Here is a 56,878-nt window from a genome sequence, read left to right on the forward strand (position 1 = left end):
GGTGTTTTCATCGCGTGCCGAACGTTACGAACACCTGGCCGGCAAAGCCTTCAACCTGCCGCGCCAGCAAGTGGCGCTGCTGGGCCTGTTGCTGCTGCGTGGACCGCAGACGCTGCACGAGCTGCTGGCGCGCAGCGAACGGCTGTACGCCTTCAGTGATGCGGAGGAGGTCCAGCACCAGTTGCAACGCATGGCCCAGCGCGAGCCATCACTGCTGGTGCAGCTGCCGCGTGGCCCCGGCCAGCGCGAGGATCGCTACATGCATCTGTTGAGCGGTGACATCGATCTGCCGGCGCTCAATGAGCGTATTGCCGCCACCGCAGCGGCGCCGGCTTTCAGCCTGCAGTCCCGCCTCGAGGCGCTGGAAGCCGAGGTGCAGGTACTGAAACAGCAACTGGCCGAACTGCTGGAGGCGAAGTCCTAGCTATCCGATGCCGCGGTCAACCGCTACACCGGTAGCGGCTGCTCCGGCACCAGCATGGCCAGATCGGTCACCCCGACATCCGCGCCTGCCTGCGACAGCAGGGTCGTGATCTGGCCGCGATGATGGGTCTGGTGGTTGAACAGATGCGCCAGCACGCCGGCCAGCGATTTGCGATGGGGCTGGCCGCGGGTGTCGTGATAGACCAGCCAGCCGTCCTGCAGGTCGTGGCCGCGCAGGCCATCGACCCACGCGATGATGATCGCGTCCAGCCATTGCCGGCGTTCGGCCAGACCTGCCAGGTCGGCGAACAGCTGCTGATCCAGCCGGGCCGGCAACGGGATGGCATCCAGTGGCTGCAGCGCCGTGGCGTGATCGGGACTGGCGCCGAGGCGCTTGAGCCACAGGGTGTCGGCCACCAGCAGGTGATTGAAGGTGCCCAGGATTGAACCGAAGAACGCGCCGCGTTCGGCGCTCAGCGCTTCGGCGGGCAAGCTCGCCGAAACCTCGAGCAGTTTCTGGTTCATCCACTGGTTGTAGCGCGCCAGCAGCGCGAAATGTTGCTGGAAGTCCATGCCGTTCCTCGTTCAATCCGGGCGCTGGCTGCTGCGCAGCAACAGCAGGCTGCCAATCACCACGCCGACCAGTGCAGCCGCTGCGCCCAGGGCGGTGGCCATCGCCAGGTCCACCAGCAGGGACGAGCCGGGATTGGCATCGGCACTGCCGGCCATGACCCAGCGCAACGCCACTGCCAGCGGCACGCTCGCCGCAATCAGCAGCGATATGGTCCAGAAACGCGCGGTGCCGAATGCACGCAACAGCAATGCAACCACCGTCACCGCGGCCAGCCCCGGGCCGAGCAACGCCGATGGCAGGCCGGCCTGTCCACCAGGCAGTTGCCAGTATTTGAAGCCGACCCCGATCAGGGCGATGGCAAATCCAATCGACAACCAGGCTGGACTGCGGCGGGTCATCCCATCATTCCTTGCAGTGATCGATGCAAAGGGTACACCGCCGCAACCCGGCGCGCGTCATCGACGCATGCCGCCATGCGGGCCACGGTGGGCGCATCAATCATCGAACAACGCGGCGATCGCCGCCATGCCGACGTTGGCGCGTTCCTTCTTGCGTTCGGCATCGGCCACCGGGTCGGCGCCATCGCGTTGCAGTTCCGCCGCCGGCAGTTCATCCAGGAAGCGACTCGGCAGCAAGCGGACTTTTTCGCGGAAACGGCGGGTCTCGCGGCTGTGGCTGAGCCAGAGGATTTCCTTGGCGCGGGTGATGCCGACGTACATCAGCCGGCGTTCTTCCTCCAGGTTGCCTTCTTCGACGCTGATCTCATGCGGCAAGGTGCCGTCTTCGCAGCCGATGATGAATACGTAACGGAACTCCAGCCCCTTGGCCGCATGCAGGCTCATCAGGCGGACCTGGTTGCCGCCTTCATCCTTGTCGTTGCGCGACAGCAGCGCCAGTTGCGCGGCCAGTTCACCGGCGTTGCCACCGCGGGCGTTGTCGAACCAGTCGGCCAACTCGTCGAGGTTGGCCTTGCGCCGCTGGAAGCCGGCTTCATCCTTGGTCTGCGCGCGCAGATCGGCGAGCAGACCGGAGCGTTCAACCAGTCGTTCCAGCAGCTCGCGAGCGGTCAGTTCGGCGGCCTTGTGCCGCAGATCGCGGATGACATCGTTGAATGCGCTCAGGCCGTTGGCCGCCCGCGCCGGCAGCTGCTGCAACGCGCCCATCGATTCGGCGGCACGCGACATCGGCAGGTGCGCGCGCTGGGCCATTTCCGCCAGTTTCGCCAGCGATGTCGCACCGACCTCACGCTTGGGCGACTGCACCGCACGCAGGAATGCGGTGTCATCGTCGGGGTTGGCGACCAGACGCAGCCATGACAGGGCATCCTTGACCTCCTGCCGCTCCAGGAACGCGGTGCCGCCAGTGATGTGGTATGGGATGCGCAGCAGTTGCAGCGCCTTTTCCAGCGGCCGTGATTGATGGTTGCCACGGAACAGGATGCAGAAGTCGCTCCACGGCGCCTGCCGTGCGGTATTCAGGAAAGCAATCTCGGCGGCGATTTTCTCCGCTTCATGGTCGTTGTCGCGGCATTCCCAGACGCGGATGCGTTCGCCGTCGGCCTGATCGCTCCACAGCTTCTTCGGATGTTCGTGCGGATTGTTGGCGATCAACGCATTGGCCGCGCGCAGCACCCGGTTGCTGCAGCGGTAGTTCTGCTCCAGCTTGATGATCTGCAGCGCCGGATAGTCCTTGGCCATCTGCATCAGGTTGTCGGGGTTGGCACCGCGCCAGGCGTAGATGCTCTGGTCGTCATCGCCGACGCAGGTGAAATCGCCGCGCTCGCCTGCCAGCTGCTTGAGCAGGCGGTACTGGGCATCGTTGGTGTCCTGGCATTCGTCGACCAGCAGGTAGCCGATACGCTCGCGCCATGCCAGCGCGATTTCCGGATTGGCTTCCAGGATCTGCACCGGCAGCCGGATCAGATCATCGAAATCGACTGCATTGAACGCACTCAGCCGTGCCTGGTAGCGCGCATACAACTGCGCCGCTTCGCGCTCGCGGGTGGTCTGCGCCGCGGCCATCGCTTCCTCCGGTGACAGCCCGGCGTTCTTGGCCCGCGAAATCAATTGCCTGGCGTTGTCGATGACATCGGGCTTGGCGCCACTCAGCAGGTCCTTGAACTGGCCCAGGCTGTCATCGGAATCGAAGATCGAAAAGCCGCGCTTGAGACCGGCAGCCTCGTGTTCGATCTGCAGGAATTTCAGGCCCAGCGCATGGAAGGTACAGATGGTCAGGCCGTCGGCACCCTGGCCTTTGATGCGCTTGGCCACGCGCTCGCGCATTTCCTTGGCTGACTTGTTGGTGAAGGTGATCGCCGCGATGCGCTTGGCCGGCATCCGCCCGGAGCTGATCAGATGGGCGATCTTTTCGACGATGACGCGGGTCTTGCCACTGCCGGCGCCAGCCAGCACCAGCAGCGGCCCGTGCACATGCAGGGCGGCCGCGCGTTGAGGGGGGTTGAGGAAATCCATGCGGTAACCGTATTGCCAGGGCGACAGTTTACGGAGCCGGGCGCATGCTTGCCCAGCGGCTGGCTGTTCAGACTGTTGCCGCCGTGCCGGGGCCTGTTTGCTGCTAGGCTGATGCCGCGGGGCGGACCATTGCAGGAGGCGATGCGGATGAACAACACAAAGGCGGTATCTGGCGGTCCAAGGATGCACAGGGCCAGGTCATCGCGGCTGGTAGCGCTGGCCGGTCTGTTGCTGGTCGTGCTGGGCGCGCCGCGTGCGCTGGCGATACAGCCGGACTCGCTGTTGCTGGATGACCCGCGGATTCTGAACTCGCATGGCTTTCTTGCCAGCCACCCGGATCAGCGCTATCGACGGCTTGGCCTGCAGGCCTATGAGGGCGGCCATTTGCGGCAGGCCCGCGACTATTACCGGATGGGTGCGCGTTACGCCGACAAGCTGTCACAGGCCGCGTATGCGGAAATGCTGTGGAACGGCGAGGGCGGCAGCGTCGATCAACCGGCAGCCTATGCGTGGATGGACCTGGCCGCCGAGCGTGGAACCACATGGCTGCTGGCCAAACGCGAACAGTACTGGAAGGCATTGTCGCCCGCGCAGCAACAGCAGGCACTGCAGATCGGGCAGACCGTGTACGCCGAGTACCGGGATGCGGTCGCGCGACCGCGGCTGGAGCGTGAGCTGCGGGTGGCGCTCAAAGGCCAGACCGGCAGCCATCTGGGCGCATCCAACAACCGGCTCAAGATCTGCATCGGTCCCGGCGAGCCCACCCCCAACTCATGCCGGGCGGTGGTCAGCAGCGACATCTATTACCACAAACGCTTCTGGCAGCCCGATGCCTACTGGGACTGGCAGGACCAACTGCTTGCCTCGCCCGATCGCCAGGGCCAGGTGCAGGTAGGCGATCCGCAGGCGCTGCCGCCGGCTTCAGGGCAATAGCCGGCGGCAACCGCTGCGATGGCGATGGCGCTGCTGGTGCCGACATCGCGCCGGACTGCCTGCCAGCGACAAGTCACCGGAGCGGCGATGGCCTCCATCGCGGCTCATGCGCCTCATCAAAAACGGCAGCGGACGCTCTAAAATCGGCGGATGGCCAAGCTCTATTTCTATTATTCGGCGATGAATGCCGGCAAGACCACCACGCTGCTGCAGTCGGCGCACAACTACCGCGAGCGCGGGATGCGGGTGCTGATCCTGACGCCACGGCTGGATACGCGCGTCGATGAAGGGGTGGTGGCCTCGCGGATCGGTCTGCGCGCGGTGGCGACCGCCTTCGATGGGGATTCCGATTTGCAGGCGTGCGTGCGGCAGGACATCGATGCGCACGGACCGCTGCATTGCGTGCTGGTCGATGAAGCGCAGTTTCTCAGCCGCGCCCAGGTCTGGCAGTTGAGCGACGTGGTCGATGGCTTGCGGATTCCGGTGCTGTGCTACGGCCTGCGCACCGATTTCCGTGGCGAGCTGTTCGAGGGCAGCCAGTACCTGCTGGCCTGGGCTGACGAGATCAGCGAGATCAAGACGATCTGCCATACCGGCAGCAAGGCCACCATGACCGTGCGCGTCAATGAACAGGGGCTTGCGGTGCGCGATGGGCCGCAGGTGGAGATCGGTGGCAACGATCGCTACGTGTCGGTGAGCCGTGCGGAGTTCAAGAAGGTGGCGCGTGGCGAGGGCCGCATCGAACCCCAGCAGGTGCCATTACCTCTGGATGGCGGTCGTTGATAGCGGCGGCGACAGGCACTGCTCGCGCAGAGAGGCAATCCGGCGTGGGATGACCCCACCATCGGCGCGGGCGATATGCAGGGTCGCATCCAATGTCTGCAGATCACGCAGGGCAAGATCGCGATGGCTGCCGCGGCAGCGGATGGCATCGGCATGGGCGCGTGCCAGCCATCGCAACTGATCGTACTCGCTGCCCTGGCCCTGCTGCGCGGCCAGTCGATTGAGTTCCTGCAGCGCGCTCACCGCCTTGCCCTGGCGTTGCCACTGCAGCGCAGCCGACAAGCGGGCATACAGGCTGCGCGGGTGGTCGGGTCCGTAGCCGACCCGGGTCAGCGCCACCGCGCGCTGGAAGTAGGCATCGGCCGCATCCAGTTTGCCCTGGGCTGCCAGCACCTCGCCGATCAGCCGGTCGGTGTCACCGACCAGTGGATGGCTGGCACCATATTGGCGGGCGCGCAACTGGCGTGCTTCGTTGAGTGCTGCCAGCGCTTCGTCCTGCCTGCCGGCGTCATGCAGCACCATGGCGTAGTTGAACAGCCCGCCCGGCAGTTGGCGGCGGCCGTCGGGCGTTCGCCAGGTCCGCACCGCACGCGCCATCAGTTGCAGTGCACGCTCCTGTTCCCCCAACTGCCAGGCGATCATGCCCAGCGCGTTCCAGCCGGCGGCGGTCTGCGGGTGGCCCGGCCCCATCGCCGCCAGTGTGCTGGCCTGGATCTCGCGCAAGGCCTGCTGCGCCAAGCGATATTCACCGACGTCGGCCTGCAGGCTGGCCAGCTGGCGACGCAGTTCCAGCGTCACTGGATGATCGGCACCGTGCACCTCGCGTGACAGCGTCAGCGCACGTTGCAGGCTGGCGCGGGCGGCGGCGACCTCGCCGCGGTCGCGTTGCAGCACGGCGATGCTGCGCTCGATATCGATGCTGACCGGTGTCCGCTCCGGCACGTGTTGACCCAGGTAGGAGAGGGCCCCCTGGTAACCCCGCCAGGCTTCGTCGAGATTGCCCTGGTCCTGATCCAGCGACGCCAGATTCCACAGGTTCTCGGCCACGCCGGCATGATCCTGCAGTTGCACCCGCAGCTTATGCGATTGCTGGAAGTGCTCCCGGGCGCCCTGGAAATCGCCGTTTGATCGCTGGCAGCGGCCGACGGCGGTCAGCAGCGAGGCAACATGCGCCGGCAGCTGGGCTTGCAGTGCTTCCCATGCCGGCACTTCCCGTGCCAGCAGCTGCGTGCATTCGCCCGAGCGACCCAGCAGATTGAGCGCACGTGCGCGCATGGTCAGCGATTCCAGCCGCAGCCGTGGCGGAACCGAGGACAACGATTGCAGCAACGCCTGTTGCTTCTGCAGCAGCGCCTGCGCCTCGCGGTAGTCGCCCAGGCCCAGGTGCAGGCGGGCGATGGTGCCCATCAGCTCGGCATGGGTCAGCGGTTGCCGCGCCAGCTCGGCGGCGCCACGTGCCTCACCGGCCTGCAGCAGCGCGCGCGCGTCGTACAGGCGTCCGCGCTGGGCCACGCCGGCGTTGTCGAACAGGCCGATCATGAAGCGCTGCATGGCCTGCGCGCGCTGCGCCTCGCGGCGTGTCTGTTCGCCCTGCCACACGCTGACCAGCAATGCGCCAAGCAACGCCAGCGCGACCAGTGAACCGAACAGGATCACCACCCGGTGGCGGCTGACATATTTCACCATCCGGTAGCCAAGACTCTGCGATCGCGCCTGCACTGGCCGCCCCTGCAGGTGCTGCTGGATGTCGCGTGCCAGCGCTTCGACCGACGGATAGCGATGTACCGGTGCCTTGGCCAGCGCTTTCAGGATGATGTTGTCGAGGTCACCGCGCAGGCGGCGCGCATCGCGGCGCACGTAAACAGACGTGTTGGCACTGCCATCGGGATTGCGCTGGATGGCCAGTGACGGACGCAGCGGATCCACGGCCAGGATCGCCTCTTCCCACTCGGCATCGGTCTGCCGGCGCAGCCGGTATGGCTTGGCCCGGCTCAGCAGCTCGTACAACACCACGCCCAGTGAATAGACGTCGGTGCGGGTGGTCACCAGTTCGCCGCGGATCTGCTCGGGCGCGGCGTAGTGCAGGGTGAAGGCGCGGATTTCGGTGCGTGGGTGCAGTGGCGGTGGCGCATCGTCATCGTCGAGCAGCTTGGCGATGCCGAAGTCCAGCAGGCGCACTTCGCCGCTGGCGGTCACCAGGATGTTGGATGGCTTGAGGTCGCGATGGACGATCAGGTTGGCGTGGGCGTGGCTGACCGCCTCGCATACCTGCGCGAACAGTGCCAGCCGTTCGTCGATGGACAGCCCATGCTCGCGCGCGTACTCGTTGATCGGCAGGCCTTCGGCATATTCCAGCGCCAGGTAGGGCTGGCCGCGTTCATCGATGCCGGCATCCAGCAGGCGGGCGATATTGGGATGCTCCAGCCGCGCCAGGATTTCGCGTTCGCGACTGAAGCGCAGCCGCAGGTTGGGATCGGCCAGGCCGGGCCGCAGCAGTTTCAGTGCGACCCGCCGCTGGTACAGGCCGTCGGCGCGGCTCGCCAGCCAGACCATCCCCATGCCACCTTCACCCAGCAGCGTTTCCAGCTGATAGGGGCCAACCCGGGTGCCGGTGTGCGAGTGCTGGTCGGGTTTGTCGATCAGCGGAGCGACGAGGAAGTCGTCATTGTCCTGCTCCATCGCCAGCAATGCTTCGACATCACTGGCCAGCTCAGGGTCCTGCGCGCGCAGCGTCGCCAGCCGCGCGGCGCGCGCGTCCGCCTGCAGTTCCAGCAGCACGTCCAGCAACGGTGATACGCGCTTCCAGCGGGCGGCATCCATCGCCGGGGCCGACTCAGTCGTCCTGCATGTCGGCCAGCAGGAACAGCCGCGCCTTCTGCCAGTCGCGGCGGATGCTGCGCTCGGAGCGCTGCAGCAGTTCAGCGATTTCCAGTTCCGAAAGGCCGGCGAAGTAACGCAACTCCACGACCTTGGCCAGGCGCTCGTCGGCTGCGCCCAGTTTGTCCAGCGCCGCATTCAGCGCCAGCATGTCTTCGTCCAGGCGCAGGTGGCCTTCCAGTTCCTCGGGGATTTCCGCCACCCGCTTGAGGTCGCCACCACGTTTGCGGGCCAGCCGGCTGCGCGCGTAATCGACCACCACGCTGCGCATGGAAGAAGCCGCGTAGGCGAAGAAATGCGCGCGGTCCTCGAACCTGGCCCCGCCAGTGGACCCAATCAGCTTGAGGTAGGACTCATGCACCAGCGCGGTCGCGTCCAGGGTATGGCCGTGCTGCCCCGACAACTGGCGCCGGGCCATGGTGTGCAGTTCCTGGTACAGCGTGGACAGCACGCGGTCGAGCGCATCACGGTTGCCGTTGCGTGCCGAGTCCAGCCACAACGTGATGTCGGGTGTGTCGTTCATGAGCCTTCCTGTGCTGACAGCGTGCTGAATATAGCTGCAAATGAGATTGGAAGGCACAAACAGCCGATGCGGGGCGGTGGTTGATGGGGCGCGAAGGTGGCGCGAAGCGGGGGAATCCCGCCTTCCAAGGCGGCAGAGGCGCACCGAAGGGCCATCGTCAGGCGACCGGCTTCAGCGCTGGCAGCTGCCACACCAGACGGTAGCGCGCTGGCCGACGCTGGCATGCCGCAACGGCCGTCCGCAGTGCAGGCATGGCAAGCCGTCGCGGCCATAGACCGACAGCTCCTGCTCGAAATACCCCGGTGCCCCGTCCGGACTGATGAAGTCGCGCAGGGTGGTACCGCCGCGCTGGATCGCCTGCTCGAGGATCACCTTCACCTCGGCGGCCAATCGCCGGTAGCGCTCACGGGACACCGCGCCGGCGGCCCGCAATGGTGATATCCCGGCCTGGAACAGGCTTTCGGCGGCGTAGATGTTGCCGACCCCGACCACCACGGCCTGATCCATCAGAAAGGTCTTGACCGGTGCTTTGCGTCCGCGACTGCGCTCGAACAGATAGTCGCCGCTGAAATCCTCCGACAGCGGCTCCGGTCCCAGCGCCTGCAGCAGCTCGTGGACCTGCCCGGCCGGCTGCCACAGCAGGCTGCCAAAACGACGTGGATCGTTGAAGCGCAGCACGCGGCCGTCGTCCAGCGCGATGTCGACATGATCATGCGCGCGTAGCGGGGTATCGCCAGGCAGCACCCGCAGGCTGCCGGACATGCCCAGGTGCAGCAGCGCGCTGCCGTCATCCACATCCAGCAACAGGTACTTGGCACGGCGGCGTACCTGCTTGATCCGCTGCCCGGGCAGCTGCTCGCTGATCTCCGCCGGGATTGGCCAGCGCAGGTTGGCGCGGCGCAGGGTTACCTGTTCGATGCGGCGGCCTTGCACATGCGGGGCCAGGCCGCGGCGGGTGGTTTCTACTTCGGGTAGTTCGGGCATGGGTCCAGTCTAGTGCCTGTCATGGATGGTGGCTGCTTTCCGATGGCCAGGCCGCTGCTACCGCCCGGTAGCGGCCGTCCTCGCGGCAGACCCTGACCTCGCCGCCATAGGCATGTGACAGCAGTTCACTGGTCAACACCCGTGCCGGGGTGCCGTCGGCCAGCAGCTTGCCCTGCTGCAGCAGGATGATCCGCTCGAAGGCGGGAATGATCTCTTCGAGATGATGGGTGACCAGCACCAGGGTGATGCCTTGCCCGGCCAGTTCCGACAACAGTGCCAGGAACTGCTGCTGCGCCACCACGTCGAGGCCGGCGGTCGGCTCGTCCAGCAACAGCGCCAGTGGCTGGTGCACCAGCGCACGGGCGATCAGCACCCGGCGCGCTTCGCCGGTGGACAGCTCGGCCAGCAGGCGCGGGGCCAGATGGCCGGCCTGCACGCGCTCAAGCGCCACCTGCGCCTGCGCTTCCATCGCCGGGTCGATCGTGGCATCGGGCGGGATCACGAAACTGGCGAAAAAACCGCTGAGCACCGCTTCGCGCGCGCTGAGCTGGTGCATTTCCTGCAGCCGCTGGCCAAGGTCACCGCTGACCAGACCCAGCTGGCTGCGCAGATCGGTGATCCGCCAGCGCTGCATGCCCAGCACCCGCACCGGCGTTTCACCCTCGCGCGCCAGCGGGTACAGCTCGCGGTTGATCAGCTTGATGAAGGTCGATTTGCCGCAACCGTTGGGACCGAGCAGCACGCTGTGCTGGCCCAGGCGGATGCGCAGTGACAGCTGGTCCAGGACGACTGCCTCGCCGCGGATCACGGTCGCGCGGTCCAGCGCGATCAGATCCAGTGGATCCGGTGTCAGCTGGTCAGCGGCAGCGGGCAGGGAAACGTCTTCGACATTCATCGGCAGCGGGCAACAGGGAGCAGCCTGCATCTTCGCATCCCACCACCCCGCGTGGCCAAGGCGGCGCTGCATGCAAGCATGAACACCATGCGCCGGCGTCGGGTGAAATCCGGCCGCGGCGGCCGCATCATAGAGGTTGCGGCGGGCTGGGCGCCCGCATCTTGTCTGGAGTGGCGTGATGTCTCAAACATGGCTTGAATGGTTGACCGGCGGCCTGGTCGGGCTGGGCTGGTGGGAACTGCTGGCAGTGCTGCTGGTGGTGACCCAGCTGACCATTTTTTCGGTCACCCTGTACCTGCATCGAAGCCAGGCGCATCGCGGCGTCGATTTCCATCCGCTGCTCAATCATTGCTTCCGTTTCTGGACCTGGCTGACCACGTCGATGATCACCCGCGAATGGGTGGCCATCCATCGCAAGCACCACGCCAAGGTGGAGACTGATGAAGATCCGCACAGCCCGCGGACCAAGGGCATCGGCAACGTGTTCTGGCGCGGGGTCGAGCTGTACCGCGAGGCGCGCTGGCAGCGCGAGGACATCGAGCAGTACGGCAAGGGTGCACCCGATGACTGGCTGGAACGGCACCTGTACACGCCACACGCGACGATGGGGCCGGTGCTGCTCTTGTTCATCAATACGGTGTTGTTCGGCCTGCCCGGGATTGCCTTGTGGGCGATCCAGATGGCATGGATTCCGTTCTGGGCCGCCGGCGTGGTCAACGGGCTGGGGCACTGGTGGGGTTACCGCAACTTCGAGTCCGCCGATACCTCCACCAACCTCACCCCATGGGGGTTGTGGATTGGTGGCGAGGAACTGCACAACAACCATCATGCATTCCCGAGCTCGGCGCGCTTTTCAATGCGCCGCTGGGAACTGGACATCGGCTGGCTGGCCATCAAGTCGCTGGAAAAGGTTGGATTGGCCAAGGTGCTGCGGGTCGCTCCCAGCCTGGATATCCGCCCCAACATCAGCGTGCCTGACACCGACACGCTCAAGGCGCTGCTGTCGCACCGGTTCCTGGCGATGACCGAATACCAGCGCAACGTGCTCAAGCCGGCCCTGCGCGAGGAAGCGGCCGCCGCTGGCGCTCGCCTGCGGGCATTGCTGCCCGGCAAACTGCGGCGCGGACTGGTCGATGACGGGCGCTGGCTGAAGCCCGAAGCGCGCGCGCAGCTGCAGGCCTTCGTCGCCCAGCGGCCGCGCATCCGCGCGCTGGTCGAACACCGCAAGCGCCTGGCCGGCGTGCTGGAAGCGCGCAGCCACGACGCCGGCGAGCGCCTGCGCCAGCTGCAGGCCTGGTGCCAGGAAGCCGAAGCCAGCGGCATCCGTGCCTTGCAGGAATATTCGCAGCGGTTGAAAGGCTACGCCCTGGCCCACTAGTGGGCAGGGCGGACCCTGCCCATCTGCGCGGACGGTTTGCTGGTCGGCCGCGCCAGAAACCAATCAGACAAGGCTCATTCCATCACCATCACGCCATGATCCGCATGCGTCACCTCCTGATCTGCCTGCCGTGGTGCTGGCTGCCGATGGCAGCCTCGGCACAGGTCAGCGCGACCAGCGATTACCTGGCGCGGATGGACCGCGATGGCGATGGGCGGGTCAGCCTGTCCGAGTACCAGCAATGGATGAGCTACGCATTCGATGCACGTGATGCCGATGGCGACGGCGTGCTGGCGGCGGCGGAACTGCCCGGTGGCAAGGGCGCACCGATCAGCCGCGCCAGCCATCTGCAGATCCTGGCGCAGCGGTTCCAGCGCCAGGATGCCAATCGCGATGGCTATCTGAGTGCCCGCGAACTGGCGGCGCCGCCCCTGTAGGCGAACCGCGGCGGCGCTGATGCAGCGGCGGTCAGCCGTGCCGAGCCAGTGACTTGGCACGCGCCGCCAGCCGGCTGGCCGATTGCAACGGCCAGCGGGAGAAATCGGTGGGATCGCCACCCAATTGTTTTTCCGCATGCAGCGGCCACTGCGGATCGACCAGGGCCTGCCGTGCCAGCGCCACCAGATCCGCATCGCCGTTATTGATAATCGACTGCGCCTGCCGTGGATCGGTGATCAGGCCGACGGCCATCGTCGCCACGCCGGTCTGCTCGCGGATGCGGCGCGCATACGGCACCTGGTAGCCGGGGCCACCCGGCCCCTCGTAGCTCGACGTGATACCGCCTGACGAGCAATCCACCACATCCACGCCGAGGGCTTTGAGCGCGTGGCAGAACTCCACGCTGTCATCCAGCTGCCAGCCACCGGCGGCGGCATCGATGGCGGAAATGCGTACCAGCAGTGGCTTGTCGTCTGGCCAGGCCTTGCGTACCGCGGCAATCACCCGCAACGGGAAACGCATGCGATGTTGCAGGCTGCCGCCATAGGCATCGTCGCGCTGGTTGGACAGCGGCGACAGGAACTGGTGCAGCAGGTAACCGTGCGCGCAATGCACTTCGACCATGTCAAAGCCCGCCGCCTCGGCACGCCGGGTGGCGTCGACGAAGGCCTGGCAGATCGCTTCCATGCCGGCCTCGTCCAGGGCCACCGGCTGCGGGTAGTCGTCGGCATGGGCAAGCACGCTGGGTGCCACGGTCTGCCACGCCACTTCGCCACGCTGGCGCAGATCACCGGCGTCCAGGGCGGTGCCACCATGCCAGGGGCGCCGCGTCGATGCCTTGCGCCCGGCGTGTGCCAGCTGGATGGCGGCGATCGTGCCCTGTGACTTCAGGAACGTGGCGATGCGCGCCAGCGCGCCGGCCTGGCTGTCGTTCCAGATACCGACATCGCCCGGGCTGATGCGGCCTTCGGGGGTAACCGCCGAGGCTTCCACCATGACCGTGCCGAAACCACCTAGCGCGAACCGCGACAGATGCGCGAAGTGCCAGTCATTGACCATGCCTTCGGCGGCCGAGTACTGGCACATCGGTGATACCACCAGGCGATTGGGCAGGGTGATGGCGCGCAGTGGCAGCGGTGAGAACAGGTCGGTCATGGATGATGTCCCGGTGGGCGAATGACGATTCTGCCATCGCTGTCATCAGCGCACGGTTAACCACGGCCACCGGCGCAAAAAAAACGCCGGCCACCAGGGCCGGCGTGAGGAGACCGGACAACAGCGTCCGGCGGGGGAGAGCGGTGTCGCGTGGACTTACTTGGTGATGTCCACGTCCTTGGTTTCGCGCAGGAACAACGAGCCGATGACGAAGGTCATCAAGGCGATGACGATCGGATACCACAGCCCGTAGTAGATATTGCCGGTCGCTGCCACCAGCGCGAACGAGATCGTTGGCAGGAAGCCACCAAACCAGCCGTTGCCGATGTGGTACGGCAGCGACATCGAGGTGTAGCGGATACGGGTCGGGAACAGCTCCACCAGCCATGCCGCAATCGGGCCGTAGACCATGGTCACGTAGATCACCAGGATGGTCAGGATCAGGATCACCATCGGCTTGTTGATCCGCGCCGGGTCGGCTTTCTCCGGATAACCGGCCTGGGCCAGCGCCGCCTTCAGCGCGCCGGTGAAGGTATCGCCCTGGCTCTTGGCATCCCCGGCGCTCAGGCCGGCACCTTCATAGCTGGTGACCTCGGTGCTGCCGATGCTGACCTTGGCCACGCTGCCGGCCGGCAGATCCTGCACGGTGTAGGGCACGCCGGCCTTGGCCAGGGCGGTAGCGGCGATGTCACAGGAGCTGATGAACTTCTTCTTGCCAACTGGATCGAACTGGAAGTTGCAGCTGTCGGGGTCGGCGTGGATCACCGCCGGCGCGCTGGTGCTGGCCTCTTCGATGGCCGGGTTGGCGTAATGGGTCAGCGCCTTGAACAGCGGGAAGTAAGTCAGTGCCGCGATCAGGCAGCCGGCCATGACGATCTTCTTGCGGCCGATCTTGTCCGACAGCCAGCCGAAGAAGACGAAGAACGGGGTGCCGATGATCAGCGCCGCGCCGATCATCAACCAGGTGGTCGTGGCGTCGACCTTGAGCGATTGGCCAAGGAAGTACATCGCATAGAACTGGCCGGCGTACCAGACCACCGCCTGGCCGGCGGTCGCGCCGAGCAGCGCCAGCAGCACGATGCCGCCGTTCTTGGACAGGAAGCTTTCGGTCAGCGGTGCCTTCGACTGCTTGCCTTCGGCCTTCATCTGCTGGAACAGCGGCGATTCGCTCAATTGCATGCGGATCCACACCGATACGCCCAGCAGGATGATCGATACCAGGAACGGAATGCGCCAGCCCCAGTCCTCGAACGCCTCGGTACCGATCGCCGTGCGCACGCCAAGGATGATGATCAGCGACAGCAGCAAGCCGACCGTGGCGGTGGTCTGGATGAAGCTGGTGTACAGCCCGCGCTTGCCATTGGGAGCATGCTCGGCCACGTAGGTCGCCGCACCACCGTACTCGCCACCCAGGGCCAGGCCCTGCAACAGGCGCAATACGATCAGGATGATCGGCGCCGCTATCCCGATGCTGGCGTAACTGGGCAACACGCCGACCAGGAACGTGGATATGCCCATGATGACGATGGTCACCAGGAACGTGTACTTGCGTCCGATCATGTCGCCGATGCGGCCAAACACCAGTGCGCCGAAAGGCCGCACCGCAAAGCCGGCGGCAAATGCCAGCAGGGCGAAGATGAAGCCGGTGGTTTCGTTGACGCCGCTGAAGAACTGCTTGGCGATGATGGCCGCCAACGAGCCGTAAAGATAGAAGTCGTACCACTCGAAGACCGTGCCCAGGCTGGACGCGAAGATGACCTTCTTGTGGCCCTGGGTCAGGGTGCCCGACGGCGCCGGGCTGCTGCTTGTGTTCATTGAATTCCCCTTTAGAAGCTGTACTTGACGGAGGTTTGGAACCGCTTCAGATCACCCTCGCGGTCATCTTCCAGTTCGCGCTTGCCGTAGCCGACCTCGGCGCCGATATCCAGTTTCGGGAACGGCGAGTAGATGACGTTGGCGTGCACCGACTGCGCGCGTTCGGTGGCGGCGTAGCCGGTGATGGCCGGGTCGTTGTCGAACTCGGCCGCCGAATACATCAGGTTGGTGCGCAGTTTCGGACTCCAGACATGGCGCCAGGAGACAAAGCCGCCGTAGCCGTCCAGCGCATTGATGTCGATGATGTTGCCGTTGGCATCCAGCTCGACCACGGTGTCGGCACCCAGGCCGAACGCCATGTAGCGGCCGATGCCGCTGCCGGCGTTGACCATGTAGCGCAGGTCGTCGCTGTCACCCATGTTGAACTTGCCGGACACGCTGACCGCGGCGCCGGTGTCGGTTTCGTCGCCGTACTTGAACTGGCGCAGCAAACCGGCCACGGTGAAATGGCCCCAGTCGCCCTTGGTCAGCCAGCGCCCGGTGATGTCGGGCATGACGTCGTCGCCGGAATTGGGCAGTCGTGCATTGAACCCCTGCAGCGTGGTTTCCGGGTTTTCCGCCGACACCGACCAGGCACCGTTGGTGTAACGGACCTGCGCCTGGCGGACGAAGGTGGTGCCGTCGGTGACGCCGACGAAATCCACCGCGTCCGGCAACGCCGCCACGTCCTGGAAGTTGGACCAGGTCTGGCCGGCCAGCCAGTTGTTCCAGCTGACGTAGGCCTGGCGCAGGGTCACCGCGTAGGTATTGGTGGAGGTTTCGTTGCCGGCCAGTGCATTGCTGCCGCCGCCAAAGAAGTCCGCTTCGATGTAGGCCTTGAACTTGTCGCCGTTGTCGGTGACGTTGTCGACGCCAAACCAGAAACGCGAGAACTGGGCGTGGAAATCGGTGTACGGGTCGCCGCCACTGACACCCTCGCCAGCCACCGGGATGGTACTGGGCACATAGAACAGGCGACCGGAGTTGCCATCGGCAATCGGGCCGTCGCTGGTGTCGGTGACCATCGCGTCGAGCTTGATGAAACCGCCATAGGAAAACACCGATCCCGGATTGGCGGCGGTGGTGATGGTGGTTGACTGGATCGGCTGCTTGCCCGCGGGCACGGCAGCGACCGCCGGTGCACTGGCCTGCGCTGACTGCACCGCGGTCACCTGGCTCTGGGTCTGTTCAATCTGTCCCTGCTGTTGCTGCTGCGCGGACAACAACAACTGCACCTGCTTTTCCAGCTCGGCCACGCGGGCCTCGAGTGCCTGTTCCCTGGCGGACTGCGCGAACGCCATGCCCGGTGCCAGCAAGGCTACAAACAATGCCGTCGCCAAGGGCCGGCGCGCCATCGACCTGAAACGTGTGTTCATAACCCCTCCCGAAGAAACGCACGCCTGCCGACGTGGTGTCCGGAGCCTTGCGCCAGACGTGCGCGGCCACCATTCGCCATTAGTCGTAGTGGCCGGGTGCATGCGCGAAAGCACTTGAAAACAGCCTCCGGCGCAGTCATGCGGGCAAGCGCGCGGCAGCCGGATACGACCAAGGTCTAAGCTGGTTGCTGCAATGCCGCATGCCGGAATGCGGCAAACTCGACGCTTGAGTGCATGTCATCCGCCGTTGCCTACGGCGCGGCAGCTGCCGGCAGATAATCCAACCCCATCATCAGTGCTCGGGAGGGCCCCATGACCGACCTCTACCCCGTCGACCCGGCGTTTGCCAGCCAGGCGCGCATCAGCGGCGAAGACTACCAGCGTGACTACCAGACTTCGGTCCGGGATCCGGAGGCCTTCTGGAAGCAGGCAGCGCAGCGGCTGGACTGGTACAAAGCGCCCACCCGGATCAAGAACGTCAGTTACGACCTCGATGATTTCCGCATCCGCTGGTTCGAGGATGGCGAGCTCAACGCCAGCGTCAACTGTCTGGATCGCCAGCTTGAGAAGCGCGGCGACAAGACCGCGTTGTTGTTCGAACCCGACAGCCCCGATGCGGCCTCCTATCCGGTGACCTATCGCGAGCTGTACGAACGCACCTGCCGGCTGGCCAACGCCCTGCGCGCACTGGGCGTGCAGAAGGGCGACCGGGTCACCATCTACATGCCGATGATTCCCGACGCTGCGGTAGCGATGCTGGCCTGCGCGCGCATCGGCGCGATCCACTCGGTGGTGTTCGGCGGCTTTGCTCCCAACTCGATTGCCGACCGCGTTGCCGACTGCGGCAGCAAGCTTATCATCACCGCCGACGAGGGGCTGCGCGGTGGCAGGAAGATCCCGCTGAAGGCCAACGTCGATGCCGCGCTCAAGCTGCCCGGCACCAACAGCGTGGAAACCGTACTGGTGGTCCGCCATACCGGTGGCGCGGTCGACATGCAGATGCCGCGCGACCGCTGGTTCGACGCGGTGGTCGAAGGCCAGCCGGCCGAGTGCGAACCCGAGCGCATGAATGCCGAGGATCCGCTGTTCATCCTCTACACCTCCGGCTCGACCGGCAAACCCAAGGGTGTGCTGCACACCACCGGTGGCTACCTGCTGTACGCGGCCTATACCCATGAGGCGGTATTCGATCTGCGCGAGGATGATGTCTACTGGTGCACCGCCGACGTCGGCTGGGTCACCGGCCACAGTTACATCGTCTACGGCCCGCTGGCCAATGGCGCCACCGCGCTGATGTTCGAGGGTGTGCCCAACTACCCGGACATGTCGCGCTTCTGGCAGGTCATCGACAAGCACCAGGTGACCCTGTTCTACACCGCGCCGACCGCGATACGCGCGTTGATGCGCGAGGGCGAGGAGCCAGTGAAAAAGACCTCGCGCAAGTCGCTGCGCCTGCTCGGCAGCGTTGGCGAGCCGATCAATCCCGAAGCCTGGCGCTGGTATTACGAAGTGGTTGGCGATTCGCGCTGCCCGATTGTCGATACCTGGTGGCAGACCGAGACCGGCGGCATCATGATCACGCCGTTGGCCGGCGCGATCGCGCTCAAGCCGGGATCGGCGACGCTGCCGTTCTACGGCGTGCAGCCGGCGCTGGTCGACGCCAATGGCGAGGTGCTGGAAGGCGCGACCGAAGGCAACCTGGTGCTGCTGGATTCGTGGCCGGGGCAGATGCGCAGCGTCTACGGCGACCACCAGCGCTTCATCGATACCTACTTCCGGACCTATCCGGGGACGTACTTCACCGGTGACGGCTGCCGACGCGACGAGGATGGTTACTACTGGATCACCGGCCGCGTCGACGATGTCATCAACGTCAGTGGCCATCGTATCGGTACCGCCGAAGTCGAAAGCGCGCTGGTCGCGCATCCGAAGGTCGCCGAAGCAGCGGTGGTTGGCTTCCCACACGACATCAAGGGCCAGGGCATCTACGCCTATGTCACCCTCAAGGCCGGCGAGGCACCGGGCGATGATCTGGTCAAGGAACTGGTGGCCTGGGTGCGCAAGGAAATCGGTCCGATAGCGACGCCGGATCACCTGCAATGGGCGCCGGGCCTGCCGAAGACCCGTTCGGGCAAGATCATGCGCCGGATTCTGCGCAAGATTGCCGAGAACGCGCCGGACCAGCTGGGCGACACCTCGACCCTGGCTGATCCGGGCGTGGTCGATTCACTGGTTTCCGAGCGCAAGGTCAAATGAAACCCGCATGCGCTTGCCAGGCATCGACCACCGATAAGCCGGCGTTGCCAGCGTCCGGCTTATGATGCCCGCCCGAACACGCTTCCCCGCCACCGCCAGCCCCCATGACCACACTGCTGATCGCCGATGACCATCCGCTGTTCCGCGAAGCGCTGCGCGGGGCGGTGCAGCGGGTGATGCCGGGGATGCGACTGCACGAGGCCGACAGCGTCGATGCGCTGTATGCACTGGTCGAGGCGCATCCGGACGCGGATCTGCTGCTGATGGATCTCAACATGCCTGGCGCCCACGGCTTCAACGCGCTGGTCCACCTGCGCGCACTGCATCCGCAGTTGCCGGTGGTGATCGTGTCGGCGCGCGAGGAGCCGACGGTGATGCGGCGTGCACTGGACCACGGTGCACTGGGCTTCATTCCGAAGTCGGCCGACTCGGACACCATCGGCCAGGCCATCGGCGCGGTGCTCGAGGGCGAGCGCTGGGCACCGGCGTCGGCGTTGGGTGCGCCGGCCATCGGCCAGGACGAATACGAAGTCGCGCAGCGGCTGCGCGATCTGACCCCGCAGCAGTTCCGGGTGCTGCAGATGTTGGGCTCCGGCAGCCTCAACAAGCAGATTGCCTATGAGCTCAGCGTTTCCGAGGCGACCATCAAGGCGCACGTCACCGCCATCCTGCGCAAACTCGGGGTCACCAACCGCACCCAGGCGGTACTGATGGCCGGCAAGCTGTCGGTCGATCCGGTAGCGGCCTCGGACCTGGTGCTGCCCGACGGCGATTGAGTCCGGTCGCGGTACGGACCCAACCTGGCCGGATCAGCCCGCCGCGGCGACCTGCGATCCGCGACAGGCGGAGAACAGATCCCAACGCGGTTGGTAGACATGGCTGCGCACGTCCATGATGCCGAGCACCGAATCGAACAGGTAGTCATGGCTTGCAGGCCGGGCAGCGCGCTCGCGGACGCATTGCAGATCCAGTCCGGTATCGGAGGCGAAGCCCGATGAAAACCACATCACCATCGGCACATGGGTCTGCTCGGACGGGGCAATGGCGTAGGGAACGCCATGCAGATACAGGCCTTTCTCGCCCAGCGACTCGCCGTGATCGGAAACATAGATCATTGCGGTGTCGTAGCCGGGCAGCTGGGCCAGCGCATGGATGGTGCTGGCGAGCACATGATCAGTGTAGGCAAGGGCATTGTCGTAGGCATTGACGATCTGCTGGCGACTGCACTGTCCCAGATCCGGCGAGCGGCATACTGGTGAGTAACGCTCGAATCCGGGCGGATAGCGTTCGAAATAGTTGGGACCATGGTTGCCAAGCTGATGCAGCACCACTACGCGGTCGCGCATCGGCGTGGCCACCTGCCCGGCAAGTCCCTGCAACAGGATTTCGTCCAGACAGCGTTTGCCATCGCACCAGCGCGGGTCGTTGGTATCGTCCAGTGCCTGGGTTGGCAACCCATCACAGACATGCTTGCAGCCGGACTGGTTGTCACGCCACAAGGTCGCGATGCCGGCGTGGTCGAGTACGTGCAGCAGCGATTGCTGCTGGCGGATGGCCTTCTCGTCATAGTCGTGGCGACCTATCCGCGAAAACATGCACGGCAGCGACACTTCGGTCGCGCTGCCACAGCTGCTGACCTGGCTGAAGTTGATGACGTTGGCCTGGGCGAGTTCCGGGGTGGTGTTGCGCTCGTAGCCATCCAGGCCCCAGTTGGCGGCGCGGGCGGTTTCGCCGACCACCAGTACCAGCAGGCGGGGTTTGCGGCCGGTCGCGGCGGGCACCTGCCGCGCATCCAGGCCCACCGGGGTGCGCGCCGGCTTCGCCACCGGTTCGTCGTGGCCGAGCACCGTGACCAACGACACCAGATAGTTGGCCGGTGCCACCAGATAGCGTACTTCGTGCTGGTTGCGCATCAGCGAGGACAACGGCTGGAACGCCAGCATCGCCGCCAGCGCGGTCGCAGCGCCCACCGCCAGCACGAAGCCCGCGCGCACAAGCAGTGCCCGTCGCCGCGGCCGCTGGATCAATTGAACCCGTGTCAGCACAGCGACCGGCAACAACGCCAGGATGACCGGGATCAACAGCCGCCAGGTGACCAGTTCGCTGGCTTCCTTGCGGTCGGTATGCAGGATGTTGCGCAGCATGTCGGCGTCGAAGTAGATGCCGTAGGCACTCATGTAGTGGCTGACCACTGCGGTCACCAGTATCAACACCGCCAGCACCGGCTTGATCGCCCGGGTGGGTACCAGCAGTGCCAGCAGCAATGCATGCAGTCCGCTCAGGATCACCAGCAACGCCAGGCCCAGCTGCCATTGCGCCAGCGGATGCGGCAGCACCTGGTGCCAGAAGGCGCCGTTGCTGAACACCGTGAAGTACAGACTGGCGAGCAGGATCAGTACTTCGCTGCCGATATGCGGCCTGTGCCGCAGCCAGGCAACATCGATGAAGCGCGCCGCGCCGCTCGCACGCAGGCTGGAAGATGGCGTGCTCATGCGCTGTCACCACGCAGCAGTATCGGCTGGATCTGCTTGTCCGGTGCCACGGCAACGCCATCGTGTGCACTGGCAGGAACATACATCCAGCGATACACCAGCAGGCTGGTGAACCAGCACAAGGCCAGGGTACTGATGTCGTGCGACATGAAATGCGCGCCGCGCAGCTGCTGCGAGATCCCGAACAACGCGCCCAGCAACAGCCCGCAGGCCAGCCCCCACCAGCGCCAGCGAGGACTCACCACCAGGGCCAGGAAGTACAGACAGACCCACGCATAGCCGGCGCTGGCATGGCCGGCGGGGAAGCACGACGCAGCCGGTAAACCCGCCGGCCTCAACTGCAGCAAGGCAATGAATGGCCGGCTGCCGCCATAACGGCTCAGGTCCCACGGACAGTCCATGCCGGTCAGCTGTTTGAGCAGGGCCACCAGCCCGGTCGACAACAGCACCGACAACAGCACCAGCAACAACGGACGCCGCCAGGGCCGCAGTGCATCGATCCTGAAGCCCGCCAGATAAGCCAGCAACGCCATGCCCCAGCCAAGCGTACTCAGGTGCTTTCCCTGTTGATGGATGAGCTCCTGGGTCAAAGGATGGAAGCGCAAGCGCCAGGCGTGGCCTTCCCAGGCATAGACATGGTCGGCAATCCACATGTCACCACCCAGCCACAAGGCACCCAGCACCACCAGCGTGGCCAGCAATGGCAGGAAGATATGACGATGGATCCAGATCGGGTCGTTGTCGGCCAGGCGCATCGCGATTGGCGTTCGGGCCATGCGTTGTCGCCGGCAATCAGGCAGCTGCATCAAGAAAATCCAGGCACGGGAATCGTGGTTCCGATGGCTCACCATGCTGTTGCCGGCACTGTCGGAGCGGGGTCGGAAAGGTGTTGGATGGTGGTTAAAACCCGGGTTATGACGGTTTTTTCGCCAGATGCTTCAGCAACGGTTGGGTTGCGGACGCAAACGATTTTCATTGCCGGCGTCCGAGCGTGCCATCACTGGTCACGATGTCGGCTGTGGGCGTAAGCTTGCCTTCCTGCCCCGGGAATCGCCCATGCGTCTGCTGGTCATCGAAGACAATCGCAACGTGGTTGCCAACCTGTTCGAATATTTCGAGGCGCGCGGCCACGTACTGGATGCCGCCCCCGATGGCATCACCGGGCTGCACCTGGCCAGCACCCAGCCATACGATGCGGTGGTGCTGGACTGGATGCTGCCGCGGATGGACGGCAAGGAGGTCCTGCGCAGCCTGCGCGAAGAACACAACAACCCGGTGCCGGTGATCATGTTGACCGCGCGCGATGAACTGCCGGACAAGATTGCCGGTTTCCGGGCCGGTGCCGATGACTACCTGACCAAGCCGTTCGCACTGCCGGAACTGGAAGTGCGGCTGGAAGCGGTACTGGCGCGCGCCGCCGGTCGTGGCCGCGCGCGGGTGCTGGAAGTGGCCGACCTGCGGCTGGACCTGGACACCCTCGAAGCCAGCCGTGGCGGACGTCGGTTGCACCTGTACCCGGCCTGCCGCAAGCTGCTGGAAACCCTGATGCAGGCGAGCCCGGCCGCGGTCACCCGCGAGCGGCTGGAATACGTGCTGTGGGGCGACTCGCCACCGGAAGGCGACATGTTGCGTTCGCATATCTACGATCTGCGCCGCAGCATGGACGGGCCGTTCCCGACCAAGTTGCTGCATACCTTGCCGCGGGTGGGTTACCGCCTGGCCCGGACCTCCGATGCAGATGCCGATGACCGCGCCGCCACGGGCTAGCCTGCGACGGAGGATCATGGGCTGGGTGCTGACCTACCTGGCCTGTGTCAGCATTGCGATCCTGCTCGGCGGTGCGTTGATCAACGAGCGGGTCGAGCGTCTGGTCTGGACCTCGATGCTGAGCGCCGAGCTCGAGCATTTCCGCGAGCGCAGCCGCAACGATGCCGACTACCAGTGGACCGATACCGGTGGCACCCGCCTGTTCCTGCCAAACCAGCGGCCATGGCCGCCAGAACTGCAGTCGTTGCCGCCGGGCCTGCACGACGATATCCCGGTCGCCGGCAAACTCAGCGTGGTCCTGGTCGAGGATGGCGAACGCGGACGCCTGGCGCTGGTCGAGGATGTCAGCGAATTCAATCGCTATGACGACTCCATCCTCGCCCTGATCGTCGGCGCGACGGCTTTCGTGCTGCTGATCCTGGGCCTGGCCCTGGCCTGGGCGCTGGGCCGGGCGACCCGGCCGTTGCAGCGCATTGCCGACGACATCGCCGGCCTGCGACCGGATCAGCCGAGGCAGCGGATTTCAATGCTCAGGCACAACAGCCGCGAGCTCTGGCAGATCAGCGAGAAGTTCAACGAATACCTGGATCGCAACGAAGCTTTCATTGAACGCGAGCGCACCTTCATCAACAGCGCCAGCCATGAACTGCGCACGCCGGTGACGGTGATGATCGGCGCCAGTGAACTGGCCCTTGCGCAGACCGATCTGTCAGCCAGAAGCCGGGGACATATGCAGCGCGTACTGAGCACCGCGCGCGAGATGGATGATCTGATCGGCATGCTGCTGATGCTCGGCAAGGATCCCGCGCGTGTCGGCCGCATGAGCGATCAGATCGCCCTGGATCAGTTGTTGCCGGAGATCGTCAAGCAGCACCTGCACCTGACCCGCGACAAGCAGTTGACGGTGACCATCGCGCCACTGCCGGCCTGCGATATCATCGCGCCGCATGCATTCGTGCAGGCCGCGATCGGCAACCTGCTGCGCAACGCCATCGAAAACAGTGACAGCGGCGAGATCATCGTGTCGCTGCTGGCCAACGCGACCGTGATCATCGACGACCCCGGCCACGGCATGAGCCCGGATCAGATCAGCCGCATCTATTCGCGGATGGCGCGCGGCGAACCGATGCCCGGCGATGGCATCGGCCTGGAGCTGATCACCCGTTTGAGCGATCACCTGGGATGGAAACTGGAGTTTTCCGCCCGGCACCCGCGCGGCACCCGCGCCAGCCTGCGCTTCAGTGCCTGACGGCTTCGCCTTCCGCCATCCGCGTGTCGTAATGCGCGGCCAGGTAGGCGCGTAGTGACGCGGGCTTGACCGGTTTGGTCAGCAGGCGATAACCGCGCTGGCGGGCTTCCTGCTTGAGCGCATCGCGGCCGTCGGCGGTCAGCAGTGCACCGACCACCGGGCCGGGGCAGGCGGCGCGTAGTGCATCGAGGGTGTCCAGTCCGTCGAGACGATCGTGCAGGTGGTAGTCGACCAGCATCACGTGCGGAGTCTGGGTGATCTTCTGCAGGGCTTCTTCGACGGTGGTGGCGGTGATGACGTGGGCCTGCCAGCGACCGAGCAGGGCGCGCATGCCGTCGAGGATTTCCTGATCGTTGTCCACGCACAGCACGCGCATGCCGGTGAGCGCCTCGGCTGCGCCGGGTGCGCGTGGCGCGCGTGGTGCGCGCGACAGCTCGGCCGCGCGCGGCACCGTGATGGAGAATACGCTGCCGTGATCGACCCGGCTGTGCGCATCCAGGTCGTGCTTGAGCACGCGCGAGATGCGCTGGCAGATCGACAGCCCGAGGCCCAGGCCGCGCTCGCCCCAGTCGAAGGGTTGCTGGAAGCGATGGAACTCGTCGTAAATCTGGCGCATGTGGTTTTCCGGGATGCCCGGCCCGGTATCCCACACCTGCAACACCACATCGGTGCCGCGTACGCGCATGCCGAGCACGATGCGGCCCTTGCGGGTGTAACGCAGCGCATTGGCGAGGAAGTTCTGCAGCACCCGGCGCAGCAGCCGGCGGTCACTGCGTACCGGCATCATCCGCGCATGCACGTGCAGGCCCAATCCACGGCCTGCCGCCACCGGTGCGTACTGGGCGGCCAGTTCGCGCAGCAGGTCGCCGGCATCGAAAGCTGTGATCTCGGTCTGCAGCCCGCCGGCGTCCAGGCGCGAGACATCAAGCAGGCCATCAAGCAGTTCCTCGGCGGCACGCAGTGAGGCATCGATGCGTTCGGCCAGGTGGCGGCGTTCGGCGATGCTGTCATGGCGGTCCTGATCGCTGTCGCGCAACGCCGAGACGAACAGCCGTGCCGCGTTCAGTGGTTGCAGCACGTCGTGGCTGACCGCGGCCAGGAAGCGGGTACGCGATTGCTGCGCCGATTCAGCCTCGCGGGTGCGCAGCTCGACCCGTTGTTCGAGGTTCTCATTGACCTCGCGCAGCGCCTGCTCGGCACGCTTGTAGTCGGTGATGTCGCTGTAGCTGGTGACATAACCGCCGCCTGGCAGAGGCTGCCCGCGTAACTCGATCACCTGGCCATCCTCGCGCACGCGTTCGAAGGTATGTGGCGAACCCGCACGCATGTAGCTGATGCGCTTGCGGATCTGTGCCTCGATATCGCCTTCGCCAAGTTCGCCACGCTCACCGTTGTAGCGGATCAGATCGGCGACCGGACGTCCGATGTACAGCATCCCGTCGGGATAGCCGAACATCTGCTGGTAACGGCGATTCCAGGCCACCAGCCGCATCGCCGGATCGACCACGCTGACCCCGGCGGAAATGTTTTCCAGCGTGGTCGACAGGATCTCGCGGTTGAAGCGCAGCTCCTGCCCGGCTTCGTCGAGCACCGCCACCACCTCGCCCAGCTCCATGCCCGATCCGCGCAGCACGCTGGTCAACACGATGCGTGCCGACGCCGCGCCGATCGCGGCCGCCAGCAGGCGCTCGGTGAACTGCACCCAGGCGCGGTCGGCCAGCAGGTTGGGCTGGACTTCCCGATCCAGAGCCTGCGCCTGTTCGGCAAACGCCCGTCGCGCGTGGCGTTCGCCGACCACCCGCTCGGCCAGCGTCAGCAGATCACCGACCCGTACGCTGCCGGGCCACTCGCCAGCGACCAGCGCCGGCCGCTGCGCATACGGATCCAGGAACGGCGCGGCGCGCAGGCGTTCGTCGACGCCGGGCCGCCAGCGTGCCGACACCAGCATCATGCTGCCGGTGTTGATCAGCAGCGACCAGAACATGCCGTGGGTCAGCGGGTCCCAGCCGGTCAGGCCGAACAACTGGTGCGGGCGCAGCAGTCCCAGGCCGAACGGGCCGCTGTGCAGCCAGCCGTCATCCCACCAGCCGGCCTGGGTCATGGTCGGCAGCAGCAGGGTATAGATCCAGGTGGCGAAGCCGAGCAGCATGCCGACCTCGACCCCGCGACGGCTGGCGCCGCGCCAGTACAGGCCGCCGATCAGCCCGGGCGCGAACTGCGCGACCGCCGCGAACGCCATCAGCCCGTATGACGCCAGCGTGCTGTCATAGGCGCTGCTGCGGTAATAGCTGTACGCCACCAGTGCCAGCAACAGGATGGTGAGGCGGCGTATCCACAGTACCCGCGACGCCACGTCGGCCTCGCCATGATGGCCAGCCCAGCCGCGGTGCAGCAGCACCGGCATCACCAGATCGTTGCTGACCATCGTCGACAAGGCGATGCTGGCGACGATCACCATGCCGGTGGCGGCGGAGAATCCGCCGACATACGCAGCCAGCGCCAGCGCCTGGTTGCCGCCGGACAATGGCAGCGCCAGCACGTAGCTGTCACCGGCCAGGTCGCTGCCATTGCCGAACGCGGCGGCACCAGCGGCGGCAATCGGTATGATCATCAGCGAGAACAGCACCAGATAGATGCCGAACAACCAGCGCGCACGACGGATGTCACCGACGTCACCGCATTCGACCACCGCCACGTGGAACTGTCGCGGCAGGCAGATGATCGCCAGGAAGCCGAGCAGGGTCTGGGTGACGAAGCCTACCGGGGGTGCGTTCTCGAACAGGGTGCGCGCGGAGGCGGTAACGTCGATGTCGCGCGCGCCCAGCCACAGGTAGGCGAACAACCCGATCGACACCATCACCACCAGCTTGACCATCGACTCCAGCGCGATCGCCAGCATCATGCCGTGGTGGTGTTCGGTGGCATCGACCTGGCGGGTGCCGAACAGCGCCGCGAACAAAGCCATCAACAGTGCCACGTACAAGGCCGGGTCGGTGAGGAAGCCATGACTGGAGCGACCGCTCTGGCCGCTCAGGACTTCCAGGCTCATCGCCACCGCCTTGTACTGCAGCGCCAGGTAGGGCACCACGCCAATCAGCGCAATCACCGTCACCAGCGCCGCCAGCCGGCGCGAGCGGCCGTAGCGCGATGACATGAAGTCGGCAATCGAAACCGTGTTCTGGCTGCGCGCAATCAGCGCCAGCCGCTCGATGATGCGCCAGCCAAACAGCAACAGCAGCAACGGGCCGAGGTAGATCGGCAGGTAGCCGATGCCGTAGCGGACCGCGGTGCCGACCGCGCCGTAGAAGGTCCAGGACGAGCAGTACACCGCCAGCGCCAGGCTGTAGACCACCGGTCGCAGCCACGGCCGGTTGGGATACATCGGCCGGCGATCGCCCCACCATGCCACGCCGAACAGCAGCGCGGCATAGCCAATCGACACCAACAGCAGCACCCAGCTGGAAACCACCGCTGTCTCCGGGGTTGGAAAGATGGCAGAGAGTGTACTGAGGATTGTCGTAGGCGGGGGCTCTGGCGCTCGGGTCCGGGCTGGCGCTGGGACGCTGTGGTGGTGGTGGTGCCTTGATGTGCGGCAGCAAGCAGCGGAACAAGCAGGGAAGCAGGCAGCGGAACAGGCAGCGGAGCAAGCTCCGCTCTACGGCGGCTGTTTTTCAGGCCCCGAGCAGGGTCCTGGCCACGGTCTGCGCCTGCATCCTCAGTTCTGGTACCGCGATGCTCTCCCAAAGATCACCAATGCGCAGGCTGCCGATGGCAAACAGATTCGCTTGCGTTCGGCCATCGGCATCGATGGCATGGCCGGCCGCATCGGTGCGGATGCCGACACCGTGCGCGCCCGCAGCGACCAGGCCAGTGCCGAGCAGCTCGCTCAGCAACGGGTTGCGCATGGTCTGCACCCGCATCTCGACGCCGGTCGCGTTGATGATCACGTCGACGTCAGGTGCCACCTGTGCCTGGCCACGGTGGCGCAGGCACAGACGAACGCGTTGCCCGGCCGGGGTAACGGTATCGAGCCGGCCGCGCAGGATGCGTAGTTGGCCGCCTTCGACCCGCTGCTGCAGCTGGGCGTGTACCTGTGGCGCGATGCGGTGACGATGGATGTCCCATTGCCGCACCACGTGGCGCAGAAAGCGGCGCTGATCCGCAAACGACAGCGACTGCCACAGCGCCTGCACGTGGGGACGCAGCGCATCCAGCACGGTCTGCCATTGCGCTTGTCCGCGCGCGGCCTCGCGCAGCAGGCGCACCCGCTGGCGCAGGCCCATCGCCAGCAATGCGGGTAATGGAATATCCGCCGGCACGCTGGCGGCCACGTGCGCCAGCGGCATCAGCCCGTGGCGCGAGACCACCAGGATCTCGCCGGCATGACCGTTGTCGATCAGGCTGAGCACGCTGTCGACCATGCTCAGCCCGGAACCGACGATGCAGACAGCGGCGTCGGCCGGGATGCGCTTGATCGCATCGAACTGCCAGGCTTCCAGCAGGTGGCCGGCGGCCAGTTGATCGCCGCCGCGGGCCGGCAATGGCCTGGGCCGGTTGCCGACGCACAGCACCATGTTGCCGGCCTGCAGCGAGCGTCCGTCCTGCAGCAGCAATTGCCAGTGTCCGTCGCGTGGCTGTGCCTCGATGACGCTGGCCTGCACGATGTCCAGGCTGGCCGGGCTGCTGTCGCGTGCGCGCTGCAGGCGATCCCGCAGGTAGCCGCCGTACAGGCGACGCGGCACGTACTGGCCGGCCAGTTGTTCGCGCGGCAGATCGAACTGGCCGCTGGCCTGCAGATAGTCGAGGAAATCATCGGGCGCATCGGCAAATGCACTCATGCCTTTGACCGGCACGTTCAACAGGTGCTCGGCGTGGGCGGTGGCGTAGGCCACTCCGTTGCCGATGATCGCCGATGGTTCCACCATCACGATGCGCAGCGGCGCGCTGGCCAGCCGCAGCAACTGGGTCGCGGTCAGCACGCCGGCGGCGCCACCGCCGACGATGACGACATCGGCAGGGCTTTGGCTATCTGCGGTATTCACCATGGCATTGTAGGCCATGCGCCGGGAGTCAGTCCGGGCGCGCTACAACAGTGAATCGGACAACCGCGCGATGCCTTCCAGGCTGCGCCGCCAACGTGGCCGTTGTTGCCATTGTTCCGCGCACAGGAGATCCGCATCGGCCAGGTATTCGGCTTCCACCGCTTGCAGGCGCCGCACCAGATCGGCGTCGTAGCAGAGCAGGCCGACCTCCGCGTTCAGCGCGAACGAGCGGATGTCCAGATTGATCGAGCCGATCAACGCGACCGTGCTGTCCACGCTCAGGTGCTTGGCGTGCAGGAAGTGTGGACGGTACAGCGCAATCTTGACGCCGCAGGCCAGCAGCTCGCGGTAGTACGACTGCTGCGCCCATGCGGTCAGGCGCTGGTTGTTGCTGCGTGACAGTACCAGCTGGACGTCGACGCCGCTGAGCGCGGCGGTGCGCAATGCGCCGAGGGTGGCATCGTCGGGCACGAAATACGGGGTGACCAGGCAGATGCGACGGCGCGCCAGGTGGATCATCGCGGCGACAGTGTCGCGGGCATTCTCGAATGGGTAGGCCGGACCGCTGGGCAGCAGCTGCGCGGCGACGCCGTCGTCCTGTTGCGGGCAGTCCACACCGACCTCCAGCCGTTCGCCGGTTTCGATGTACCAGTCGCCGGCAAACAGTGCCGACAGATGCGGCACGATCGGACCGTGGCAGCGTGCGACCAGTTCGCGATTGGGAAAGCCCGGCACGAAACCCGGACTGGCCAGGTTCTGCGAACCAATCGTGCCGACCTGGTTGTCGATGACCGCGATCTTGCGATGGTTGCGTAGATCGACGCGGCCGCTGAAGTACCAGCGCAGGCCACCGGGCAACATCTCGTGGACCTGCACGCCGCTGGCCCGCAGGCGTTCCTTGTAGGCGCGCAGGCCACGTTTGGCACCCATCGCATCCAGCAGCAGCCGGCACTGCACGCCACGCCGGCTGGCGCGTTCCAGCGCCTGCACGATCGACTCGCCAACCTCGTCGTCGAACATCAGGTAGTACAGCAGGTGCACGTGATGCTGGGCCAGGTCGATGTCGGCAATCAGCGTCTGCAGCGACTGCTGGTAATTGGACAGCAGTTGGATCTGGTTGCCATGTACCGGCATGAACGCACCCTGGCGCTCGACCAGAGTGGTCAGTTCATCGGCGACAGTGTCGACCTGCGGGGTCCAGCGCAGCGCGCTCAACCGTGGCTGTTCCTCGCGGATGACCTCCGAGACCCGGGTCTGGCGGCGGCGGCGCTCGGCCGACAGCCACGGGTGGCCCAGCAACAGGTAGATGGGAACCCCGAGCAGCGGCACGAAGCCGATCAGCAGCAGCCAGCTGCGCGCGGCCGCCGGCCGGGTCCGGGTGGGAATCCACAACAGCGCACCGATGCGGATCGTCCAGTCCGCAATCAGCAGCAACAGGCCAACGTTCCAGTCCATGCCATGCAGTCCATGCAAGAAGGGGGTGCCCCGATAATGCCACGGGCAACAAAAAACCCGCCATCGGGCGGGTTTCCTGTATCGGCATGATCCCCGCCGGGGCAGGGATGAACGTCCGGCTGGCATCCGCGGGCGGATGCGCCGTCAGATCACTTGATCTTGCCTTCCTTGTAGATCACGTGCTTGCGGACGACGGGATCGTACTTCTTGATCTCCATCTTGCCCGGGGTGTTCTTCTTGTTCTTGTCGGTGGTGTAGAAGTGGCCGGTGTTGGCCGAGGAAATCAGACGGATTTTGTCGCGCTTGGTAGCCATGTTTGATTACTCCTCAGACCTTTTCGCCGCGGGCGCGCAGCTCGGCCAGAACGGAATCGATGCCGTTCTTGTCGATGGTGCGCAGTGCATGCGCGGAAACTTTCAGCTTGATCCAGCGGTTTTCGCTGGCGACCCAGAAGCGGCGCTCATGCAGGTTGGGCAGGAAGCGACGACGGGTTTTGTTGTTGGCGTGGGAGACGTTGTTACCGGTCTGCACACGCTTGCCGGATACTTGGCATACGCGGGACATTACGCACCTCGAAGTGATTTTGCCTTTCTTAGCCAGAAAGACGGCGGCCCCGGCGCCCGGAACCTTCCGGAAGCCACGCGATACGGGCAAAGACCACTGCAGAAACAAGCCGGAATCGCATTCCCGGCCGCCAATCCAGGCATTCGCTGATGGTTCCACGAATACGCCGGACGCAGTGAGCCGCGCATTATGCCAACAATCGCCGGTCCGGGCAAGACCCCGCCCGGACGGGGGCTGCCCTGCTGCCAGCGGACCCGATCCGACGGCTACGGGGCGGTGGCCTTGGCCTTGTCGGCGTTGGCCTGGGTCTTGCTGTCGGCGATGAACTGGCGGATCTGCGACTCCAGCACCGGCAGCGTCACCGAGCCCTGGCGCAGGACCGCGTCATGGAAGGCCTTGATGTCGAAATCGGCGCCGAGCTCTTTCTCGGCCTCGGCTCGCAGCTTGACGATGGTGATCTCGCCGAGTTTGTAGCTGAGCGCCTGGCCGGGCCAGGAAATATAACGATCAACCTCGGTTTCGACCTCATGTTCGCTCAACGCGCTGTGATCGCGCAGATAGGCGATGGCCTGGTCCCGGCTCCAGCCGGAATGATGGATGCCGGTGTCGATGACCAGCCGGCAGGCCCGCCACATCTCATAGGTCAGGCGGCCGAAATCCTCGTACGGGGTCTCGTAGATGCCCATCTCCTTGCCCAGCTTCTCGGTGTACAGCGCCCAGCCTTCGCCATAGGCGGAGATGTAGTTGTCGCGGCGGAACTCGGGCTGGTCGTCCTGCTCCAGCGCCAGGGCGCCCTGCAGTGAATGGCCCGGCGATGATTCATGCAGGGTCAGTGCCGGCAGGTTGTACAGCGGCCGCGACGGCAGGTTGTAGGTATTCAGCCAGTAGGTACCGACGCCACCGCGGCCGGCGGTCCAGAACGGCGCGATATCGGCAGGTACCGGGACGATGGTGAAGCGGCCGCGCGGCAGGGTGCCGATGAACTTGCCGACCTCACCGTCAACCCGCTTGGCGATCCAGGCGGCGCGGTCCAGCAGTTCCTGCGGGGTCTTGGCGTAGAACTGCGGATCGGTACGCAGGAACTGCAGGAAGTCGGCAAAGCTGCCCTTGAACTTGAGCTGCTTGATGATGTCCTGCATCTGCGACTGGATCCGCGCCACCTCCTGCAGGCCGATGGCATGGATTTCATCGGGACTCAGATCCAGAGTGGTGTATTCGCGGATCTGCTGCTGGTAGAACTCCTTGCCGCCGGGCATCGCTTCGGCCGCCAGCGTGGTCCGCGCCTGCGGCACGTATTCATCGCGGAAGAACGCCAGCAACGTGCCGAATGCCGGGATGACCTGCCCGGCGATCGCGGCCCGACCCTCGGCGCGCAGTTTTTCCTGCTCGGCGGCGGGGATGCTGGCCGGCATCTTGTGGTAGGGCTCGTACAGGGTGGCGGCGGTCGGGTCCTTGAGTTCGGCGACCGCGGCGATCGACACGTCACGGCCGGCCAGCACCGCCTTGGGCACGCTGAAACCCCGCGCCAGGCCCAGCCGCATGTTGTCGATCTGCTGGTTGAAATAGCGCGGCACGTCGCGCAGGCGGGCCGCGTAGTTGCGATAGTCGTCGGCGTCATGCATCGGACTGCGGGCCATGAAAGACAGGTCCGACCAGAACGAGGAATCCGAATTGAACGGCATTTCGTAGGCACCCAGACGCACCGAGGCGGCCAGGTTTTCCACCTGCGGCCGGTAGATCGCCAGGTTGATGCGGTTGGCGGCGGACAGGGCATTCACGTCCAGCGCGTCCAGCTCATGCAGCACCTGCTCCCAGACCTTCAGCCGTGCGGCCTGGGCGCTGGCGCCGACATCGGGCAGATGATCGTTGTTGCCGCTGCTGTCGCTGTCCTCGTCGGCAGCCCCCATCTGCTCCTGGCGCCACGCCCATTCCTTCTCGTAGATGGCCTGGAACTGCTGGTCGGCGGCCGAGACGCTGGCGGTCGCTGGAGCGGCGTCGGTGGTGGCCGGCGCGGCCAGCGCCAGCGGCGCCACGGTCAACAGGGACAGGGCCAGGGCGGCGGCCAACGGGGCAATCAGGGGAGCTTTCAACACGGCAATCTCACGGCAACAGGTACTTCGATGGTAGTACAGGCGGGCGCGGCGGGGCGGGTGCCGGAGGGCATGGATCGCGCCGGCGGCCGGCGCCCGGTCCAGGTACCGGCCGCCGCGCACGGTTCAGCCGGTGGTGAGCTGCGCGCGCCGCCCGTGCAGCCAGCGATACAGCGCCGGCAATACCAGCAGGGTCAGCAGGGTCGATGAGATGATGCCGCCAATCACCACCGTGGCCAATGGCCGCTGGACCTCGGAACCGGCGCCGACGTTGAACGCCATCGGCACGAATCCCAGCGAGGCGACCAGCGCGGTCATCAACACCGGCCGCAAGCGGCCCAGCGCACCGTCGCGGACCGCCCGGTCGAGATCCATGCCGGCGGCACGCAGTGAGCGGATGAAGGCGATCATCACCAGCCCGTTCAACACCGCCACCCCGGACAGGGCGATGAATCCGACCCCGGCCGATATCGACAACGGGATGCCGCGCAACGCCAGCGCCGCCACCCCGCCAGTCAGGGCCAGCGGAACCCCGGAAAACACGATCGCGGCATCGCGCACGGAGCCGAATGCCCAGAACAACAATGCGAAGATGAGCAGCAGGGTCACCGGCACCACCACCGCCAATCGCTGGCTGGCCGAAATCAACTGCTCGAAGGTGCCGCCGTACTCGACCCAGTAGCTGGCGGGCAGGGTGACTCCGGTCGCCACGCGTTGCCGCAGCTCGGTGACAAAACCACCCAGGTCGCGACCGCGCACATTGGCGGTGATGACGATGCGGCGCTTGCCGTTTTCGCGGTTGACCTGATTGGGCACGCTGCTGGTTTCCAGGCGGGCTAGTTCGCGCAGGGGCACGCTGCGTGGCGTGCCGACGCTGGCCTGGAGGCCACGGCTGGCTTCGTCGAGGTTGGCCTGCTCGCCCAGGGTTATCGGCAGGTCCGCCAATGCCGCAGGATCCTGGCGCAGATCCTCGGGCAGGCGCACGATCAGATCAAAGCGCCGGTCGCCTTCGAACAACTGGCCGGCGATCTGGCCGCCGACCGCGGTCGCCACGGTGGACTGCACCGCACCCGGGTTCAAACCGTAGCCGGCCAGTGCCTGCCGATCCGGAATCACGCTGAGCAGGGGCAGGCCGGTGGCCTGCTCCAGGCGGACGTCGGCGGCGCCTTCAATCGTGCGCGCCACCGCTTCGATGTCGCGACCGACCGACACCAGCGTATCCAGATCATCGCCATACAACTTGATGGCGACGTCGGCGCGCACGCCGGAGATCAATTCGTTCATACGCATCTGGATCGGCTGGGTGAACTCGTAGTTGTTGCCCGGCAGCTTGCGCAGCGCGGCTTCCATCCGCGCGACCAGTTGATCCTTGGGCAGGCGCGGGTCCGGCCACTGCCGGCGCGGCTTCAGCATGACGAAAGTATCGGCCACCGACGGCGGCATCGCGTCGGTGGCGACTTCGGCGGTGCCCAGCTTGGCGAAAACGCGCTCGACCTGGGGAAACTGCAGCAGACGTTTTTCAAGGCTGGCCTGCATCGATAATGACTGCTCCAGGCTGGTACCGGGAATGCGCATGGCATGCAGGGCGATGTCACCCTCATCCAGGCTGGGCACGAACTCGCTGCCCAGCCGGGTCGCCAACAGCAGGCACAGCGCGACTGCCGCCAGCGCCCCGGCCATCACCAGCGCACGCCGTCGCAACGACCACGCCAACAGCGGTACATACGCCCGCCGCGCCCAGCGCATCAGTCGATTTTCCTGCTCGCTGATGTTGCCGCCAAGGAACATCGCGACCGCTGCCGGCACGAAGGTCAGCGACAACAGCATCGCCCCGCTCAACGCCAACACCACGGTAATGGCCATCGGCTGGAACATTTTTCCCTCGATTCCGGTCAGCGCGAAAATCGGCAGGTAGACGGCGGTGATGATGGCCAGGCCGAACAGGCTGGGCCGGATCACTTCGACCGTCGCGCTGGCGGTCAGCTCGCGTCGCTCCTCGCGATCGGGCTGGCGGCCTGTCTGCTGCTGGAATCCGGCGAGCCGGCGCAGGCAGTTCTCGATGATGATGACCGCACCATCGACGATCAGGCCGAAATCCAGCGCGCCCAGGCTCATCAGGTTGGCCGACACGCCACCGCGGGCCATGCCGAAAATCGTCAACAGCATCGCCAGCGGAATCACCGCCGCGGTGATCAATGCCGCGCGCAGGTTGCCCAGCAGCAGGAACAACACCACGATCACCAGCAGGGCCCCTTCCAGCAGGTTCTTCGACACGGTCCGGATGGTCCGGTCGACCAGGGCGGTGCGGTCGTAGACCGGCCGCGCGCTGACACCAGCAGGCAAGCTCTGGTTGGCGATGGCAAGGCGCGCGGCGGCCGCCTTCGACACGTCGCGGCTGTTGGCGCCGACCAGCATCATCACCGTACCCAGCACCACTTCTTCGCCGTTCTGGGTGGCGGCGCCATTGCGTAGCTCGCGGCCTTCACCGACCCCGGCGACATCGCCGATGGTGATCGGAACGCCCTGGCGACGATCCAGCACGATTCCGGCAATGGCCTGCAGGTCACCGACCTGGCCGGGGATGCGGACCAGGTACTGCTGGCCATTGCGTTCGATGTAGCCGGCGCCGACGTTCTGGTTGTTGGCGCGCAGCGCATCGACCAGATCCTGCAGGGTGAAGCCCAGTGCCAGCAGCCTGGCCGGGTCCGGGGTGATGTGGATCTGGCGGGCGTTGCCACCGATGGTATTGACCTCGGTGACGCCGGCGACGTTGCGCAGCTGTGGCCGGATTACCCAGTCCTGCAGCGTGCGCAGATCGGTCGGGCTGTAACGACTGCCATCGGACTTGCGTGCATCGCTGCTGGCTTCGACCGTGTACATGAAGATCTCGCCCAGGCCGGTGGCGATCGGCCCCATCGCCGGTTCCAGCCCGGCCGGCAGCTGCGCCCTGGCTTGTTGCAGCCGTTCGGAGACCTGTTGCCGGGCGAAGTACAGATCGGTGCCATCCTTGAACACCACGGTGACCTGCGACAGGCCATAGCGCGACAGCGAGCGGGTGTAGTCCAGGCCTGGCAGGCCGGCCATCACGGTTTCGATCGGATAGGTCACCCGTTGCTCCGATTCCAGTGGCGAATAGCCGCTGGCTTCGGTATTGATCTGCACCTGCACGTTGGTGATGTCGGGTGTTGCGTCAATCGGCAGTTGCCGGAAACTCCATACGCCGAGGCCGGTCAAGGCCAACGTCAGTGCCATCATCAACCAGCGGTGGTCGATGGCGAAACGGATGATCGTCTCCAGCAGCCCGCGTTTGATGACAGCGGGGCCTGGCTGATGCCGCGGGTCAGTGCTCATGCGATGCCCCCGATTTTTCCATGTCGGCCTTGATCAGATAGCTCTGTTCGACTACGACCTGATCGCCGGCATCGACGCCGTCCAGGACCTGCACCTGGCGGGCGTCGCGCTGGCCCAGCCTGACCACGCGCGCGCGGTAGCGGTTGCCACTGCGGACAAACACGACATCGTTGCCGTCCTGGCTCTGCAACGCGCTCAGTGGCAGCACCCGATCGGCAGGCGTCTGCGCAACGGTGATGCGGGCCTTGACCGCCGAGCCGGGACGCCATTGGCCATCGCTGTTGTCCAGCTGCGCGCGCGCCACCGTGCTCTGGCTGACGGTCGCGGTGCCGGGCAGGATCCGCTGCAGGCGGGTATCGGCGGTGGCGCCGTCGCTGAGCCGGGTAATGGTGACCGGCGAGCCGGCGGTGATGTGCTGGGCATCGGCGCCAAACACATGCAGGTCGACCCACAACGAGGACAGATCAGCGATTTCATACAGCAGCATGCCTTCGCTGGCGACGCCGCCAACGCTGGCATGGCGCGCCAGCACCACGCCGGACAGCGGTGCACTGACGGTGTAGTCGCTCAGGCTCAGGTTGCTGGCGATGATGGCCAGTGGCTGGCCGGCGCGCACCTGATCACCGACGTTGACGGTGAGCTGGCGGATGGCCCCGGGGAAACGCGCGCTGACCTCGGCGACGCGACCATCGATCGGGGTCAACAGGCCCTGTATGACATGTTCATCGGCGATCACGCCGGCGACCACCGGCGCCACCCGGATGCCGGATTGTTCGGCGATGGCGGCATCGATTTCGACTTCGTCATCATCGTGGGCATCGGCATCGGCATCGGCATCGGCATCGGCGTGACCATGGCCGTCGTCATCGCGTGACGGGTCCGGGTTGCCGGCGTGGGCGGCAGCGCTCGCTGATGACGCAGTCTTTTCATTGCATCCGCTGACGACAACGGCGATCGACGCCGCAAGCAACAGCGAAGCGAGTATTCGCGGAACGACTGATGGAATCATGGGCGTACCTCCTGGGGGCCAGCCAGCATCGGCTGGCCGGTCAAGCGCTGGATTTCAATCAACGCGGCGTGTGCATCACTGGCGACCGCCAGTTGTTGCCGTTGTGCCTGGATCAGTTCCGACTGCAGCTGGGCCCATTCCAGGCTGCTGGCAGCGCCGGCGCGGTAGGCGCGCTCGGCAGCCTTGGCGGCTTCTTCCCAGGCCGGCAGCACCTGTTGCTGGAGCCGGGCGACTTCGCGCTGGTCCAGCTGGTAGCGGCCGTGGGCTTCAACCAGGGTCGAATACAAAGACAGCGCGCTGGCCTCGCGTTCGACCTGCAGCTGCGCCAGTTCCGATTCGGCGAGGCGGATCCCCGGCTGGGCACGGCTGGCGCTGGCCAATGGCACGCTGACACTGGCCAGCAGGCCGACATCGGCGCCGCCTTCGATGCTGCGCGCGCCAACCATCCATTGCCAGTCGGCGTTGCGCTGGCTGCGCGCCAGTTGCAGCCGCGCCTCGCCGATCCGCTGGTCGCTGGCAAAGCGGGCCAGTTCCGGGGTCTGCTGCAGGTAATCGACAAGCACCGGCAACGTCGCCAACGACGGCAGTTCGAACATGCCGGCATCGCCGACCCTGAAGTCGGCCTGCTGGTCGCCCCACAATGCCGCCAGGTACTGGCGCGCGGCTGTCTGCTGCTGGAGTGCGCGATCGCGATCCAGTTCGGCGCGCGCCAACGCCGCCTGTGCGGTCAGCATCACCGATGCTGGCGAAGCACCGGCCTGCAATCGTTGCCGGGCGGCCTGCAGCGCACGCCGGCGTTGCGCGATGTCGCGCTCGGCAATCCGCTGTTGCTGCTGGGCGACGCCGACCGCGAGGTACCTGCGCGCCACTTCGGCCAGCACATCCAGCCGCTGCATTTCGCGTTGCACCGATAGTCCGTCAATCCGGCTCTGGGCCAGGGCACGGCGCGCATCGAGCTTGCCGCCGCGTTCGAACACCGAGGCCAGGCTGAGGGTCAGATCCGCGCCGTCGAAGCCACGGTAACTACCGCTGCCGAGGGCGTTCTCGACTTCGGCGCCGAGCATCCACGGCGGGGTCTGCACGGCCAGCTCCTGTTCCGCGGCCAGGGTTTGCCGGCGCAGTTCGAACAAGCGCAGGCGGGGATGGGATTGGGCGACGCGTTCCATTGCGTCTTCCAGGCTCAACAACGGTGACGACTGCGCCCGCGCTTGCGCGCACGACGCGGCCATCAGGACGGCAACAGCCGCCAGACGAAACCACATGGGAATTCTCCGGATCAGTCAACGACAGCCATGCACGCCGCGGGCGATGGCTGGCATCGGCGCGCGTGGCGATGAGCGGGTGGCGTCAGATCCGGATGGGTGGGCGGAACAATCCGCCGATCAGTCGACCGGCGGGATCGGCAGGGACGGCGAACACGACATCGCCGGCAGCCAGTGCTGCTGGCAGGCGCGGCAAGGTAGTGGTGATGGCGACCGCATGGCCGCAGCAGTGGTTGGCGCTGGCAAGCGCGTGCAGCAGGCTGCGTTCCTCGCCTTGTCCGCGATCGTCCTGGCCGGCATCGGAGGCATCACCGAACGCATGCTGATGGCGACCGTGATCGACGAGCGGATGGACGGCTTCGTGTACCTCAGCCACCGAGGCCAGCACCGGCTGCGCCAGGGTCGCCATCAGCAGCGCGCACAACACCAGCAGGTGCTGCAGTGGTTGGCGGCGGTGGCGACGAGCGGACATGCGTGACAGGTTAGCCAGCAGTGGCCGTGTTACACAATCGCGGAGGCCGGTGGCGCTGCGCCATCGGTGTTCAATGGCCGGCTTTCTGACGCCGCCAGCCGCGGTGTTTGATGTCCAGTTGCAGGCTGTACAAGGCCGTGAAGGCCGGGAACAGGTTCTGCAGCACGCCGACCGAGTCCTGTTTCGCGGAAAACAGGAAATAGCTCAGCGTCATCAGGCTGCCGACCACGCTCATGTACCAGAACAGGCGCGGGATGACCGGCTTGCCGGCGCGCCGAGAGGCAATGAACTGGACCAGCCAGCGACCACCGAACATCAAGGCCCCGGTGTAGCCGATCAGCTTCCAGCCGGTGACGTGCAGCCCGCTCCACTGCAGCCACAGGATCTCCTGGTTGAGCAGGCTGCTGGCAATCATGTCGTTGTCCGGGGCGTACGCACGATGCGACTCACAGTTCGCGTACGCCGGTCCGCCGGGACCGTTTGATCAACCAGCTGACCCCACGCAGATCGGCAATGCCGACCAGCGCCCGGCCCAGGTTGTTGTATTTGGACACGCCGGTGGTGCGATGGCGATGGTTGACCGGCACGCTCAGGGTCTGCCAGCCGGCGCGCTGCATCAGTGCCGGCAGGTAACGGTGCATGTGATCGAAGTACGGCAGGTCGAGGAAGGCTTCGCGCTCGAACAGTTTGATGCCGCAGCCGGTATCGGGGGTGTCGTCGGCCAGCATCCGCGCCCGGATCGCGTTGGCCCACTTGCTGGCCCAGCGCTTGCTGCCGGTATCGCGGCGCTCGACCCGCCAGCCGGCGTACAACTTGACCAGCGCCTGCCCGGCCTCGCGCGCCTGCAGCAGCTTGGGAATGTCGGCCGGGTCGTTCTGGCCATCGCCATCGAGGGTGGCGATCCACGCGCCACGCGCGGCCTTGACGCCATTGCGGATGGCGGTGCTCTGGCCGCTCTGCTGCTGATGCGTAATGACCCGCAGCTGCGGCACCCGCATCTTCAGCGCCTGCAATACGGCAAGGGTGTCATCGCTGGAGCAGTCATCGACATAGATGATTTCGAATGGCACGCGACCGTCCAGCGCGCTGACGATTTCCTGTACCAGCGGGGCGACATTGTCGCGCTCGTTGAATACCGGTACGACCACGGAAAGTAGGGACATCATGTCAGCAGGTCATCAGGCAAAGGACGTGTATCCGGTGGCACGGCGCGGCGGGCGGGCTATTGTCCGTGGCCGCTGTCGGAATTGCGTTAACCCATACCGTACGGCTCAGCCGTCCTGGCGCGGCCGCAGCTTTTCCAGCACCCCGTCGAGGGTATCCAGGTCGCTGTAATGGATAACCAGCTTGCCCTTGCCGCCGCGGCCGTGGGCGATGTTGACCCGGGTGCCGAGGTTTTCCGACAACTCGGTTTCCAGCGACAGGATGTCCGGTTGTGGCGCCACCGCCTTGCTCGGCTTGCGCTTGCTGCTGACCGGCACCTTGCCGGCGGCGAACTGCTGCGCGCGGTGTTCGACCTCGCGCACCGACCAGCCTTGTTCGGCAGCTTCGGATGCCAGCTTGCTGGCCAGCTCCGGCGACAGCGTCAGCAGCGCGCGGGCGTGGCCCATTTCCAGCCGCCGTGCTTCCAGCAAGGCGCGGATCGCCGGCGGCAGTTCCAGTAGTCGCAGCAGGTTGGAAACCGCGGCACGCGAGCGGCCGACCGCGCTGGCGGCTTCGGCATGGGTCAGCGCGAACTCGTTGATGAGCCGTTGCAGCGACTGCGCTTCTTCCAGCGGATTGAGATCTTCGCGCTGGATGTTCTCGATCAGCGCCATGGCGATGACGGTGCGATCGTCGAGCTCGCGCACCACTACCGGGATTTCGCTCAGGCCGGCTTCCTGCGAGGCGCGCCAGCGGCGTTCACCGGCGACGATCTCGAACTGGCCCGGTGCCAGCTCGCGCACAACCACCGGCTGGATCACGCCCTGGGCCTTGATCGACTCGGCCAGCTCGCTCAGCTTGGCCGGATCCATCGCCATCCGCGGCTGGTACTTGCCCGGCTGCAGCGCGGTCACCGGCAGCGTCCGCATCGCCTCGCCGGGCTGGGCCTCGGCGGGCGGCGTTTCCGCGCCCTTGGGGCCAAGCAGGGCTTCCAGGCCGCGACCGAGGCCGCGCTTCTTCGGGGCGCTCATCACACGTACTCCATTCGTTTGACTGGTTTGTTGCGCTCGGCCTGGCGGCGCAGGATTTCGCCGGCCAGTCCGAGATAGGCGACCCCGCCACGCGAGGCGCGGTCGTAACCGACGATGCTCTGGCCATGGCTGGGTGCTTCGGCCACGCGCACGTTGCGCGGCACGATGGTGCGGAACACGCGGTCGCCGAAATGGGCGGTCAACTCCGCCGAGACCGCGTTGGCCAGGTTGTTGCGCACGTCGAACATGGTCCGCAGCACGCCTTCGATCTCCAATGCCGGGTTGAGCCGTGCCTGCAGCGCCTGGATGGTTTCCATCAGCGCGCTCAGCCCTTCCAGCGCGTAGTACTCGCACTGCATCGGCACAAGCACCGAGTCGGCGGCGGTCAATGCGTTCAAGGTCAGCAGCGACAGCGCCGGCGGGCAATCGATGATGATGAAGTCGTAATCGGCGCGGACACTTTCCAGCGCCTGCTTCAGCCTCTGTTCGCGGCCATCGACGTTCATCAGCTGGATCTCGGCGGCGGTCAGGTCGATGTTGCCCGGCAGCAGGTCGAAGTTCTCCGGAGTGGCGACGATGGCATCGCGGGTCGCGGTTTCCTGCAGCAGCACATCGCAGGTCGAGTGCGCCAGTTCGCGCTTGTCGATGCCACTGCCCATGGTCGCGTTGCCCTGTGCGTCCAGATCCACCAGCAGCACCCGCTGCGGCGCGCGCGCCAGGGCAGCGGCCAGGTTGACGGCAGTGGTGGTCTTGCCGACGCCGCCTTTCTGGTTGGCAATCGCGATGATCCGGGCCATGCGTGTGAGCGCCTTGTCTGTGGAGAGTGGGAGGTGGAACGGGGTCGAACCCGGGATTATGCGGGTTTCGCCTCGGTGCGTCCCACTATTACAAGGTGGCGCTCGCCGATCAAACCCGGCACCGCCAGCGGCAGGATTGCCTCGACGCCCCAGCCGGCGGGCAATGCGGCAATCTCCGAGGTCGGCAGCACGCCCTTCATCGCCAGCAGCTTGCCATTGGGTTTGAGCAGGTGCCCGCCGACGGCGATGATGCCGTCCAGCACGTCCAGTGCGCGCGCGGTGATGATGTCGTAGGCGCCTGGTTCGACCAGTGCCTCGGCCCGGCTCTCGGCCACGCGGGCATTGCCCAGGCCCAGCTGGCGCACTGCTTCGCGCAGGAAGCGGGCTTTCTTGCCGTTGCTTTCGACCAGGGTCACCTGTAACCGTGGATGGGCGATGGCCAGCGGGATGCCGGGCAGGCCCGGGCCGGTGCCGAGGTCGGCCAGGTGGCCGCTGCTGACGAATCCGTGCATCGCCAGTGAGTCGAGCAGGTGCCGTGTCACCATTTCGCGCGGGTCGCGGATCGCGGTGAGGTTGTAGGTGCGGTTCCAGCGAGCCAGCAGCGCCAGGTAGGCCAGCAGGGGAGGCGCCAGTGCATCGGCATCCAGTTGCAGCAGGCTCAGGCCTTGCCGCAACTCGTTGACGAGGGCGTGATCAAAAGGGGAATCCGGTGGGCTCGGGGGTGTGTTCATCGCCGGCATTATCGCCGATGTCCGCTGCTGGCGGCCCGGCAGCGAGCGCCGGCGGCAGGCTGGCATGCCAGGCGACGGCGGCGTGGTAGCCGGGGTCCGGCTGCCATTCGCGTACCTCCCAGTCCTGCGGCCGGCCCAGTTGCGGATCACACTGGACCAGCGTCATCTGCTGGTCGCGCGGCACCAGCAGCAGCCGGTGCAGGCCGAACGACAGACCGTGGCCCATCGCCTTGAGTACGGCTTCCTTGGCGCACCACAGGCGCAGGAAACCGGTCTCGCGTTGCCCGGGATCGAGTGATTCCAGCCACACCACTTCATGCGGATGGAAGAACCGCCGCGCCACTTCCAGCGCCCGCGGGCGTGGCCGCGGGCGCATCCACTCCAGATCGACGCCGACCCGATGGCCCTGCGCCAGCGCGACCAGCAGCGCATCGCCACTGTGACTCCAGTTGACGTCGTAATGTGCCAGCGGCGATGCCAGCCGCGGCCGGCCGCCGGGCTCGCGCAGGATCGGCAATTGCGCGGGTGGTTGTTGCAGCGCCGCGCCCAGCACTTCGCGTGCGCCGGGCTCGCCGCGCTGGCGGCGGACATGCGGTCGCAGCCAGATCCGGGCCGGACCATATTGCCAGTGGTGGGTTTCGGGCAGGGGCGTGGACATCGATGGGCCGGCGCGGGGATGGCTCGACGATACATGAACAGGCGATCGACTGCAGACCCGGCCGGCGTTGTGCACGGCGGCGTGCATTGCACCCGGATTGGCGCTATCAACGGCGATGCAGGATGCGGGCAACACCGCAGTTAACACCGGTTTCACGGCAAAGGCAGCCTAATCAGAGGCATCCCGGATCGGGATGTGATCACTCACCTACTGTATGAAGGAGTCAAACGTATGGGTTTCATCCTTTGGTTGATCGTGGGCGGCATCATTGGTTGGTTGGCCAGCATCATCATGCGCCGCGATGCGCAGCAGGGCATCATCCTCAACATCGTGGTCGGCATCATCGGTTCGTTCCTGGGCGGCTGGCTGATTGCACCGCTGCTGGGTTCGGGCACCGCCAATAGCGGTGATTTCAGCCTGATGGGGCTGCTGGCGTCGCTGATTGGCGCCGTGATCCTGCTGTTGATCGTCAATCTGTTCACGCGCGGGAGAGCGCGCTGACGAGCAATACCATCGACGAGCAAGGCTGCGACCGCGTGCGCGAGTCGAGACGCACCCAAGGTACGTGGCAGCACAAAGGCCCGGTTTTCCGGGCCTTTGTTTGTTCCGGGCCAGGCGCGTCAGCGCTCCAGCTTGACCCAGGCCGGGGCGTGATCGCTGGGACGTTCCCAGGTGCGTGGTTCGCGATCGATGCCTGACGCGCTGGCCTCGGCGCGCAGCGCATCGGAGACCAGGGTCAGATCGATGCGCAGGCCCAGGTTGCGACGCAGCCCGCCCATCCGGTAATCCCACCAGCTGTAGATGCCGGCTTCATCGTTATGCAGGCGGAACGCATCGTGCAGGCCCAGAGCGTACAGCCGACGCAACGCGTCGCGTTCGGCCAGCGAGGTCAGGATGTGCTGGTCGCCCCACTTGACCGGATCGAACACGTCGCGCTCATCCGGGGCGATGTTGAAATCACCCATCACCACCAGTCTGGGATGACGTTGTATCTCATCGGCCAGCCAGCCATGCACCGCCTCCAGCCAACGCAGCTTGTAGGCGTATTTGTCGGTGCCCAGGTCCTGGCCATTGACCACGTACAGATTGACCACGCGCACATCGCCGATGGTGGCGGCAATCACCCGCTTCTGCTCGTCGGCAAAATCGGGAATGCCGACCTGCACGTCGGCCAGCGGTTGCCGTGCCAGGAGCGCCACGCCGTTGTAGGTCTTCTGGCCGGCAAACACGCTGCGGTAGCCGAGTTCGGCCAGGGCGGTATCGGGGAAGCGTTGATCCTCTAGTTTGGTTTCCTGCAGGCCGACCACGTCCGGCGCAGTGTCGCGCAGCCACTGCTGCAGGTGCGGCAGCCGCACGTTGAGCGAATTGACGTTCCAGCTGGCGATACGCATCCGGGCGTGTCCTGTTTGAAAGTGTCGGCGATTTTACAGACTCCCGCGGCCGCGCTGTGGCGCCAGCGCGGCGACCGCCTGCCGATGCGGGAATCGTCATTCGCCGGTCCGGGCGTGACCGGCACTTGCAGCAGCGCGTGGCATCATCGCGGCCAGACTGTTGCGGCCAGCAAGTGGATTCGATGTGAGCCAGCTGTTCACCCCTGACGGACGCTATCTGATCGTGCGCGGGCGCCTGTGGCGGACCAGCAATCCGGATCTGCCCAGCGACCAGCGGCAGGCGCTGGTGCAGGGGTTGATGCAGGCACGGCGTGCGGTCAGGCAGGCGCTCGCCCAGGGCGATTCCGGACAGCTGGCGCAGGCGCGCGCAGCGGTGCACGCGGCCAAGGTCGCGCTGGGCGAGCGCGGCCCGGTGTGGTGGACCGATGGCAGCCCGGACTTCAACCGGCATCTGGCCCGCAATACCCCGTATGCCGACTGGTATCGCCGGCAGCAGGGATGATGGCGAGTGTCATCGACGCGTACCCATGGCGAGGTGATGGCGTGTTCAGGTGGCTTGCAGGTGCCGTGGCTACACTCGGGCGGACCCGAGAACGCCAGACCCCACATGACGTCCGCCTTGTCCTGCCGCTCCATCCTGCTTGCCGTTGCCGTGGCGACCACGCTCGCCGCCTGTGGTTCCAATGCCAGGAAGGAAGAAGCCCCGCCGCTGGGCGAGACCTTCGGTGCCGAAGACACCTATTCGCGGATCTATTCACAGGCGCCGGCCACCGCCTGCGAAGCGACCCGCCGTGCGTTGCTGGGGCAGGGCTACGTCATCGGCAACCTGAGCGCCGAGTCGGTCGAAGCGACCAAGAATTTCCAGCCCGAGTCCGATGTACATACCCAGCTCAAGGTGCTGGCGACCTGCGTGCCGCGCGCCGATGGCGGTTCCATCGTCTTCATCAACGCGGTGCAAGATCGCTATGCGCTGCAGTCGCAGTCCAATTCGGCCAGCGTCGGGGTCAGCATGATCGGCTCGGTATCACTGCCGCTGCCGATTGGCAGCAGCAACGCCAACCTGGTCCGGGTCGGCAGCAACACCGTGCAGAACCAGGATTTCTACCGCCGCCTGTTCGAGCGGGTGAGCTTCTACATGCCCGGCACGCCGGCAGAAGCCGCGACGCCACCGCCAGCGCCCGAACCCGAAGGCCCGCCGGATCCGGTGCTGCCGCAGGAATAGCTGGCGGCAGCGCCAACGCTTCCATGCGCACGGCCCGAAGCGGCCTGTCACCACGGCCCGCTACAATAGCGGCATGAATGCGATACGACCCTATCTGGACAAGATCCCGCAGCTGGGTGCGCGGGTGTATGTGGATCCGGCGGCGACCGTCATCGGTGACGTGGTCCTGGCCGAGGATGTCTCGGTATGGCCGGCGTGCGTGATCCGCGGTGATGTGAACCACATCCGCATCGGTGCGCGGACCAACGTGCAGGACGGGACCATCATCCATGTCAGCCACCACAGCCCTTACAACAAGGCCGGCTACCCGACCTTGATTGGCGAAGACGTGACCATCGGCCATGGCACCATCATCCATGCCTGCACGATTGCCGACCTGTGCCTGATTGGCATGGGTGCCTGCATCCTCGATGGTGCGTCGATCGCCCGCTATGGCTTTGTCGGTGCCGGCGCGGTGGTCGGGCCGGGCAAGCAGGTCGGCGAAGCGGAATTGTGGCTGGGCAATCCGGCGCGGTTCGCCCGCAAGTTGAGCGACAAGGAAATTGAGAGTTTGCATTACTCCTCGGGCCATTACCTGCGCTTGAAGGATCGCTATCTGAGCGGCAAGGCCGAGTGATATATCTGGGTGGGCAACGGCGGCGGGGGCGGTTAAAGTCCATCCAAGACGGGGACGGCGCCCTTGGCGCAAGGGGATGGTTGGCAGGATGCCCAATACGATAGATGACACAACCCAGATTCGGCGGGCTGATCGCGTGAGCGCACCCGAGATGCTGGACACCTACCTGGAAGTCATCACGCCGGAAGGTGTGGCCTTGCAGTTGCCAGCCGCCGGGCCGGTGCCGCGCGCGCTGGCCTGGGCCATCGACATGGTGGCGCGGCTGGGCGTGTTGATGATGCTGGGCATGCTGCTGTCGTTGCTAGGCAGGATGGGCCAGGGCATCTACCTGATCCTGTTGTTCCTGCTGTTCTGGGCGTACCCGATCGTGCTGGAGGCGGCCTGGAACGGGCAGACGCTGGGCAAGCGCGCGCTGGGGTTGCGCGTGGTCGCCAGTGATGGCGCGCCTTTGGGCTGGTTGCCGGCAATCACCCGCAACCTGTTGCGCACGGTCGACATGCTGCCTTTCGGCTACATGGTCGGGCTGTTGGCGAGCTTGGCCGATCCGCATGCGCGCCGTCTCGGCGACATGGCCGCCGGCACCCTGGTCATCCATGTCGGCAAGCAGTACCTGCCGCAGCCGGCGCCGATCGAGTCGGTGATGGCGCCGCCGCTGCCGCTGCAGCCGGACGAACAGGCGGCGGTGATCGCCTTCGGCGAGCGCGCACCGTTTCTGGCACCGGCGCGGCAGGTTGAACTGGCCGACATCGCCGGCCGGCTGAGCGGGGCAACCGGCCCGTCCGGCGTGGTCCGGCTGTATGCGATCAGCAACTGGCTGCTGGGGCGTCGATGAGGCAGGAACAGTTTGTCGCCCGCCACCAGCCCGAGTGGGACGCGTTCGAGCAATGGCTGCGCCTGCGTGGCGAAAGTGCCCGCCTCGCACGCCGACAGGCCAACACGTCCGAGCTCAATGACGAGGATGTACCGGCACGTTACCGCCGTATCTGCGAGCAGCTGGCGCTGGCCCGGCGTCGTGGCTACAGCCCGGTGGTCACCGCGCGCCTGCAGCAACTGATGCAGGATGGCCATCAGCTGCTGTATCGGACGCCGCCACCGCACTGGCGCCGCGCGCTGTATTTCATTCTCGCCGGCTTTCCGCGACTGGTGCGGCAGCAGGCTGCCTGCATGTGGGCGGCCTGCGCGTTGTTCGTGCTGCCGCTGCTGGCGATGTTCGTGCTGCTGCAGATCCACCCGGAACTGATCCACGCCGTGCTGGATCCGCTGCAGATTGCCGAGGCCGAGCGCAGCTTCGATCCTTCCGCCAGCCACTCCGCGCTGGGCCGTGAAAGCGGCAGCGACTGGCAGATGTTCGGCCACTACACCATGAACAACATCAGTATCGGCCTGCGCACCTTCGCCAGCGGGCTGCTGTTCTGCGTCGGCAGCATACTGGTGCTGATATTCAATGGCATGGTCATTGGCGCGGTGTTTGGCCATCTGTATCAGATTGGCTACGGCGATCCGTTGTTCCGCTTCGTCGCCGGCCATGCGCCGTTCGAGTTGACCGCGATCGTGATCGCCGGTGGCGCCGGCCTGCGGCTGGGCTTCAACCTGCTGGCACCTGGCCGGCGCAGTCGCATCCAGGCACTGGTCGACGGCGGCCGCATCGGTGCGCGGCTGTGCCTGGGCGTGGCCCTGATGTTGCTGCTGGCGGCTTTCATCGAAGCGTTCTGGTCATCGACGCAATCGATACCGGGCTGGATCAAGTTCAGCGTGTCCGGTGTGTTGTGGACGCTGGTCGCGCTGTGGTTGTGGCGCGGGGGGCAGGGCAGCAGCGATGAGGATTGATCAGCTGACGGTGCAGCTGCGCGCGCGCAGCGGATGGGAGGCGCTGGAGTTGGGCATGGCGCTGGTGCGCCGGCATGCGGCGGCGATCTACCTGCCGTGGCTGTGGATGAGCCTGCTGCTGTTCTGCGTGCTCAACCTGCTGTGCTGGGCAATCGATCGCATCTGGTTGGCGGCACTGCTGATGTGGTGGCTGAAGCCGGTCTTCGACCGCATTCCGTTGTACGTGCTGTCGCGGGCGGTGTTCGGCCAGGTGCCGAGCACCCGGCAGACGCTGGCCGCCCAGCGCGGCTGGGGCTGGCGGCCAATGCTGCAGCATCTGACCTGGCGCCGGCTGAGCCCGGTACGTTCTCTGTACCTGCCGGTGGACCTGCTGGAAACCGGCAGTGCCGGCAAAGCGGCCAACGTGCGCGGGCGCCATGCGGTACTGGCGGGACCGGCGTACGGGCACGCCGCGTTGCTGACCCTGGTCTGCGTGCACTTCGAGATGGTCATCAGCCTCGGCTGCATCGCGCTGGTGTTCCTGTTCACGCCGGTCGATTACCTGCCCGAAACCGCGCGTGCGATGTGGGCGCTGATGATCGATCAGCCGCCGTGGTGGGCGCAGATGGCGTTGAACGCGGTGGCCTGGCTGGCGACCAGCGTGGTCGAGCCGTTCTTCGTCGGCGCCGGTTTCGGCCTGTACCTCAATCGCCGCACCCAACTGGAAGCATGGGAGGTGGAAATCGTGTTCCGGCGCCTGCGCCAGCGGCTGGCCAGTGCGGTCACGCCATGGTTGCTGGTGCTGGCCTTGGGTGCCGCTGGCTGGTCATCGCTCGCGCAGGCGCAACAGGCCGATATCGCACTGACACCGACAATCGGGCAGAGCGACAGCCACGCCGACGACCGCGACCGCCAGACGGATGCCGATGACCCCGCCGACGCGGCCAGGCCGAAGCCGGCGGCGGCGACACTGGCGGGGATCTTCGGCGAGCAGCAGGTCGATGACGGCGCTTTCCGGCGCGCCGCTGAGCGTGCGTACCAGGATCCGCTGCTGGGCCAGAAGCGGACCAGCAGCCGCTGGGAACTGCGCGGCAAGGCCGACAAACAGCCACCGGGACAGCGCAGCCTGGCCAACCAGCCGTGGCTGCGGGGCTTCGCCGCCATTGCCGCTTTCATCGCCGAGTGGGGACTGTGGCTGTTGCTGGCGGCGCTGGTAGTCCTGTTGTTGGCGACCCTGCGTTACTGGTGGCCATGGATGCGCGGCCAACGCCTGCCTGGACGAACGTCGTTGCAACCGGCGCAGCAACAAGCGCTGCCGTTGCCGGAGTCGCTGCCGGACGATATCGCCGGCAGTGCATTGCGGCTGTGGCGCGATGGCCAACAACGCAACGCATTGGCGCTGCTGTACCGCGCCAGTGTCGACAGCATGAGCACGCTGGCGCAGGTGGTACTGCCGCCAGCAGCGACCGAGGCGCAGTGCCTGCGTGCGTCGAGGCGCATCCACGACCCCGCGCAACGACAACTGTTCGCGCGCATGGTCCGGGTCTGGCAGTACGCTGCCTATGCCCGGCAACTGCCGGGCGACGATGAATTCCACGACCTGCTGCAGCAGTTGCGGCAGGGCTACCGGTGGCCGGCATGAGCCGCCGCCGTCACCTGTCTGTCTGGATCGCGGCATCGCTGCTGTTGATCGCATTGGTCGCCGCCGGCGTGTGGCTGTCGCGCAACTACCGGCAGGTCGAGAAAACCATATATCTGCCAGCGATCGGCGAAGCCGCCTACAACCCGCTTTATGCACTCAGGCAGACCCTGCTGGCCGATGGGGTCAAGGCGGTGTCGCGGCAACGGCTGGATTTGCGCAATCACCGGCTGCAACCCGGCGACACCGTGTTGCTGTACAGCGATCCCGGACACCTGCTGGCATCGGAAAGCCGCCAGTTGCTGGAGTGGGTCGCAAGCGGTGGCCACCTGCTGGTGCGTACCCCGCCGCCGCGCCGGGTCAACGACGGTATCGACGTCCCGTTGCTGCAGGCCATCGGTATCCAGTCGCTGACCACCGAAGAGCAGCCTGCGCGCTGCGTGGCGTTGCAGGTGGCGGGCGAAGAGGAGCACATCGAGTTCTGTCGCGGCAGCCGTTTCCATTCGCAGCAGCACACGCCCGAGCTGCAGTGGGGCGACGACAACATCGGACTGGTCTATGCGCGCCTGGCCCACGGGCAGGGTCGTGTCGATGTAGTGGCTGATTTCGATTTCCTCGACAACGGCGGCGGTCGTGGCGACGGCCTGCTGGGCGCCGACCTGAGCCAGCCACCGACCGGCGGCCTGCGTGACGGCCCCCATCGGGCATTGGCGCGCCAGCTGCTGGCCCCCAATTACGGTCGCGGCACCATGCACCTGGTCTATGCGGCGCGGATGCCTTCGTTGCTGCACCTCATCCTGAGCCGCGGTTGGCCGGTGTGGTTGCCACTGCTGCTGGCGTTGCTGGCCTGGCTGTGGATGCGCATGCAGCGACTGGGTCCGTTGCTGCCGGCACCGGCAACCGCACGGCGATCGCTGCTGGAACACGTACGCGCCAGCGGCGATCACCTGTACCGCTATGGCCGCGGCGTGTTGCTGCACGAAGCCGTGCGCCAGGCGTTCCTGCTGCGCCTGCGGCGTCGCGATCCGGTCGCCGCCGCGCTCAGTGGCGAGCCGCGGGTGCAAGCCATCGCCGAACGCCTGGGATTGCCAGCCAGCCAGATTCGCGACGCCCTGCAGACGCCGGCGGCGCATGACCACCACGGCTTCCGCGAGCGTATCTCCACCCTTGTCCAGATGAGAAACCAACTATGAGCGAGCATTCCGTCGCCACCACGCTGAGTGGCCAGGCCCTGGCCGACAAGGCCGCACAGGTACGCGATCAAGTGTCGCAGGCATTCGTTGGCCAGCCCGAGGTCCTGGATCAGATCCTGATCGCATTGCTGGCCGGCGGCCATGTCCTGATCGAGGGCGTGCCGGGCCTGGGCAAGACACTGCTGGTGCGCGCGCTGGGACAGGCATTGGATCTGGGCTATGCGCGGGTCCAGTTCACCCCGGACCTGATGCCCAGCGACATCAGTGGCCATGCCGTCTACGACCCGAAGACCGAGAGCTTCAAGATCCGGCGCGGGCCGATCTTCACCCACCTGCTGCTGGCCGACGAGATCAACCGCGCACCGGCCAAGACCCAGTCGGCATTGCTGGAAGTGATGCAGGAAGGCCAGGTCACCATCGAAGGCAAACCGTTCGCGCTGCCACCGCCGTTCATGGCGCTGGCGACCCAGAATCCGGTCGAGCAGGAGGGTACCTATCCGTTGCCGGAAGCGCAGCTGGATCGCTTCCTGCTGAAGATCCTGATCGACTATCCGTCGCTGGAAGATGAAAAGCGCATGGTCGAAGCGATCACCAGCGGTCGCGCCGCCAGCGATTTTGATCTGTCCAGCGTGCAGAAGGTCCTGACCGGCGATGACATCAGCGCGATGCAGCGCGGTACCGCACGTGTGACCGTGGATCCGCAGGTTCTCGACTACGCGGTACGCATTGTTGCCGCCAGCCGCCAGTGGCCGGGCATCGCGCTCGGCGCCGGACCGCGCGGCAGCCTGGCGCTGGTACGCGCGGCGCGGGCGCAGGCGGTGTTGCAGGGACGCGACTTCGTGACCCCGGACGATGTCCGCGAGATTGCGTTGCCAGCGCTGCGTCATCGCATCAGCCTGGCTCCGGAACTGCAGATCGAAGGCCAGTCGGCCGACGATGCGCTGCGCGCGCTGCTGGCCAAAGTGGAAGCACCGCGCAAATGATCCGGCTGGCGTTCCGCAGTGGCCGGCATCGGGCCATCGCGACATTCTTTGCCCGGAGCGCATGCGGATGAGGCCGGGCCCGCTGCTGTTGCCGGCATTGCTGCTGTGGGCGCTGTGCGGCCTGGCGGTGGTGCTGGAGCTGCTGCCGCTGCATGCGTGGCAGTGGAGCGGTCTGGCGATCGCGGCTTTGGCGCTGCTCGATGGCTGGCGGCTGCTGCGCCTGCCCAGTCCCGAGGTCGAGCGCGAACTGCCGGATGCACTGGCGCTGGATGTCGAGCGCAGCATCGCGCTGTCGCTGGCCTCGCCGTCGCATCCGCTGCGGCTGCAGGTGTTCGATCTGCACCCCGGTCACTGGTGGAGCGAAGGACTGCCGCAGACCCATCGCATCAACGCCGGCCGGCAGCTGACGCTGTACTACCGGCTGCGCCCGGGCGAACGCGGCGATGCGGTATTTGCCGGTACCCAGCTGCGACTGTATTCGCCATGGCGGCTGTGGCGGCAATCGCGGATGCTGGGTACCGCGCGGCAGGTACGGGTGTATCCGGATTTCGCGCCGTTGACCCGCTTCGCCTTGTTCAGTGCCGACCAGGCCTCGCACCTGGTCGGCGCACACCTCAAGCGGCGACGCGGCGAAGGCACCGACTTCAACCAGATGCGCGAATACCGGGTGGGCGACAGCCTGCGCCAGATTGACTGGAAAGCGACCGCGCGCACCCGCAAGCTGATCTCACGCGAGTACCAGGATGAAAGGAACCAGCAGGTGGTGATGCTGCTGGATACCGGCCGGCGAATGATGGCGCGCGAAGGCGGGCTGGCGCATTTCGATCAGATCCTCAACGCCGCGCTGGTGGTGTCATACCTGGCCCTGCGCCAGGGCGATGCGGTTGGCCTGATGGCCAGCGGCGGCGCATCGCGCTGGGTGCCGCCACAGCGCGGTGCGGCGGCCATTGATGTATTGCTGCGTGCCAGCTACGACCTGCAGCCGCAGCCGGTGGCGATCGATTATCTGCAGGCGGCCACCGAGCTGTCACTGCGCCAGCGCCGCCGCTGCCTGGTGATGCTGGTGACCAACGTGCGCGACGAAGATATCGAAGAACTGCTGCTGGCCGTGCGCCTGCTACAGAAGCGCCACCTGGTGTGCGTGGCCAGCCTGCGCGAAGTCGAGTTGCAGCAGGCGCTGGCGCAGCCGGTGCGGGACTTGACCGATGCCGTCCACGCCGGGGCGGTGGCGCGCTACCTGCAGCAACGCAGCGATGCCCACGAACGCTTGCGCCGGCAAGGCGTGATGGTGATCGACGTGGCCAGCAAGGATCTGCCGGCCGCCCTGGTCGAACGCTACCTGGCGGTCAAACGCGATGGATTGCTGTAGCGACGGAGCGCTGGCAAGCCCGTGCGGTCGCCGGCAAACCAGGACCGCCGGGATGTTGCGATGAGTTGCCCGGCCCTGCGCTCTGGCGCTAGTCGGCGGTGACCAGCAGCGGATTGATCTCACGCAGCATCGCGTAGGCCGGATCGGTGTCCGGACGCTCGCCGTGCCACAGCCGGAAACTGTCCGCCGCCTGTTCGACCAGCATGCCCAGGCCATCGACGGCATCATGGCAGCCGGCCGCGCGGGCCCAGGCCAGGAACGGAATCGATGCCTCGCCATAATTCAGGTCGACCGCCAGCGTGCGCGAGTTGGTCAGGCTGAAAGGCAGGTCGAATGCATCGCTGCCGCCGCGCGAGGCGGAGGTGGCGTTGACGATCAGTTCGAAATCGCCCAGCGAGCCCAGGTCTTCCCAGTAGCGCGAATGCGCGCGCTTGGGCATGCCCAGCTTGTCAGCCAGCGCGTCAGCGCGTTCGGAGGTGCGGTTGACGATGATCAGTTCGCGGATGCCGGCATCCAGCAGCGCCGGGGCCACCCCGTGCGCGGCACCGCCAGCGCCCAGCATCAGTGCCCGCCGTGCACGCAGATCCAGGCCATGGCGGCCGGTCAGATCGCGGACCAGGCCTTGACCGTCGGTATTGTCGCCATGCCACTGGCCTTCGACCCGGGTCAGCGTGTTGACCGCGCCGCAGCGTTGCGCGCGCTCGCTGAGCTGGCTGCACAGGGCGTAGGCAGCTTCTTTCAGCGGCAGCGTGATGTTGGCGCCGACGCCACCCTGCTGGGCAAAGCGCTCCAGCGCTTCGCCAAGATCCGCCGGTTCGACATCGACGGTGGCATAGGTCACCGCGATATCGCGTTGCTTGCCGAACTGCGCATGGATGCGCGGTGACAGCGAGTGGGCAATCGGATGGCCAAATACAGCGTAACGACTCATGGGTATCCCCTTGATGGTTGCCCCGGCAGTATGCATCGCCAGTCAGTGCGACGGGAGTATCTGCGGGCGGAAGTAAAAGAAACGTCTGCGCCGGGTGCCTGTCTTGCCACGACAGGCCGTGCCGGCATCAGGCGTCGGCCTCGCGCAGCCAGCGCGCGGCGTCGAGTGCGAAATAGGTCAGGATGCCATCGGCACCGGCGCGCTTGAACGCGGTCAATGCTTCCAGCGTGCAGCTTTTTTCGTCCAGCCAGCCGTTGCCGTACGCTGCCTTGAGCATCGCGTACTCGCCGCTGACCTGGTAAGCGAACGTCGGTACCGCGAACTCGTCCTTGACCCTGCGCACCACGTCCAGGTATGGCATGCCCGGCTTGACCATGACCATATCGGCGCCTTCTTCCAGATCCAGCGCCACTTCATGCAGCGCTTCGTCGAGATTGGCCGGGTCCATCTGGTAGTTGAACTTGTTGCCCTTGCCGAGGTTGCCGGCACTGCCGACCGCGTCGCGGAACGGGCCGTAGAACGCCGACGCATACTTGGCCGAGTACGCCATGATCCGGGTATGCACGAAACCGCCGTCTTCCAGCGCCGCGCGGATGGCGCCGATGCGTCCATCCATCATGTCGCTGGGGGCGACCACGTCGGCGCCGGCACGGGCATGCGACAGCGCCTGCTTGACCAGTGCCTGCACGGTGACGTCGTTGATGACATAACCGCTGTCATCGATGATGCCGTCCTGGCCATGGGTGGTGAACGGATCCAGGGCGACGTCGGTAATCACCCCCAGTTGCGGGAAGCGCTGCTTGAGCGCACGCACCGCGCGCTGCGCCAGTCCCTCGTCGTCCCACGCGGCTTCGGCCTGCAGTGACTTGGCTTCCGGTGCGGTGACCGGAAACAGTGCCAGCGCCGGGATGCGCAGGCTGCATGCCTGTTCGGCGACTTCCAGCAACTCGTCAATCGAAACCCGCTCGATGCCGGGCATCGACGGAATGGCCTGCCGGCCGGCCAGTTCGTGGACGAACACCGGATAAATCAGATCGTTGCTGGTCAGTACGTTCTCGCGCATCAACCGGCGGGAGAAATCGTCACGGCGCATGCGCCGCGGACGGGTGTGTGGATAGGCCATGCAGTGCTCCTTGTCTGCCGGCCATGATACGCCCCCCGCCGGGCACGCTCTAGCCAAACAGAAACCGGCGCCCCAAGGGACGCCGGTTTGCTGTTCTCACGCGTTTGTTCAGCGCTTGTTGGTTACGCAGCGCAGGACCTTGTTGCCGGAATTGCGATCCAGCACGCCGGCCTGCTGGGCCTGCTTGACGTAGCTGGCCATGCAGCGCTGGTAACGACGGCTGTCGGGCTGGGTCGTGGCGCACAACGCATTCCACGCCTGTACGTTGGCACCCGCCACCAGGCCACCTTCCTCGAACACATCCACGCCGGTGTCGCAGTCACCGACCAGCGCGTTGCCGGGGTTGATGCTCCAACCGAGGTCCTGGTACAGGGCCGGGGTCAGATCCACATTGACCTGCGACTGCAGTCCAGCGGTGGCACGTGGTTCCATCAACGCGCTCGGCTGCAAGGCTTCATCGAAGTGCGAGAACGATGAGCCACTTTCGTACGGATTGGGTGCGTACAGACGCACGCGGCCTTCGCTGTCGGCACCTTGCAGACGGTTCGGGTCCTTGCCGACAGTGGCCTGCG

General features: G+C 66.0%; 51 protein-coding genes and 1 pseudogene (2 of these 52 only partly in view). 20 read left to right on the forward strand and 32 right to left on the reverse strand.

Features of this window, described 5'->3' with window-relative positions; genetic code table 11:
* Positions 1-424: the 3' portion of a YceH family protein gene (locus tag ABB29_RS13280; RefSeq protein WP_057659859.1), read on the forward strand. It extends 254 nt beyond the left edge of the window; only the last 424 of its 678 coding nucleotides appear in the window; its start codon lies beyond the left edge, outside the window; it ends in the stop codon at positions 422-424.
* 23 nt (positions 425-447) lie between these two features.
* On the opposite strand, the gene ABB29_RS13285 is transcribed toward ABB29_RS13280, so the two are convergent.
* The 3 genes from ABB29_RS13285 to ABB29_RS13295 form a co-directional block, all read right to left on the reverse strand.
* Entirely contained in the window at positions 448-996 is a 549-nt protein-coding gene (locus ABB29_RS13285; RefSeq protein ID WP_057659861.1) for a DinB family protein, read from the reverse strand.
* Between the two features lie 12 nt (positions 997-1,008).
* Positions 1,009-1,395 carry a hypothetical protein gene (locus ABB29_RS13290; protein ID WP_057659863.1) on the reverse strand — a complete coding sequence of 129 codons (387 nt, stop codon included), beginning with the start codon at positions 1,393-1,395 and terminating at the stop codon, positions 1,009-1,011.
* Positions 1,396-1,491: 96 nt separating this feature from the next.
* Positions 1,492-3,468: a UvrD-helicase domain-containing protein gene (locus ABB29_RS13295; protein WP_057659865.1), complete on the reverse strand. Its 1,977-nt coding sequence runs from the start codon at positions 3,466-3,468 to the stop codon at positions 1,492-1,494.
* Positions 3,469-3,615: 147 nt separating this feature from the next.
* On the opposite strand from ABB29_RS13295, the gene ABB29_RS13300 reads away from it, so the two are divergent.
* Positions 3,616-4,401 carry an SEL1-like repeat protein gene (locus ABB29_RS13300; protein ID WP_245622636.1) on the forward strand — a complete coding sequence of 262 codons (786 nt, stop codon included), beginning with the start codon at positions 3,616-3,618 and terminating at the stop codon, positions 4,399-4,401.
* Positions 4,402-4,551: 150 nt separating this feature from the next.
* Positions 4,552-5,184, forward strand: coding sequence for a thymidine kinase (locus ABB29_RS13305; RefSeq protein WP_057659870.1), 633 nt, complete (start codon positions 4,552-4,554; stop codon positions 5,182-5,184).
* Here the strand turns inward: ABB29_RS13305 and ABB29_RS13310 are convergent.
* The 4 genes from ABB29_RS13310 to ABB29_RS13325 all read right to left on the reverse strand — a co-directional run bounded on the left by ABB29_RS13310 (position 5,161) and on the right by ABB29_RS13325 (position 10,400).
* The gene (locus tag ABB29_RS13310; RefSeq protein ID WP_057659872.1) at positions 5,161-8,004 is read right to left on the reverse strand and encodes a serine/threonine-protein kinase; all 2,844 of its coding nucleotides are present in this window, start codon (positions 8,002-8,004) and stop codon (positions 5,161-5,163) included. The genes ABB29_RS13305 and ABB29_RS13310 overlap by 24 nt on opposite strands.
* A 13-nt stretch (positions 8,005-8,017) precedes the next feature.
* Entirely contained in the window at positions 8,018-8,584 is a 567-nt protein-coding gene (locus ABB29_RS13315) for an ECF-type sigma factor (protein ID WP_057659874.1), read from the reverse strand.
* A gap of 171 nt (positions 8,585-8,755) precedes the next feature.
* Positions 8,756-9,568, reverse strand: coding sequence for a bifunctional DNA-formamidopyrimidine glycosylase/DNA-(apurinic or apyrimidinic site) lyase (gene mutM / locus ABB29_RS13320; protein WP_057659875.1), 813 nt, complete (start codon positions 9,566-9,568; stop codon positions 8,756-8,758).
* Between the two features lie 19 nt (positions 9,569-9,587).
* Entirely contained in the window at positions 9,588-10,400 is an 813-nt protein-coding gene (locus ABB29_RS13325) for an ABC transporter ATP-binding protein (protein ID WP_057660047.1), read from the reverse strand.
* Between the two features lie 241 nt (positions 10,401-10,641).
* Here ABB29_RS13325 and ABB29_RS13330 point away from each other — a divergent pair, with 241 nt between their 5' ends.
* Both ABB29_RS13330 and ABB29_RS13335 read left to right on the forward strand, forming a co-directional pair.
* Positions 10,642-11,841 (forward strand): DesA family fatty acid desaturase, encoded by a 1,200-nt coding sequence (locus ABB29_RS13330; RefSeq protein WP_057659877.1) that lies wholly within the window; start codon positions 10,642-10,644, stop codon positions 11,839-11,841.
* Positions 11,842-11,945: 104 nt separating this feature from the next.
* Positions 11,946-12,278 (forward strand): EF-hand domain-containing protein, encoded by a 333-nt coding sequence (locus ABB29_RS13335; protein ID WP_245622637.1) that lies wholly within the window; start codon positions 11,946-11,948, stop codon positions 12,276-12,278.
* Between the two features lie 31 nt (positions 12,279-12,309).
* On the opposite strand, the gene ABB29_RS13340 is transcribed toward ABB29_RS13335, so the two are convergent.
* The 3 genes from ABB29_RS13340 to ABB29_RS13350 all read right to left on the reverse strand — a co-directional run bounded on the left by ABB29_RS13340 (position 12,310) and on the right by ABB29_RS13350 (position 16,664).
* Positions 12,310-13,434 (reverse strand): NADH:flavin oxidoreductase/NADH oxidase, encoded by a 1,125-nt coding sequence (locus ABB29_RS13340; protein ID WP_057659881.1) that lies wholly within the window; start codon positions 13,432-13,434, stop codon positions 12,310-12,312.
* A gap of 156 nt (positions 13,435-13,590) precedes the next feature.
* Positions 13,591-15,249, reverse strand: a complete 1,659-nt coding sequence (locus ABB29_RS13345) for an MFS transporter (protein WP_057659883.1) — start codon at positions 15,247-15,249, stop codon at positions 13,591-13,593.
* A gap of 11 nt (positions 15,250-15,260) precedes the next feature.
* A complete protein-coding gene (locus ABB29_RS13350) occupies positions 15,261-16,664 on the reverse strand; it encodes a DcaP family trimeric outer membrane transporter (RefSeq protein ID WP_057659885.1) in 1,404 nt (467 codons plus the stop codon).
* A 312-nt stretch (positions 16,665-16,976) separates the two neighbouring features.
* On the opposite strand from ABB29_RS13350, the gene acs reads away from it, so the two are divergent.
* The gene (gene acs / locus ABB29_RS13355) at positions 16,977-18,920 is read left to right on the forward strand and encodes an acetate--CoA ligase (protein WP_057659886.1); all 1,944 of its coding nucleotides are present in this window, start codon (positions 16,977-16,979) and stop codon (positions 18,918-18,920) included.
* A 104-nt stretch (positions 18,921-19,024) separates the two neighbouring features.
* Complete coding sequence (locus tag ABB29_RS13360; RefSeq protein WP_057659888.1) at positions 19,025-19,696, forward strand: response regulator transcription factor; 672 nt, start codon at positions 19,025-19,027, stop codon at positions 19,694-19,696.
* Positions 19,697-19,729: 33 nt separating this feature from the next.
* On the opposite strand, the gene ABB29_RS13365 is transcribed toward ABB29_RS13360, so the two are convergent.
* Entirely contained in the window at positions 19,730-21,412 is a 1,683-nt protein-coding gene (locus tag ABB29_RS13365) for a phosphoethanolamine transferase (RefSeq protein WP_057659890.1), read from the reverse strand.
* Positions 21,409-22,188, reverse strand: a complete 780-nt coding sequence (locus tag ABB29_RS13370) for a phosphatase PAP2 family protein (RefSeq protein WP_157062659.1) — start codon at positions 22,186-22,188, stop codon at positions 21,409-21,411. The genes ABB29_RS13365 and ABB29_RS13370 overlap by 4 nt, the downstream gene beginning before the upstream one ends.
* A 280-nt stretch (positions 22,189-22,468) precedes the next feature.
* Between ABB29_RS13370 and ABB29_RS13375 the strand changes: the two genes are divergently transcribed.
* Together ABB29_RS13375 and ABB29_RS13380 are read left to right on the forward strand one after the other, a co-directional pair.
* Positions 22,469-23,179 carry a response regulator transcription factor gene (locus tag ABB29_RS13375; RefSeq protein WP_057660049.1) on the forward strand — a complete coding sequence of 237 codons (711 nt, stop codon included), beginning with the start codon at positions 22,469-22,471 and terminating at the stop codon, positions 23,177-23,179.
* Between the two features lie 16 nt (positions 23,180-23,195).
* On the forward strand, positions 23,196-24,428 hold the full coding sequence (locus ABB29_RS13380; protein WP_170185875.1) for a sensor histidine kinase: 1,233 nt from the start codon (positions 23,196-23,198) through the stop codon (positions 24,426-24,428).
* Here the strand turns inward: ABB29_RS13380 and ABB29_RS13385 are convergent.
* From ABB29_RS13385 to ABB29_RS13460, 16 genes are all read right to left on the reverse strand, one after another.
* Positions 24,418-27,897 (reverse strand): hybrid sensor histidine kinase/response regulator, encoded by a 3,480-nt coding sequence (locus ABB29_RS13385; RefSeq protein ID WP_057659895.1) that lies wholly within the window; start codon positions 27,895-27,897, stop codon positions 24,418-24,420. The genes ABB29_RS13380 and ABB29_RS13385 overlap by 11 nt on opposite strands.
* 202 nt (positions 27,898-28,099) lie before the next feature.
* Positions 28,100-29,473: an FAD/NAD(P)-binding protein gene (locus ABB29_RS13390; protein ID WP_057660051.1), complete on the reverse strand. Its 1,374-nt coding sequence runs from the start codon at positions 29,471-29,473 to the stop codon at positions 28,100-28,102.
* Between the two features lie 39 nt (positions 29,474-29,512).
* On the reverse strand, positions 29,513-30,925 hold the full coding sequence (gene cls, locus ABB29_RS13395) for a cardiolipin synthase (RefSeq protein ID WP_057659897.1): 1,413 nt from the start codon (positions 30,923-30,925) through the stop codon (positions 29,513-29,515).
* A gap of 149 nt (positions 30,926-31,074) precedes the next feature.
* Positions 31,075-31,239 (reverse strand): 50S ribosomal protein L33, encoded by a 165-nt coding sequence (gene rpmG, locus ABB29_RS13400; RefSeq protein WP_057659899.1) that lies wholly within the window; start codon positions 31,237-31,239, stop codon positions 31,075-31,077.
* Between the two features lie 13 nt (positions 31,240-31,252).
* Positions 31,253-31,489, reverse strand: coding sequence for a 50S ribosomal protein L28 (rpmB, locus tag ABB29_RS13405; RefSeq protein WP_057659901.1), 237 nt, complete (start codon positions 31,487-31,489; stop codon positions 31,253-31,255).
* A gap of 266 nt (positions 31,490-31,755) precedes the next feature.
* Positions 31,756-33,567 (reverse strand): DUF885 domain-containing protein, encoded by a 1,812-nt coding sequence (locus tag ABB29_RS13410; protein WP_057660053.1) that lies wholly within the window; start codon positions 33,565-33,567, stop codon positions 31,756-31,758.
* A 138-nt stretch (positions 33,568-33,705) separates the two neighbouring features.
* Positions 33,706-36,879 carry an efflux RND transporter permease subunit gene (locus tag ABB29_RS13415; RefSeq protein ID WP_057660055.1) on the reverse strand — a complete coding sequence of 1,058 codons (3,174 nt, stop codon included), beginning with the start codon at positions 36,877-36,879 and terminating at the stop codon, positions 33,706-33,708.
* Positions 36,880-36,919: 40 nt separating this feature from the next.
* Positions 36,920-37,939: an efflux RND transporter periplasmic adaptor subunit gene (locus tag ABB29_RS13420; RefSeq protein WP_083487908.1), complete on the reverse strand. Its 1,020-nt coding sequence runs from the start codon at positions 37,937-37,939 to the stop codon at positions 36,920-36,922.
* A complete protein-coding gene (locus tag ABB29_RS13425; RefSeq protein ID WP_057659905.1) occupies positions 37,936-39,201 on the reverse strand; it encodes a TolC family protein in 1,266 nt (421 codons plus the stop codon). The genes ABB29_RS13420 and ABB29_RS13425 overlap by 4 nt, the downstream gene beginning before the upstream one ends.
* Before the next feature lie 85 nt (positions 39,202-39,286).
* Positions 39,287-39,673 carry a hypothetical protein gene (locus tag ABB29_RS16435; RefSeq protein ID WP_157062661.1) on the reverse strand — a complete coding sequence of 129 codons (387 nt, stop codon included), beginning with the start codon at positions 39,671-39,673 and terminating at the stop codon, positions 39,287-39,289.
* Between the two features lie 70 nt (positions 39,674-39,743).
* The gene (locus tag ABB29_RS13435; RefSeq protein WP_057659910.1) at positions 39,744-40,088 is read right to left on the reverse strand and encodes a lipid-A-disaccharide synthase N-terminal domain-containing protein; all 345 of its coding nucleotides are present in this window, start codon (positions 40,086-40,088) and stop codon (positions 39,744-39,746) included.
* A gap of 31 nt (positions 40,089-40,119) precedes the next feature.
* Complete coding sequence (locus ABB29_RS13440) at positions 40,120-40,836, reverse strand: glycosyltransferase family 2 protein (RefSeq protein WP_057660057.1); 717 nt, start codon at positions 40,834-40,836, stop codon at positions 40,120-40,122.
* A gap of 108 nt (positions 40,837-40,944) precedes the next feature.
* The gene (locus ABB29_RS13445; RefSeq protein WP_057659911.1) at positions 40,945-41,847 is read right to left on the reverse strand and encodes a ParB/RepB/Spo0J family partition protein; all 903 of its coding nucleotides are present in this window, start codon (positions 41,845-41,847) and stop codon (positions 40,945-40,947) included.
* Positions 41,847-42,644 carry a ParA family protein gene (locus ABB29_RS13450; RefSeq protein ID WP_057659913.1) on the reverse strand — a complete coding sequence of 266 codons (798 nt, stop codon included), beginning with the start codon at positions 42,642-42,644 and terminating at the stop codon, positions 41,847-41,849. Before ABB29_RS13450 ends, ABB29_RS13445 begins: the two co-directional genes overlap by 1 nt.
* A 56-nt stretch (positions 42,645-42,700) precedes the next feature.
* Positions 42,701-43,375 (reverse strand): 16S rRNA (guanine(527)-N(7))-methyltransferase RsmG, encoded by a 675-nt coding sequence (gene rsmG, locus ABB29_RS13455; protein ID WP_057659915.1) that lies wholly within the window; start codon positions 43,373-43,375, stop codon positions 42,701-42,703.
* A complete protein-coding gene (locus ABB29_RS13460; protein ID WP_083487910.1) occupies positions 43,338-44,033 on the reverse strand; it encodes a 4'-phosphopantetheinyl transferase family protein in 696 nt (231 codons plus the stop codon). The genes rsmG and ABB29_RS13460 overlap by 38 nt, the downstream gene beginning before the upstream one ends.
* A gap of 231 nt (positions 44,034-44,264) precedes the next feature.
* Here ABB29_RS13460 and ABB29_RS16805 point away from each other — a divergent pair.
* Positions 44,265-44,382, forward strand: a pseudogene (locus ABB29_RS16805) (GlsB/YeaQ/YmgE family stress response membrane protein); the annotation flags it as partial.
* Positions 44,364-44,534, forward strand: coding sequence for a GlsB/YeaQ/YmgE family stress response membrane protein (locus ABB29_RS16810; protein ID WP_425414776.1), 171 nt, complete (start codon positions 44,364-44,366; stop codon positions 44,532-44,534). The pseudogene ABB29_RS16805 and the gene ABB29_RS16810, both read left to right, overlap by 19 nt.
* A gap of 119 nt (positions 44,535-44,653) precedes the next feature.
* On the opposite strand, the gene xth is transcribed toward ABB29_RS16810, so the two are convergent.
* A complete protein-coding gene (gene xth / locus ABB29_RS13470) occupies positions 44,654-45,424 on the reverse strand; it encodes an exodeoxyribonuclease III (RefSeq protein ID WP_057659919.1) in 771 nt (256 codons plus the stop codon).
* A gap of 184 nt (positions 45,425-45,608) precedes the next feature.
* Here xth and ABB29_RS13475 point away from each other — a divergent pair, with 184 nt between their 5' ends.
* From ABB29_RS13475 to ABB29_RS13515, 9 genes are all read left to right on the forward strand, one after another.
* A complete protein-coding gene (locus ABB29_RS13475; RefSeq protein ID WP_057659921.1) occupies positions 45,609-45,926 on the forward strand; it encodes a hypothetical protein in 318 nt (105 codons plus the stop codon).
* A 117-nt stretch (positions 45,927-46,043) separates the two neighbouring features.
* Positions 46,044-46,646 (forward strand): DUF2242 domain-containing protein, encoded by a 603-nt coding sequence (locus ABB29_RS13480; protein WP_057659923.1) that lies wholly within the window; start codon positions 46,044-46,046, stop codon positions 46,644-46,646.
* 73 nt (positions 46,647-46,719) lie between these two features.
* A complete protein-coding gene (locus ABB29_RS13485; RefSeq protein ID WP_057659924.1) occupies positions 46,720-47,262 on the forward strand; it encodes a gamma carbonic anhydrase family protein in 543 nt (180 codons plus the stop codon).
* Positions 47,263-47,413: 151 nt separating this feature from the next.
* Positions 47,414-48,094, forward strand: a complete 681-nt coding sequence (locus ABB29_RS13490) for an RDD family protein (RefSeq protein ID WP_057659926.1) — start codon at positions 47,414-47,416, stop codon at positions 48,092-48,094.
* On the forward strand, positions 48,091-49,089 hold the full coding sequence (locus tag ABB29_RS13495) for a stage II sporulation protein M (RefSeq protein ID WP_057659928.1): 999 nt from the start codon (positions 48,091-48,093) through the stop codon (positions 49,087-49,089). Before ABB29_RS13490 ends, ABB29_RS13495 begins: the two co-directional genes overlap by 4 nt.
* Positions 49,079-50,710 carry a hypothetical protein gene (locus ABB29_RS13500; RefSeq protein WP_057659930.1) on the forward strand — a complete coding sequence of 544 codons (1,632 nt, stop codon included), beginning with the start codon at positions 49,079-49,081 and terminating at the stop codon, positions 50,708-50,710. The genes ABB29_RS13495 and ABB29_RS13500 overlap by 11 nt, the downstream gene beginning before the upstream one ends.
* On the forward strand, positions 50,707-51,900 hold the full coding sequence (locus tag ABB29_RS13505; RefSeq protein ID WP_057660059.1) for a DUF4350 domain-containing protein: 1,194 nt from the start codon (positions 50,707-50,709) through the stop codon (positions 51,898-51,900). Before ABB29_RS13500 ends, ABB29_RS13505 begins: the two co-directional genes overlap by 4 nt.
* A complete protein-coding gene (locus tag ABB29_RS13510) occupies positions 51,897-52,883 on the forward strand; it encodes an AAA family ATPase (protein ID WP_057659932.1) in 987 nt (328 codons plus the stop codon). The genes ABB29_RS13505 and ABB29_RS13510 overlap by 4 nt, the downstream gene beginning before the upstream one ends.
* Positions 52,884-52,950: 67 nt before the next feature.
* Positions 52,951-54,252: a DUF58 domain-containing protein gene (locus tag ABB29_RS13515; protein ID WP_057659934.1), complete on the forward strand. Its 1,302-nt coding sequence runs from the start codon at positions 52,951-52,953 to the stop codon at positions 54,250-54,252.
* A gap of 88 nt (positions 54,253-54,340) precedes the next feature.
* Here ABB29_RS13515 and aroE read toward each other — a convergent pair whose 3' ends face one another.
* From aroE to ABB29_RS13530, 3 genes are all read right to left on the reverse strand, one after another.
* The gene (aroE, locus tag ABB29_RS13520; RefSeq protein WP_057660061.1) at positions 54,341-55,189 is read right to left on the reverse strand and encodes a shikimate dehydrogenase; all 849 of its coding nucleotides are present in this window, start codon (positions 55,187-55,189) and stop codon (positions 54,341-54,343) included.
* 121 nt (positions 55,190-55,310) lie between these two features.
* Positions 55,311-56,306, reverse strand: coding sequence for a porphobilinogen synthase (gene hemB, locus ABB29_RS13525; RefSeq protein WP_057659935.1), 996 nt, complete (start codon positions 56,304-56,306; stop codon positions 55,311-55,313).
* Positions 56,307-56,414: 108 nt separating this feature from the next.
* Positions 56,415-56,878, reverse strand: the 3' end of a protein-coding gene (locus ABB29_RS13530) for a PA domain-containing protein (protein ID WP_057659938.1). Its footprint extends 1,153 nt past the window's final position; 464 of the gene's 1,617 nt are visible here — the last part of the coding sequence; its start codon lies beyond the right edge, outside the window; its stop codon occupies positions 56,415-56,417.

It is taken from the genome of Pseudoxanthomonas dokdonensis (genome assembly GCF_001431405.1).
Lineage (GTDB): Bacteria > Pseudomonadota > Gammaproteobacteria > Xanthomonadales > Xanthomonadaceae > Pseudoxanthomonas_A > Pseudoxanthomonas_A dokdonensis.

What these genes read in the sequence shown, in the direction of transcription:
- ABB29_RS13285 (WP_057659861.1), bottom strand. Translation starts at nt 996, where the DNA reads ATGGACTTCCAGCAACATTTCGCGCTGCTGGCGCGCTACAACCAGTGG.
- ABB29_RS13290 (WP_057659863.1), bottom strand. Translation starts at nt 1,395, where the DNA reads ATGACCCGCCGCAGTCCAGCCTGGTTGTCGATTGGATTTGCCATCGCC.
- ABB29_RS13295 (WP_057659865.1), bottom strand. Translation starts at nt 3,468, where the DNA reads ATGGATTTCCTCAACCCCCCTCAACGCGCGGCCGCCCTGCATGTGCAC.
- ABB29_RS13300 (WP_245622636.1), top strand. Translation starts at nt 3,616, where the DNA reads ATGAACAACACAAAGGCGGTATCTGGCGGTCCAAGGATGCACAGGGCC.
- ABB29_RS13305 (WP_057659870.1), top strand. Translation starts at nt 4,552, where the DNA reads ATGGCCAAGCTCTATTTCTATTATTCGGCGATGAATGCCGGCAAGACC.
- ABB29_RS13310 (WP_057659872.1), bottom strand. Translation starts at nt 8,004, where the DNA reads ATGGATGCCGCCCGCTGGAAGCGCGTATCACCGTTGCTGGACGTGCTG.
- ABB29_RS13315 (WP_057659874.1), bottom strand. Translation starts at nt 8,584, where the DNA reads ATGAACGACACACCCGACATCACGTTGTGGCTGGACTCGGCACGCAAC.
- mutM (WP_057659875.1), bottom strand. Translation starts at nt 9,568, where the DNA reads ATGCCCGAACTACCCGAAGTAGAAACCACCCGCCGCGGCCTGGCCCCG.
- ABB29_RS13330 (WP_057659877.1), top strand. Translation starts at nt 10,642, where the DNA reads ATGTCTCAAACATGGCTTGAATGGTTGACCGGCGGCCTGGTCGGGCTG.
- ABB29_RS13335 (WP_245622637.1), top strand. Translation starts at nt 11,946, where the DNA reads ATGCGTCACCTCCTGATCTGCCTGCCGTGGTGCTGGCTGCCGATGGCA.
- ABB29_RS13340 (WP_057659881.1), bottom strand. Translation starts at nt 13,434, where the DNA reads ATGACCGACCTGTTCTCACCGCTGCCACTGCGCGCCATCACCCTGCCC.
- ABB29_RS13345 (WP_057659883.1), bottom strand. Translation starts at nt 15,249, where the DNA reads ATGAACACAAGCAGCAGCCCGGCGCCGTCGGGCACCCTGACCCAGGGC.
- ABB29_RS13350 (WP_057659885.1), bottom strand. Translation starts at nt 16,664, where the DNA reads ATGAACACACGTTTCAGGTCGATGGCGCGCCGGCCCTTGGCGACGGCA.
- acs (WP_057659886.1), top strand. Translation starts at nt 16,977, where the DNA reads ATGACCGACCTCTACCCCGTCGACCCGGCGTTTGCCAGCCAGGCGCGC.
- ABB29_RS13360 (WP_057659888.1), top strand. Translation starts at nt 19,025, where the DNA reads ATGACCACACTGCTGATCGCCGATGACCATCCGCTGTTCCGCGAAGCG.
- ABB29_RS13365 (WP_057659890.1), bottom strand. Translation starts at nt 21,412, where the DNA reads ATGAGCACGCCATCTTCCAGCCTGCGTGCGAGCGGCGCGGCGCGCTTC.
- ABB29_RS13370 (WP_157062659.1), bottom strand. Translation starts at nt 22,188, where the DNA reads ATGGCCCGAACGCCAATCGCGATGCGCCTGGCCGACAACGACCCGATC.
- ABB29_RS13375 (WP_057660049.1), top strand. Translation starts at nt 22,469, where the DNA reads ATGCGTCTGCTGGTCATCGAAGACAATCGCAACGTGGTTGCCAACCTG.
- ABB29_RS13380 (WP_170185875.1), top strand. Translation starts at nt 23,196, where the DNA reads ATGGGCTGGGTGCTGACCTACCTGGCCTGTGTCAGCATTGCGATCCTG.
- ABB29_RS13390 (WP_057660051.1), bottom strand. Translation starts at nt 29,473, where the DNA reads ATGGTGAATACCGCAGATAGCCAAAGCCCTGCCGATGTCGTCATCGTC.
- cls (WP_057659897.1), bottom strand. Translation starts at nt 30,925, where the DNA reads ATGGACTGGAACGTTGGCCTGTTGCTGCTGATTGCGGACTGGACGATC.
- rpmG (WP_057659899.1), bottom strand. Translation starts at nt 31,239, where the DNA reads ATGGCTACCAAGCGCGACAAAATCCGTCTGATTTCCTCGGCCAACACC.
- rpmB (WP_057659901.1), bottom strand. Translation starts at nt 31,489, where the DNA reads ATGTCCCGCGTATGCCAAGTATCCGGCAAGCGTGTGCAGACCGGTAAC.
- ABB29_RS13420 (WP_083487908.1), bottom strand. Translation starts at nt 37,939, where the DNA reads ATGATTCCATCAGTCGTTCCGCGAATACTCGCTTCGCTGTTGCTTGCG.
- ABB29_RS13425 (WP_057659905.1), bottom strand. Translation starts at nt 39,201, where the DNA reads ATGTGGTTTCGTCTGGCGGCTGTTGCCGTCCTGATGGCCGCGTCGTGC.
- ABB29_RS16435 (WP_157062661.1), bottom strand. Translation starts at nt 39,673, where the DNA reads ATGTCCGCTCGTCGCCACCGCCGCCAACCACTGCAGCACCTGCTGGTG.
- ABB29_RS13435 (WP_057659910.1), bottom strand. Translation starts at nt 40,088, where the DNA reads ATGATTGCCAGCAGCCTGCTCAACCAGGAGATCCTGTGGCTGCAGTGG.
- ABB29_RS13440 (WP_057660057.1), bottom strand. Translation starts at nt 40,836, where the DNA reads ATGTCCCTACTTTCCGTGGTCGTACCGGTATTCAACGAGCGCGACAAT.
- ABB29_RS13445 (WP_057659911.1), bottom strand. Translation starts at nt 41,847, where the DNA reads ATGAGCGCCCCGAAGAAGCGCGGCCTCGGTCGCGGCCTGGAAGCCCTG.
- ABB29_RS13450 (WP_057659913.1), bottom strand. Translation starts at nt 42,644, where the DNA reads ATGGCCCGGATCATCGCGATTGCCAACCAGAAAGGCGGCGTCGGCAAG.
- rsmG (WP_057659915.1), bottom strand. Translation starts at nt 43,375, where the DNA reads ATGAACACACCCCCGAGCCCACCGGATTCCCCTTTTGATCACGCCCTC.
- ABB29_RS13460 (WP_083487910.1), bottom strand. Translation starts at nt 44,033, where the DNA reads ATGTCCACGCCCCTGCCCGAAACCCACCACTGGCAATATGGTCCGGCC.
- xth (WP_057659919.1), bottom strand. Translation starts at nt 45,424, where the DNA reads ATGCGTATCGCCAGCTGGAACGTCAATTCGCTCAACGTGCGGCTGCCG.
- ABB29_RS13485 (WP_057659924.1), top strand. Translation starts at nt 46,720, where the DNA reads ATGAATGCGATACGACCCTATCTGGACAAGATCCCGCAGCTGGGTGCG.
- ABB29_RS13490 (WP_057659926.1), top strand. Translation starts at nt 47,414, where the DNA reads ATGCTGGACACCTACCTGGAAGTCATCACGCCGGAAGGTGTGGCCTTG.
- ABB29_RS13495 (WP_057659928.1), top strand. Translation starts at nt 48,091, where the DNA reads ATGAGGCAGGAACAGTTTGTCGCCCGCCACCAGCCCGAGTGGGACGCG.
- ABB29_RS13500 (WP_057659930.1), top strand. Translation starts at nt 49,079, where the DNA reads ATGAGGATTGATCAGCTGACGGTGCAGCTGCGCGCGCGCAGCGGATGG.
- ABB29_RS13505 (WP_057660059.1), top strand. Translation starts at nt 50,707, where the DNA reads ATGAGCCGCCGCCGTCACCTGTCTGTCTGGATCGCGGCATCGCTGCTG.
- ABB29_RS13510 (WP_057659932.1), top strand. Translation starts at nt 51,897, where the DNA reads ATGAGCGAGCATTCCGTCGCCACCACGCTGAGTGGCCAGGCCCTGGCC.
- ABB29_RS13515 (WP_057659934.1), top strand. Translation starts at nt 52,951, where the DNA reads ATGAGGCCGGGCCCGCTGCTGTTGCCGGCATTGCTGCTGTGGGCGCTG.
- hemB (WP_057659935.1), bottom strand. Translation starts at nt 56,306, where the DNA reads ATGGCCTATCCACACACCCGTCCGCGGCGCATGCGCCGTGACGATTTC.